The organism is Haemophilus sp. THUN1691 (genome assembly GCF_059704425.1).
On sequence record NZ_AP046578.1, the window covers coordinates 1268775 to 1326445 of the forward strand.

Consider the following 57671-nt stretch of genomic DNA (forward strand, 5'->3'; position numbering starts at 1 on the left):
CAAACGCTTAATAATTAATAAGATACAAATTACAGCCAAAGGTGCAAAAAAGAGAATACTGGCGGAAACTAATCGACCGCCCACCGGACGTGGATTACCCATGATGTTCATCCTCCGCTTCTTCCATTTCTTTACGCGCTTGGCGCATTGCTTCTTTTTGCGCTTCAATTCGTTCACGAATCTTATCGCCGTGCATATTCTTATAAGTCATCATTGTTAAACCAGCTAAAGCCACCAGTGGCAATGCTAAACCGCGATACAAGAAGTGCTGTAAATGCGCTGCGCGTGCACCTGTAGCAATATCATCTAACTCAGGGAAACCTAAATTTTCTTGTGGAACCGCACTTAACACTAATACTTGTGTACCGCCACCTTCTTTTTCACCGTAAATACGATATTGATAGGCTGGTACAGTTGCGCGATAAGTATCTTTACTGTTTACATGTTGGCGAGGATAGTCATATTCGGTGCCACGTAATAAACTTAAACGACGTTTTGCTTCCGCTAAAAGTTCTTCACGGGTACCAAAAATAATTGCGCCAGTAGGACAAACATGACAACAACCTGGTAATTCACCTTTATCTAAGCGTTCCACGCCTTTTTGGTTGCAAAGTTCACATTTGCTGATTTGACCAAATGGATTGTCGTAATCATATTTTGGCACATCAAATGGACAACCCACCATGCAATAACGGCAACCAGTACAAATATCAGGATCGTATTTAACAATACCTGTTTTAGGATCTTTGGTTAAAGCCTGTACTGGGCAAACAGAAACGCAGTTTGGATCAACACAGTGCATGCATTGTTTTTTAACATAAGCATAACCGTTTTCTGTTTTATCTTTATTTTTGCCGTCGCCATCGCTCCATACTTGAATCACATTGCGTGTGAACGGAGTGAGTTTGTCATTGTTTGCCCAAGTTTGCTCACCTTTGGGGTTGACAAGTGTTTTATTTACTTGCTGACATTCTGAAACACAAGCCTGACAGCCAACGCAAAGTGTGGAGTCATAAAGCATCCCAAGTGCGCCAGGAATGGGCGGAAGATTTTCCACCGCTTCGGCTTTTGCAACGGGCAGACCTGATGTGACAGTTCCCAGCAGACCTGCTTTAAGGAAATTTCGTCTATCCATCTTTAGTGTCCTTGATCTTGATTGGCTTGATTGTCTGCAGCTTTGTTCGCTTTATGTTGTTTGCTCAATTCTTTCAAGGTCATCACGCTGACACCTGCTAAAATGGCTGCAGCTCCGCCTAATAAGCCAATCGCCGTCATTGAGGCACCTTCGCCTTCAACATTGTTTACATCTGGTTTTTCCACCCGTGGCGTTGGATTTTCGACGTTCGCTAATTGGAAAATGCCTTTGGTAAAGCCGATACCTTGATCGTTACAGCCATAGCAAGGATGCCCGATACCCACTGGCCAGTTATTACCACCAACATCACAGAATTCTAGTGTAGAGCAGTTGCCGTAAGTTTCGGGCCCTTTACAACCTAAATGGTATAAACACCAGCCATGACGATGACCATAATCGCCAAATTCTTTTGCGAAACGGCCTGCATCAAAGTGCGGTCGGCGATAACAGTTTTCATGGATTAGACGATCATAAGCAAACAATGGACGATTTAATTTATCCATTGCCGGTAATTTTTTATAAGTGATGATATAGGCAACGGTTGCCAAGAAATTATGTGGGTTAGGAGGACAACCTGGAATGTTAATAATTGGTGTGCCTTTTGGTAAAACTTCAGAAAGACTGACCGCACCTGTTGGGTTGCCACCGCAAGATGGAACACCACCCCAAGATGAGCAGGATCCAATTGCAATAATGGCTGCGGCACCTTTTGCGGCTTCACGAATATGTTCCACAATGGGTTTGCCTGCCACCATGCAGTATACACCGCCGTCTTTAATTGGAATGGAACCATCCACTACAAGCACATATTTGCCGTAATAATTATGGATAGCATTATGTTTATTTTCTTCTGCTTGTTCACCAAATGCAGCAGAAAGTACCTCATGATATTCGAGGGAAATTAAATCTAGCACGAGATTTTCAACAGTTGGGTGGGTTGCACGCAGTAAAGATTCTGTACAGCCAGTACATTCTTGCGCACCAATCCAAAGCACTGGTGGGCGTGCTGGACTGGTCATTGCTGCCGTCATTTCTGCGCCCGCTTTAGAATTTAGCCCCATCGTAGCCGCAAGTGCGGTACATAATTTCATAAAATCTCGGCGAGAAACATCTGCCAATGCAGAAAAAACGCCATCCGGATTATTCATAGTATCACTCCAAAGACACACATTTATTGTGGAAATTGGCCAATGATAAATGTTTTCTTCAAAAAAAATTTGATCATAATCATGAAATGAAGAATTTATAGAATAAATATGTCCAAATTGTGAACGTAATGTTATTGTATTTGAGAGGAGTTCTTATTTGTTTGAAAAGGAACAAAAATAAAGGCTGTAGAATACAGCCTTAGATTGGATTAAGAACAAATTTTTTCAAAAACTAACCGCACTTTTTCGCTATCTTTCACTCCTGCAGTAGTTTCTACACCAGAATTGAGATCAACACCTAAGCAACCTTGCTTAATGGCTTGTTCAATATTGTCGGGTGAAATTCCTCCAGCCAAAATAATTTTGTGTTTCAAGTTTTCAGGAATGACGGACCAATTAAAGGTTTTTCCTGTGCCACCTTGTTGATTATCGGATTGGCTATCGAAAATATAGCGAGCAATATTTAAATCATCAGTAAAATTAACCGCACTTTGTGCTTCAGTATCTATTGAAATGGCTTTCCAAATTTGAGTTTCCTCAGGCAGTTGGTGACGAAGTGCGGCAATAAATTCAGCGGTTTCTGAACCGTGTAGCTGAACGGCATAAAGCTGCAATTGTTTAGCGATTTTTACAATAAAATCAATTTCTTGATTCTGGAACACGCCCACAAAACGAAGTGGTGATGCTGTCACTAATTCTTGGGCTTGACGTAGGCTCACACAGCGTTTTGAATGTTCGACGAAAATTAAGCCGCCGTATAATGCTCCGTTTGCGTAAACCTCTTTGGCATCTTGCGTGCGAGTTAAACCACATACTTTATTTTCTCCAAAAATCACTTCACGCACAGCATTATTTAAATCTGCACTGCCCATTAGGCTGCTGCCGATTAAAAAGCTATGTGCCACTTTTTGCAAATCACGAATTTGGCTATGATTATAAATACCCGATTCGCTGATAATACGTGCATCACTAGGAATACGATCGGCATATTTTTGTGTGAGTTCTACCACGCGGTTTAAATCAACGGTGAGATCGTGAAGATTACGATTGTTGACGCCGATAATTTTTGCACCTAATGCAAGGGCACGCTCAAACTCTGCTTCATTGCTGGTTTCTGTCAATACGCCCATACCGAGAGAATGTGCAAGATCAGCCAATACGCGATAGGTTTCGTCATTTACTACCGAAAGCATTAATAAAATAGCATCAGCTTGATAGTAGCGTGCAAGATAAACCTGATACTCGCTAATCATAAAATCTTTGCACAATACAGGTTGTGAGACAACGTCACGTACTTGCGGCAAATAGTCAAATTTACCTTGAAAGTATTTCTCATCCGTTAGCACTGAAACCGCTGACGCATAATGTTTATACACATTGGCGATGTCTTCCAAATTAAATTCAGCACGAATTAATCCTTTGGAAGGGGAAGCTTTTTTACATTCCAAAATATAGGCGGGCTTTTGATGCGTGCCTTTTGCTAACGCTGCATAAAAAGAGCGGTCAGATTTTTGAATGTTTTCTTTAAATTGTGAAAGCGGAAATTCGGCTTCCTTCGCTTTAACCCATTGTGCTTTGTCTAAGACGATTTTTTGTAGCACCGTAGCAGAGTCAATTGGTTTGGTGAAATCTTGCGTGATCATAATTTTTTTTCTTATTTATTGGGGCTTTATTGTGGTGTATCAAATCGGCCTTTATCTTAATATTTTGTCAAATGTTGTAGTGTCTCAAACGCTTTGCCTGATGCAAGGTGAGTCAACACATTTTGAACATTTTGTTTTAAGTCATCATGACCAAATAATTTCAGCAATAATGCCACATTCGCCGCTACCGCATTAGCATGTTCCACTTTGCCTTTACCTTGTAAAAGTGCGGTCAGATATTGGGCATTTTCTTGCGGTTCGCCACCGCGTAAACTTTCTAAAGATTGTGTTTTTAAGCCAAAATCTTCAGGCGTTAAGGTGAAGTAGTCAATTTTGCCGTTTTTAATTTCAGCGACTTGAGTTTCGCCGTGTACGGCGACTTCATCAAGACCGGCACCATGAACTACAAAAGTATGTTGATGACCTAATGCGACAGCGGTTTCAGCATAGGTTTTCACTAATTCAGGGGCATACACACCAAGCAAATGATAAGTTGGACGAGCAGGATTAATTAATGGACCTAAAATATTAAAAAGCGTACGCGTTTTTAATGCGGCGCGAACAGGAGCTACATGTTTAAATCCACTGTGATATTGTTGAGCAAATAAGAAACATACGCCAATATCATCAAGCGCTTGACGAGCTTGTTCTGGCGTGACATTCACATTCACACCGAGAGCGGTTAATACATCACTGGCACCTGATTTGCTCGATACACTGCGGTTCCCGTGTTTTGCTACTTTTGCACCCATAGAGGCTGCAACAATGGTACTCGCAGTAGAAATATTAATTGTGTTTTGACCATCGCCACCCGTTCCTACAATATCCGCAAAAGGGTAGTCAGGACGAGGGAATGGTTTGGCATTGCCCAAGGATGCTGATACCGCACCACTTAATTCATCGATAGTGGCGCCACGTACTTTTAACGCAATCAGCATGGCTGCAATTTGTTCGTTATTCAGTTCGCCTTGCATAATGGCATTAAAAATGACCGCACTTTCTTCTTTATTAAGTGTTTTTCCGTTGTAAAGTTGTTCTAATAATTGAGCCGTTTGCATAATCTCGTCCCTTATACGTAAATATCATAATCTAAATCGCGAGCTTCATCGCCAGTCATACCACGGAAACCCCAACAATGCGCCGGTTGTTCTTTAATCGTAATTTCAACGTTGTGAGATTTAATACCAATTTTGTATTCGAGTTCGCTGAAGAGCATTTTGATTAAACGTTTTTTCGTACCTTCCATACGACCTTGCATAAGGTTAATTTCAATAACGGTGTAATCATCGTTACGATCGATAGGATAAAGAAAATCTTCTTTATCTAAACATAAGAAACGAATCGCATGCTTTCCACGAGGAATGTCTAAACCAAGGTTTAAACAGTTATAAATTACTTCAGCAATATCTTGACGACGAGGTTCAAGCACTTCTTTTAATCCATATACGGTAATCATTTTTCTTCCTTAATCTCTGTTTAACAACCATTCCACAGATTGTTGTAATAATTTCGAACCTTGCACAGTAAGAATACTTTCTGGATGGAATTGGAAAGCACAAATTGGCAAGGTTTTATGACGAATCGCCATCACAATACCATTGTAATCAGCATTAACAATAAATTCGTCAGGCAGGTTTTTACCCATTAAAGAGTGATAACGTGCCACAGGCATTGGGTTGGCAATATCTTTGAACATGGCTTGGTTATCATGTTGAATGCGCGATACTTTACCATGTAATACTTCGCCTGCATGTACAACCTCTCCACCAAAGGCTTGAATAAGCGCTTGATGGCCTAAGCAAATACCAATAATTGGCACATCATTTTTTAAACGTTCAATAAGTGGGAGTAAGATGCCTGCTTCAGCCGGAGTACCTGGTCCCGGTGAGAGCGCAAGAATCGTATCAGGTGTATTTAATGCCTCTTGCACCACTTGTTCTAAATTAGTGTCATTGCGATAAATTTTTACGTTATGCCCAAGCACACGGAATTGATCCACTAAGTTATAAGTGAATGAATCAAAATTATCTAAAAAAAGAATATTAGCCATAATTTATCGTCCTTATTTTGCTTGGGTATTGATTTGTTTGATTGCTTTAAGCACTGCAGCCGCTTTATGGCGAGTTTCATCCGCTTCCATTTGAGGATCAGAATCCAATACTTCGCCACAGCCAGCTTGAATATGGGCAATGCCATTTTGTACAAAAGCAGAACGAATCACGATACAGGTATCAAAATGACCATCAGACGTGAGATAACCGACCGCACCGCCGTAGCTGTGACGTTTTTGCTGTTCAAATTGATAAATTAACTGCATCGCTTTGATTTTAGGCGCACCAGTTAACGTTCCCATATTCATGCAAGCTTGATAAGCGTGTAAGGCATCAAGTTCAGGACGAAGTTTACCCACTACGCGAGAAACCAAATGCATGATGTGCGAATAGCGATCCACTTGCATTAATTCGGCGACTTTACGTGTACCACTTTGACACACGCGAGCAATATCATTACGGGCTAAATCCACTAACATTAAATGTTCAGCTTGTTCTTTATGATCAAGACGCAATTCTAATTCCAAACGCGCATCTAATTCAGGATCAATATTGCCATGGGCATCAAAACCACGTGGGCGAGAACCTGCAATTGGGTAAATTTCTAATTGACGATTATCTGGTGCATATTTCAACGCACTTTCTGGTGATGCACCGAATAAAATGAAATCCTCATCGTTCATGTAGAACATATAAGGGCTTGGATTGTTATGTTTTAATTGTGCATAGCTCGCAAGGGTATTCGGGCAAGCTAATGAAAAACGGCGAGATGGCACAATTTGGAATACATCACCAATGTTAATATGGTGTTTTAAGGCTTTTACAATGCCCGTAAATTCAGGATCTTCAAAGTTTGTTGTAACCTCATCACTTGCCGTTTTAATAGAAAGAACATTATCAATATTTTTTAGTTTTTGTGCGATGGAAAGCGAGGTTTTCGCAATATTGACTTGTTCTTCTTGAGCAAAACAGAAACTTTTTAGTGTTGCTTGTTGATTTTGATGGTCGATAGTAATGAGGTGTTCGGCAAGATAGAAACTGTAATCAGGGCAGTTTATACCATCATTTTGCAATGTAATACCATCCATTGGAATAAAATTTGCGACGAGATCGTAAGCAAATAATCCACCTAAGAAAATAGGCGTTTGACTATGTTGATAAAGACTAGAAATAACACGCAGTCCATCAAAAATAGTAGCAGACTGTAATTTGCTATCTTCATCGAGTTGATTATCAAGTGGCGAAAATTGTACAGAAAATTCATCATCAAAATTGACCGCACTTACGGTACCGAGTTGGCTTAATACTGGATGAATTTCGTTTAACACTTGTTTTCCGTTTGCATTAAGTGCTCTAAAGGTCACCTGATTGCCTAAACAAGTAATTTTAACGGCAGCATTAATTAGAATAAGGCTCTGTAAGCTATTTTTACTACCAATTTCGGCAGAGTCGAGAAGAAGAGAATTTGAGTTCTGTTGACATAGTGTATTAAAAATTGCGGTGGTGTCGGCATGATAGGGAACCGGTTGAGAGGTCACCGCAATAAAAGGGGTATTTTTCATAATCAATCCTGTATTCTGAACTTTTGCACTATTAAACTAGTGCAAAAGGAATAAGTCAAGCCTAATTAATATTTTTTTTAGTGTTTTAAGATAAATAACTAATTTATGTTAAAAATAGAGAGGAAATTTGATTAAGTATAGTTAATTAAAAGGACCAAATTCTGGGATATAGAACTTGGTCCTTGTATTAATTTAGCCTAACTTTTTTAGAGTTAGACAGATTGCAGGTTAGTTTTCGTTAGAGCTGAAATTTACCCATTAAGCATGGCAAGTTTGGCAAGCTGCTTGGAACATCCATACTAATTTTTCTTGTTCTTTAATGTAGTCACTCATTTGTGATGCAGTACCTTCATCATCAGCATCACCTGCAAGAGCGAGAATTTCACGTTGTTGGTCGAGTAATGTTTTTAAGCCTTGTAATGTGCCAGATAAACATTCTTGTGCGCCGCTTACTGCAATATCTTCTTTAATACGAGATACTTTTAAGTATTGGCTATATGCGTTATTTGGTGTGTAACCTAAAGTTAAAATACGTTCCGCCACTTCATCAACTTTGGTGATTAAATCTGTGTAGATTTCTTCAAATTTTGCGTGTAATGCAAAGAAATTTACACCTTTAATGTTCCAGTGGTAACCACGTACATTAGTATAGAATACTTGGTAGGTTGCAAGTAATTCGTTAAGTTTATTGGCTAATTCTGCTGATTGAATTTTGTCTAATCCGATAGATGTTTTTGACATAATAATTTCCTTTTTCTAGTTAAATAATTGAGCTAATGCCCTGCCTTTGATATGGGTATTATACGTTTCTAGAATTTGCTGTGAAATTGTTCTATTCAATAAAATTGATAGCCTTTGGCTATATGTTAATAAATTGTAATAATTTTAATCTATCAAAATAAGTGATCAGGATCACAGTTATAAGGAATACTTTGGTAAAGGGTCGCAGCTGACAGTAAATTTTGCTTTAATAAGTGCAGTTATAATTTTTAATATTTTAAGGATGTCTTATGCAAGAACTTATTAAGCACGCATTGCCACAAGATGACGCACTCAATCAAGCGATTGTTGATGAAATTCGTTTGCAAAATTGGGCTGGCTTTTTAAATCATTCCCAAGTGGAGCAGCTTTGTCGTGATTTTGAACTTACGCCATTAAAATTAGCTATGCATTTGTTGCCGATTGCGGCGAGTTATAGCCATACCGCTATTTCTCATTTTAATGTAGGGGCCATTGCTATTGGTGAACAAGGTGATTTTTATTTTGGTGCGAATCAAGAATTTTCGAATTCAGCTATTCAGCAAACAATTCATGCAGAGCAAAGCGCAATTTCTCACGCATGGTTGCGTAATGAACGTCGTATTTCAGATATGGTGGTCAATTACACGCCTTGCGGGCATTGCCGTCAATTTATGAATGAATTGCATGGGGCTGAAAAAATTTCAATTCATTTGCCACATAGCCAAAATAATCCGTTACATTCTTATTTACCAGATGCTTTTGGACCGAAAGATCTCGATATTGCGACTCATCTTTTAGCGGAAGAAAATCATGATTTAGTGGTTGATCACCAAGATGATTTGGTTAATCAAGCTATTTTGGCGGCAAATCAATCTCATTGTCCTTATTCAAATAGTCCGCATGGCATTGCGATTTTATTTAAAAATGGTGATGTGGTGACAGGACGTTATGCAGAAAATGCCGCATTTAATCCGAGTTTGCCAGCGTTGCAAACTGCACTTAATTTTGCGTATTTAAATGATAAAAAATTGAGTGATATTGAGCGAATTGTGATGGTTGAAAAAGCATTAAAATTAAGCCATAAAACGATGGCTGAAGCGCTACTCTCTACATTAACATCGGTGAAATTAGAGTATCATTCATTGTAAGTATGAAAGATTCTTGATGGAAAATAAAAAAGGGAATAATTTCCCTTTTTTATTTGTTTGCTAAAATTACCGCTCTTTTCGGTGCTTGATAACCTTCAATGGTTTTACTGTGATCATTTGGATCTAAGAAATCAATCAGGCTTTCATTTTCCAACCAATCCGTTTTACGCTGTTCTTCTAATGTGGTTGTCCCTACATCTACACAACGTACGTTGGTAAAGCCAACTTTTTCTAGCCAGTTGATTAGTGCGGCGACAGATGGAATAAAATAAACATTTTTCATTTTCGCATAGCGATCTGCTGGTACGAGCACAGTATTTACATCGCCATCCACCACTAACGTTTCTAATACCAATTCACCACCTTTTACCAATTGATTTTTTAACTGGCTTAAATGATCTAATGGGGATTTACGATGATAGAGTACGCCCATTGAAAATACAGTATCAAATGCCGCTAATGGTTGCATTTGCTCAATACCAAGCGGGATAAGATTTGCTCGACGATCATTATTAAGCAGCTTGCGTACTGCTTCAAATTGGCAAAGGAAAAGCTCTGTAGGATCAATCCCGACGACCATTTTTGCGCCTTCGCCTACCATTCTCCACATATGATAACCGCTGCCACAGCCCACATCTAAAATAGTGCGACCTTGTAGTGGGGCTAAATGAGGAAGAACACGATCCCATTTAAAATCTGAACGCCATTCACAATCTACATGAATGCCGAAAAGATGATAAGGCCCCTTTCGCCATGGCATTAATTGTTTTAAATGATGGATGATTCGTTGTTTTTCACCTTCTGAAAGGGGAGAAGTGCGGTCAGATTTCACCGCACTTTTGAGATTGATTTCATCAGCATGTAAATCAGGTAGGAAATCAACAATTTTACTCCATTTCGCATAATCGCCATGAGTTTGAGTTTCCCATTCTTTCAATTGGAGCGGTAAGGTCTCTAACCAGTCTGATAAATTTGTGGTCGCAATTTGTTGATAAAAAGGGCGAAAGTCGATCATTTTGCTTCCTTATAGGCCTTTTCTGCTTTGTCAAAGGTATCTAGAACATCTTGTTCTGGTTTGCTAGACAGCAATGAGACAACAATAATTGCAAGGCTACCGAAAGCAAACCCCGGAATCATTTCATATACTTTAAACCAATCGGTATCAGCTGGAACAACTTCTTTCCAAGCAAATACTGTCACTGCGCCTACTAGCATACCCGCCATCGCACCCGATGATGTCATTCGTTTCCAGAAAAGAGAGAAAAGTACAACAGGGCCAAATGCACTACCAAAACCAGCCCAAGCAAATTCGACAAGTTTTAATACTTTGCTGTTTTCATCTTGAGCGATCCAGATAGCAAGTGCTGCAATAACCAACACCATAATTCTTCCAAGCCATACGAGCTCTTTTTCAGATGCGTTAGGGCGAATAAAACCTTTGTAGAAATCTTCTGTGATTGAGCTAGAAGAAATTAACAATTGCGCACTTAATGTACTCATTACAGCAGCTAAAATAGCTGAAAGTAATATGCCCGCGATCCAAGGATTAAATAAAAGTTTAGCGAGTTCAATAAATACTTGCTCTGGTTCATTATTGACTGTGTCTGCAATGTTTGGATTGGCAAATAAATAAGGGATCGCGAAGAAACCAATACCAATTGCACCACCTAAGCAAAGCACCATCCATGTCATACTAATGCGGCGAGCTTTGATAAGTGATTTAACAGAATAAGCCGCCATAAAACGTGCTAAAATATGCGGCTGCCCAAAATATCCTAATCCCCAAGCGGCAAGGCTTAATAGACCAAGTGGCGTAGTGGCAGTAAATAAATCGGTAAAATCTTTATTGGCAGCTGCTTCAGCTTGCGCTAATACCGAGGAAAATTGAGCGGTATCGCCAATGCTTAATAACACAAAAATAGGCGTTAAAAGCAGCGCAAAAATCATAAGGGTTGCTTGAATGGTATCTGTCCAACTTACCGCTAAAAAACCACCGATAAAAGTGTAAAGAATGGTGGCTAATGCGCCATACCAAAGTGCGGTGGAATATTCGACTGAAAATAAATTTTGGAATAATTTTGCACCAGCCACGACACCCGAAGCACAATAAATAGTGAAGAATACTAAAATAATCGTAGCAGAAACAATTTTTAATAATTTATGTGATGTTGCAAAGCGGTTGTGGAAATATTCTGGAAGAGTGAGGGCATTATTATTTAATTCAGTATAAACACGTAAACGACCAGCCACCAGAAGCCAGTTAAAATAAGCGCCAAGCGTTAAGCCGATAGCAATCCATCCTTCAACTAAGCCTGATAAATATACCGCACCAGGTAAGCCCATTAAAAGCCAACCAGACATATCTGAAGCACCCGCAGACATTGCAGTGACAAAGCTGCCTAAACGACGTCCGCCGAGAATGTAATCTGATAAATTATTCGTGTAATAATAGGCAAGTACGCCAATCAGTAACATCCCGAAAATATAAATAGTAAAAGTAATAAGAGTTGGGTCGAATCCAAACATTTTATAAGTCCAAAATGGGTTAAAAATTTCAGAAAGGATGCATTTTACCTTATTTCGGGCTATTATTCTATTTAGACTGAATATTTGATGAAATTTAAGAAATTAGGAATATAAAATGGATGCTGTAGAGTTATTGATGAACGTAACTCCTAACGAAACACGCATTGCGCTAGTAGAAACAGGAATGTTGCGCGAAGTGCATATTGAACGCCAAGGCAAACGAGGAATTGTTGGAAATATTTATAAAGGTCGTGTGACTCGAGTGTTACCTGGAATGCAGTCGGCTTTTGTTGATATTGGTTTGGAAAAAGCAGCTTTTTTGCACGCTGCTGACATTGTATCTCATACGGAATGTGTAGATGAAAATGAACAAAAGCAATTTAAAGTTAAGAGCATTTCAGAATTAGTACGCGAAGGGCAGGATATTGTTGTACAAGTGGTGAAAGATCCGCTTGGTACAAAAGGTGCACGTTTAACAACAGACATCACATTGCCATCGCGTCATCTTGTTTTTATGCCGGAAAATAGTCATGTGGGCGTTTCACAACGTATTGAAAGCGAAGAAGAACGTGCCCGTTTAAAAGCATTGGTTGAACCATTTTGTGATGAACTCGGTGGTTTTATTATTCGTACAGCCACAGAAGGAGCAAGCGAAGAAGAATTACGTCAAGATGCTGAATTTTTAAAACGCTTATGGCGTAAAGTCTTAGAACGTAAAGTTAAATATCCAACTAAATCAAAGATTTATGGTGAGCCTGCGCTTCCACAACGCATTTTGCGTGATTTTATCGGCACAAACTTAGAAAAAATTCGTATTGACTCTAAACTTTGCTTTGGCGAAGTAAAAGAGTTTACCGATGAATTTATGCCTGAATTAAGCGATAAACTTGTTCTTTATTCTGGCAATCAACCTATCTTTGATGTGTATGGGGTTGAAAATGCGATCCAAACAGCGCTAGATAAACGTGTTAATCTCAAATCGGGTGGTTATTTAATTATTGAGCAAACAGAAGCCATGACCACTATTGATATTAATACTGGCGCATTTGTGGGGCATCGTAATCTAGAAGAAACCATCTTCAATACCAATATTGAAGCAACTAAAGCTATTGCACAGCAACTCCAACTACGTAATCTTGGTGGCATTATCATTATTGATTTTATTGATATGCAAACAGATGAACATCGCAATCGAGTATTAGAATCTTTATGTGATGCGCTTTCTAAAGATCGCGTTAAAACCAATGTGAATGGCTTTACGCAATTAGGACTTGTAGAAATGACCCGTAAGAGAACTCGTGAAAGCCTTGAGCATGTGCTATGCGATGAATGTCCAACGTGCCATGGACGTGGTCGGGTGAAAACGGTCGAGACAGTTTGCTACGAAATTATGCGTGAAATTATTCGGGTTTATCATTTATTCAGTAGCGAACAATTTGTTGTTTATGCCTCGCCAGCGGTTTCCGAATATCTTATTAATGAAGAATCTCACGGCTTACTGCCAGAAGTGGAAATGTTTATTGGTAAACGAGTGAAGGTGAAAACAGAACAGTTTTATAACCAAGAACAGTTTGATGTGGTGGTGATGTAAATTTTACTTCAACAAAGTGCGGTGAAAAATTTTTGAGATTTTTTACCGCACTTTTAAAAGTATCTTTTTACATTTTTTCTTTTGTCATTTTCATTTTTTTATTTGATTTCATCTTTTTATCAGATTTCATTTTCATATCAGATTTCATGCCCATTTCATCAGACTTCATCATATTGTCAGACTTCATCATATTGTCAGACTTCATCATATTGTCAGATTTCATCATGTGGTCAGATTTCATCATGTGGTCAGATTTCATCATGTGGTCAGAGTGCATTTTCATATCATCTGATTTCATCATTTTTTTCATTGGGGTATTCATCATCGGTTCTGATTTCATTGGCATGGCATCAGATTTCATTTCTTCTGCATAAAGGGTGCTTGCACCAAATAACATAGCCATACCTAAGATTGCACTTTTCAATGTAATATTTTTCATTTTGAATTTCCTTGTTTGAGTGGTAAAAATAGTATAGAAAGAAATTGTTTCTTTCATGCTATTAGACGAAAAACTCTTTCATTTCTTACAAAAAATTTTAAAGGAATTAAAATGAATGCTATTTCTGACACGGAACTCCAACAAATTCGTACGCAGATGCTGAAATTTGCAACGTTACAGTTGCACCATGCCGATCTTGCTGAGGATTTAGTACAAGAAGCCTTTTTAAGTGCATTTAACAATCTCGCGAATTTTAAACATCAATCCGCTTTTAAAACCTGGGTTTTTGCTATTCTAAAAAATAAAATTATTGATTACCTTCGCCAGAAAGGACGCTTTGTATTAGAAAGTGAGATTGAAGATGAACAGTCAACTAATACATTTTTTGATGATACAGGGCATTGGAAAATAGAATATTATCCGAGCGAATTACAGGGAGAAGAGGAAACGGTGTATTCTGATGAGTTTTGGTTGATTTTCGAAACTTGTCTGACTTGTTTACCAGCTAAACATGCCAAAATTTTTATGATGAGAGAGTTTTTAGAATTGTCATCGGATGAAATTTGTCAAGAAACTCAGCTTACCACCTCCAACTTGCATACCACACTTTATCGGGCCCGTTTGCAGTTGCAAAATTGTCTATCAAAAAAACTTTAGGAGAAAATTATGCGTTGTCGCCAAGCCACTCGAATGATTTCCGAATCGCACGAACGTTCATTAGATATACAAGAAAAAGTTGGGTTAAAAGTTCATTTAGTTACCTGTCCACATTGCCGCCGTTTTCAAAGAAATTGCGAAACCTTAAGCGAGATGATGAAGAAATTTAAAGATTCACATTAGGAATTTTTGACGGAGTGAAAAACACCGTTATTTTTCACCGCACTTTATTGAGCCAGCTATAACCTATATCGCACTGAATTTAATGTTCTTATAAATAAAGTGTTTATTTCTTCAGCTTCGCCAATAAACTCACTGCGCCCACAATTACAATTGAACCGAACCAAAAATAGAGATTAGGTGTATGATGCCAAAATAGCCAGTCAAATACGCTAGAGAAAATCACACCTGTGAAAGCAAATGGGGTAATGACATTGGCTGGCGCATATCTGAAAGCGCGAGTGAGTAATAATTGGAAAATCAATCCAAATCCGCCCACCAATAGCAATAAACCAAGCTCGTATAAATTAGGGATTTTCCATTGGTTAATAAAGAAGATTGGTAACATGAACGTACCAATCAGATGAAAATAAAATACGATATTTTTTGGTGTGTTGTATTTGTTTAATTCTTGTAAGCCAATAAATGCCATTCCTGCCAATATAGCACCAGATAATCCAATCAGCACATAAATCGGATCAACATTGCCACTGTGATTGGTGAGTAAAATAATGGAAACGCCAAGAAATCCGATTAAGCTACACAAAAGCACATTAAGTGGAGTTTTTTGATGGAAAAAGAGCAATAAAATTGGGATAAATAGGGCAGAGGTATTCATCAATAAGACAGCAATAGAAAGCGGTAAGAACTTCACAACATAAAAGTTAATCAACATGCTTGATACACCCGCGGCATTTCGCAGGATTAAAAATTTCCATTGACGAGTATCCACTTTAAAATCTCGATCTTTAATCACAAAAGGTAGTAAGAAAAGCAAGCCGATTAAAAAGCGTGAAAATAAGGTTTCACTTGCAGGGATTGTTTGAGAAGCGGTTTTGACAAATACATTCATCAAGGTAATGGAAAAGTACGCTGATACCATAAAACTAATCGCTTTGTGATAAAGCGAAGGAGTGGAATGTGATTGCATATAGATTTTTTACCTTAGAAAAGAGGGAGAAATAGTGTGTTTTAGCTCTTTATTATTGGTTATAACAATGAATTTCAGTCAATTTCTTTAAAAATTTTACAAAAATCTGTAAGAAATCGGATTATCCGCCGTCTAACCTTATGTAACGTTAATTTTCACATCATAAGGAAAAACAATGAAACTATCAAAAACATTTCTATTCATTACCGCACTTTGCTGTGCAGCACCAACTTTAGCAATACAAAATTCAACATCATCTGGAGAACAAAAAATGGCAATGGAAAATACGCAAAATATTCGTGAAATTTATCTTGCTGGTGGCTGTTTCTGGGGTATGGAAGCATATATGGAGCGGATTCACGGTGTGAAAGATGCGATTTCTGGCTATGCCAATGGTAATACGGAGAAAACTAGCTATCAGATGATTGGGGTAACCGATCATGCAGAAACGGTAAAAGTCACTTACGATGTAAACCAAATTTCGTTAGATAAATTGCTTAAATATTATTTTAAAGTAATTGACCCAACGAGTGTAAACAAACAAGGTAACGATCGTGGCAGACAATATCGCACAGGGATTTATTATCAAGATGAGGCAGATAAAGCGGTGATCGAACAAGCACTCGCCCAGCTTCAAACCAAATATAAAAAACCAGTGCAAATTGAGGTACAACCGCTTAAAAATTACATCGTAGCGGAAGAATATCATCAGGATTATTTGAAGAAAAATCCAAATGGTTATTGCCATATTGATATTAGCAAAGCAGATGAACCTGTGATTGACGAGAAAGATTATCCGAAACCGAGTGATGCAGAACTCAAAGCGAAATTGACACCGTTGCAATATTCCGTCACTCAAAATAAACATACTGAACGCTCTTTCAGTAACGAATATTGGGATAACTTCCAACCTGGTATTTATGTTGATGTCACCACAGGCGAGCCTGTTTTCTCTTCAAATGATAAATTTGAATCAGGTTGTGGCTGGCCAAGTTTTACGAAACCGATCATTAAAGATGTAGTGCATTATGAAACCGACAACAGCTTCAATATGCAACGTACCGAGGTGTTAAGTCGTGCAGGCAATGCCCATTTGGGTCACGTATTTGATGACGGCCCGAAAGATAAAGGCGGTTTGCGTTATTGCATTAACAGCGCATCAATTAAATTTATTCCGTTAGCCGAAATGGAAAAGGCAGGATACGGATATTTGATTCAATCAATTAAAAAATAAGGAGATGTAGGATGTTAGATCAACAACTCCTTATTGGAACTGTATTTTTAGCTGGGCTTGCTTCTTTTCTTTCGCCTTGTATTTTCCCGATTATTCCAATTTATTTTGGTATTTTGAGTAAAGGTGGTAAAAAAGTCCTAAATACTTTTTTATTTATTTTAGGGCTTTCCCTTACATTTGTCAGTTTAGGCTTTAGTTTTGGCTTTTTAGGGAATATTTTATTTAGCAATACCACACGTATTATTGCAGGGATTATTGTTATTATTTTAGGTATTCATCAACTCGGTATTTTCAAAATTGGTTTGTTGGAACGCACGAAATTGGTTGAAATCAAAACATCAGGAAAGTCAACCGCACTTGAGGCATTTGTCCTTGGTTTAACCTTTAGCCTTGGTTGGACGCCTTGTATTGGTCCGATTCTGGCTTCCGTGTTAGCTTTATCGGGCGATGAAGGCTCTGCACTTTACGGTGCATCAATGATGTTCGTTTATGTTTTAGGCTTGGCAACGCCGTTTGTACTGTTTTCATTCTTTTCAGACAGCTTGCTAAAACGTGCCAAAGGGTTAAATAAACACTTAGACAAATTTAAAATCGGTGGCGGTGTTTTAATTATCGTGATGGGCATTTTATTGATTACGAATAATTTTTCGTAAAGCATAATCTCAACAAAAGAAATCTATAAAAGGAAAAAGCAATGAAAAAACTACTATCAATCTTTCTAATGGCATTCAGCCTAAACACTTTTGCACAAACTAATTTGGCGGATGTGCAACTCAAAGATTTAAACAATCAGCCAGTGACTTTAAGCCAATATAAAGGCAAACCTGTGTATGTAAAAATGTGGGCATCTTGGTGTCCGATTTGCTTGGCTGGATTAGCTGAAATTGATGATTTAAGTGCGGAAAAAGATCGCAATTTTGAAGTGATTACCATTGTTTCGCCCGATCACAAAGGCGAAAAAGACACTGCTGATTTTATTGAATGGTACAAAGGATTGGAATATAAAAATATCACAGTGCTTTTAGATGAAAAAGGCGAAATCATTGATAAAGCAAGAGTGCGAGGCTACCCGTTTAATCTCTTTTTAGATAGTGATTTAAACCTGAAAAAAACCATACCAGGACATTTGGGCTCAGAGCAAATAAGTAAGTTTATTGAGAAATAAAATCAAGCGGCTGGTAATTAAAATTTAACCAGCCGCTTTTTTATTTCTGGCATAACGTAGATATGCTTTCATTGGGAATTTGGTAGATTGATAAAAAGTATATATTATAAATAGTGCTTAGATATTGAAATGGTCTTTACTTTTACAGATGAGATAAAAGTAATAGTGGTGAAGGAAACAATGGAAGAAATAATTAACGGACTACTCATTGTGCTTGTGCCGATGGTGCTGGGTTACTTAGTCAAAATACAGAATCAAAATGCGTTGTCATTCATTAATAAAATTGTGATGTTATTGCTTTACATTATTTTATTTATGATGGGGTTTATGCTTGGGCAACTAGAGCATTTAGAACAAAAATTGCCAATTATTGGTATGACCGCTTTAGGGCTGTCCGCTATTATTCTGACTTGTAATATCATAGGCTTGGCTATTTATGACCACACTTTGCCTAAGTCTGTTAATTATTTACAGGGAGAATTACCATCTCGTTGGCATTCGTTAATGGACTCAATTAAATTATTAAGTGCGGTAATTATTGGCATCGTTTTAGGTTGGCTGTGCAATGATTGGTTGCATTTCCCACATGGTTCCAATCTTTACGTGCTTATTGCCCTGATCTTTTTTGTCGGGATTCAGCTTCGTAATAACGGCATTTCCTTGAAAGAAGTCTTATTAAATAAACAAGGCTTAATGATGGGGGCAATTTTTACCTTAAGCTCTTTAGTTGGTGGTCTTATTTCAGCATTTTTTCTAAGTATGCCTATTACTCAGGGGTTAGCCTTTTCATCGGGATTTGGTTGGTATTCTTTATCAAGCGTCGTGCTGACAAATGCTTGGGGGCCGATGCAGGGCAGTATTGCCTTTTTCAATGATTTATCGCGTGAAATATTGAGCTTATTTTTGATTCCATTGTTTATGCAACATTATCGCTCTACAGCTATTGGGATTACAGGCGCAACGGCATTAGATTGTACATTGCCTATTATTCAAAAATCAGGCGGAATTGAAGTGACGCCTATCGCCATTTCTTTTGGTATGGTGACAAATTTATTACCTCCGTTGTTGTTAGTTTTTTTCTCAAGTTTTCCAATTTGATGGCTTGTGAATTTTAAGCGAAAAGAAAAAGGGAAATCAGATGATTTCCCTTATTTTTACGTTATCGTTACTTTTTCCAAATAACGTGAAATTCGCGATCTTCTTCTCGGTGAGAAATTAAGAATTTAGCAAAGACATCATCCATTTCATCTTGCTCATTGACTAATCCCACCCACACTTCAGCGTATTCTTCTGGGTCAATTAGTACACCAATTTCTTCTTCCCAATCATCGGCGGTTTCAACAAATTCCACCCCACCGCGTTCTTCAAATTGTAGATTGAATAAAAGAATATCGGCAGGATCTAAATTTTCCCCAGCCATTTCTAAGAAAATATCGTAAGCAATATCAATGGCTGTATCGGGATCAAGTTTTTTAATTTCTGTAGTCATAGTGTTTTTGTAGTAAAGGTTATGGTTAATAAAAGTGCGGTTAAATTTTTTCTCTTTTTAAGCGTTTTATTCCATATTGGTTGGAAGTTTTATTTCTCGAATATTCATCGAAAAACCATCAATCATCAATAAACGGCCACACAAATTCTTACCGATTTTTAACCGCACTTTAATTGCTTCTAAGGCTTGAATCGTGCCCACAATGCCGACGATTGGTGCAAGCACGCCAGCTTCTACACAGCTTAATACATTTTGTCCAAATAATTTGCTGAGATCACGATAAGTTGGTGTATTTGGTTCATAAGTGAAAACGGAAACCTGACCTTCCATCCGAATTGCAGCGCCAGAAATGAGAGGTACTTTTGCATTACCACATTGACGATCCAACTGATTACGGATTTCCACATTGTCTGTACAATCTAAAACAATATCAAAGTGCGGAATGATTTCTGCGAGTTTTTCTTCGTCTAACTTCGCATTAATTGTCTCGATGTTTATATGTGGATTGATTTGTTCTAGTGCAATTTTAGCGGATTCTACTTTTGGCATATTCAAGCGTGCATCACAATGCAAGACTTGTCGTTGAAGATTCGAAAGAGAAACAGTATCGAAATCCAACAGCGTTAAATTTCCAACACCTGCTACTGCGAGATATTGGCTGGCTGCACAGCCTAAGCCGCCAAGCCCAACGATCAGCATTTTGCTTGCTTTGAGTTTTTCTTGCCCGTCAAAATCTACGCTTTTAAGAATAATTTGACGGTTATAACGCAATTCTTCTTCGTGACTAAGTTCGATCATTTTTTATCCTAATAAATGATTGAAAGGCTCAATCGTCACTGTTTCACCGGCAGAGACATTGCCACGTTCTTGTTCTAAAACGATAAAACAATTGCTTTTTACAAAAGCACTAAAGAGATGAGAGCCTTGGAATCCCACTGATTGTACTTCAATTTGGCCTTGTTCATTGATGTGATAGAAACCCCGTTGGAAATCTAAACGACCAGGTGCTTTTTTCAAATTCGTTGTGGCAATGGCTGAAAAGTGCGGTGGTTTTTTCCATTGTTTTTGGCCTTGCAGTTTAGCAATGAGTGGCTGAACAAGTTGATAAAAAGTCACTAATGCGGAAACAGGATTGCCAGGTAAACCACAGAACCAAGCGTTTTCTAATTTACCAAAAGCGAATGGTTTGCCCGGTTTGATTGCAATTTTCCAGAAATTTACTTGGCCTACTTTTTCTAATACTGCTTTAGTAAAATCCGCTTCACCAACGGAAACACCGCCACTGGTAATCACTAAATCGGCTTGGCTTTGTGCGGCAATAAATGCCTTTTCAAATTCAGCTTCATTATCAGGCAATAGTCCTAAATCAATGACTTCACAGTTTAGTTTTTCTAGCAGTAATTTTACGGTGAAACGGTTGGTGTCATAGATTTGTCCGGTTTGTAATGGTTTGCCGACTTCGACAAGTTCATCGCCAGTTGAGAGTACACAAACTTTTAATTGGCGATAGCATTTTACTTCTGCAATGCCTAGAGAGGCTAATAATGGCAAGGAAACTGGGGTGAGCGGTGCGCCTTGTTCTAATACCACATCGCCTTTTTTTACATCTTCGCCAATACGACGGATGTTTTGATTTGGTTTAGGCAATTCACTAAAAGTGACGGTGCCGTCTTCATTGAGTGTCACTTGCTCTTGCATTATCACTGCATCTGCGCCTTCAGGAATCATCGCGCCAGTCATAATTCTGATCGCACTTTGTGATGACCATTCCCCTTGGAATGGATTACCTGCAAAAGATTTTCCTGCTACCGAAAGCGTTAAAGATTGTTGTAAATCCGATAAACGTACAGCATAGCCATCCATTGCTGAATTATCGAAAGAAGGAACATTAATAGGTGAAATCACATCTTCTGCACAAATTCGATTGGCGGCTTCTTGTAAATTTAGGTATTCAGTTTGAGTCGGGAAGGGAATCTGTTCGAGCATTTTCGAGCGAGCTTGATCCAATGTAAGCATAGAAAATCCTTATTTGATAAAATTTGTCAGCTATTTTATATCTAAAGCCTAATTCATTCAAATTTGCAATTTTTCTCATTTTACCATCCCATTATCCTTTGCTAGAATAGCCGATTATTTTTTTAGGAAAGACTATTATGAGCAAAATTTCACTGGATGCACTGAATGTAAGACATGCCTTGATTGAAAAAGGCATTGAAACACCCATGATTGATCCAACACAGGCTAAAGATGAACGTCGAGAAAGCATTGCAAAACACATGCATGAAGTGATGAAGTTGATTGGATTAGATTTGCGAGATGATAGTTTGGAAGAAACACCAAATCGTTTAGCTAAAATGTTTATTGATGAGATTTTTAGTGGAATGGATTATGCAAATTTTCCTAAAATGACGAAAATCAAAAATCAGATGAAAGTCAGCGAAATGGTGCAAGTGAATGACATCACGCTAACAAGCACTTGTGAACATCATTTTGTTACGATTGATGGTAAAGTTTGTGTGGCGTACTATCCAAAAGATTGGGTGATTGGTCTTTCTAAAATTAATCGAATCGTTTCATTTTTTGCTCAACGTCCACAGGTTCAAGAACGCTTAACTGAACAACTTTTGACAGCATTTCAAACAATTCTTGAGACAGATGATGTCGCGGTATATGTGAAAGCGACCCATTTCTGTGTGAAAGCGCGTGGTATTAGAGATACAAATAGTTATACTGTCACATCTGCTTATGGTGGCGTATTCTTAGAAGATAGAGATACTCGTAAAGAATTTTTAGCTACAGTTCAGAAGTAAAAAATAGTTAATAAAATAGCCGCACTTCAATATCAGTGCGGCTATTTTTTATATTTAGCTCAAATAGAAAAGTGCGGGGAAATTTATCCGCACTTTTGGATTGTAGATTATTTAGCTGCTTTTAATTCTTGATAATATTGTTCATAGAATTGAATTGCATCGCCAACGTCATCTTGCCAGTGACTATTTTTTAATACATCAGCTGGTGGATAAATCGCTGGATCTTCAGTGATTTCTTTTGGTAATGCTTTTTTCGCTTCTAAGTTAGCTGTTGGATAGCCAATTGCTAAGGTTAATTTTTCTGCAGCTTTAGCGCCTAACATATAGTTAATAAGTTTATGAGCGCCATCTGGGTTTTTAGCGGTTTTAGGAATTGCTAAAGTATCAACCCAAAGTACAGGACCTTCTTTCGGGAATACCATGTCTAAAGGTGCTTTTTCTTTTTTAGCAATACGTACAGAACCATTCCATAATTGACCTACTTCAACTTCACCCGAAATGAAAGAATTCGCTGGGTTATCGGAATTGAAAGAAAGTACGTTTGGACGTAGTTTTAATAATTCTTCATAGGCTTGTTTGATAATGGCTGGATCTTGAGTATTTGGATCTTGACCAATTTTCAATAAAGCGATGTTGAATACTTCGCGCGCATCGTCTAATAACTGAACTTTGTTTGCAAATTCTGGTTTCCACAAGTCAGCCCAAGAAGTGAATTGAGTTCCTTTATAAGTGTTGGTATTGAATGCAATACCTGGTGCACCTAATAATTGTGGAAGAGAGTATTTGTTACCTTTATCATAAGGTTTATTGAGCCAATCAGGATCTAATTCTTTAATAACAGGTAATTTGCTGTGATCGAGTTCCATTAACATGCCTTCTCTAGACATTTTAGAGACGAAGTAGTTAGATGGTGCAATCACATCATAGCCACCAGCAGCACCTTGAGTTTTGAGTTTTGCATACATTGTTTCGTTTGATTCTAGGCTTGAAACGATAACTTTGATGCCAGTTTCTTTAGTAAACTCATCTAAAAGACCATCTGGTACGTATTCAGTCCATGTGTAGAGGTACACGGTGTCATTGGCAGTAGCCGGAGATTTTGCAGCTTCAGCTTTGCTATCTTTATCATTACAAGCAGTTAAAGTTGCAGCTACTAAGCCTGCAGTAATTAAACCTGCGAATTTTTTCATTTTTGTTTGTTCTCCGTAAAGAGTCGTAAAAAAACCACCTGTCGAATGACAGGCATAAAAAAACGCCTTGATTGTGCGTCAAGGCGTATTCTATTTTAAATTCAAAGGTTTGTGAAACCTTTTGTTTATTAATGGTTATTTTTTCGTGTAATTAGCTGGCTTAAAACTACAAGAGCCAGTGAAAGCACAATCATAATAGTTGCTAAAGCATTAACTTCAGGTGTTACACCGGTTTTCACCAGAGAGAATATTCTCAATGGTAAGATTTCATAACTTACACCGCTGACGAATGATGAGACCACAACATCATCTAATGAAATAGTGAAACTTAATAACCAACCAGATACAACTGCAGGTAATGCTAAAGGAAGGATAATTTTACGTAAAATAGTCACTTCGCTTGCACCTAAGTCTTTCGCTGCTTCTAACATTCTAGAATCAAAGCCATTTAATCGAGAGAAGATAGTTACGGTCACATAAGGTAAACAGAAGGTCACATGAGCCAGTAATAAAGACCAGAAACCTAATGAAATACCCACAACCATAAATAATGCAAGTAAAGATACTGCCATTACAATATCTGGAGACATCATGACGATAAATAACATACCGCTTACCGCTTGTTTACCGCGGAATCGATAGCGATAAAGTGCGATTGCAGTTAATCCACCTACAATAGTAGCTAGGGTAGCCGCAAAAAATGCAATAGTTACCGAATGAATTGCTGCTTGTATTAAGGTGTCGTTATTAAATAAACGCTCGTACCAGTTCCAGCTAAAGCCTTTCCAACTTAAACCATAACGATCTTCGTTAAAGGAATTGGTGACCAAAATAATGATTGGGATATACAAATAAGCGTATACCACAAACATAAATGCATTACGTAGTAAACGACCCATTATTCTAACTCCACTTTCTTATTCAATAGTTTGTTCGCGCGGTAGTACACGAAAATCAACAATGCCATTAGAACAGTTAAACCAATACTGATTGCAGAACCAAATGGCCAGTTACGAGAAATTAAGAATTCGCTCTTAATTACGTTACCAACTAGCAATACTTTTGCTCCGCCCAGTAAGTCTGCAACGTAGAACATACCCATTGCCGGTAATAATACTAATAAACACCCCGCGATAATGCCTGGCATGGTTAGTGGTAAAATGACACGGAAGAAACGTTGGAATGCATTTGCGCCTAAATCTCTTGCAGCCTCTAATAAGCGACCGTCTAATTTCTCAATCGCAGAGTAGAGTGGCAAAATCATAAATGGCAATAGTAAATAAACTAAGCCAATGATTACCGCAATTTCTGTATTCAAAATGCGAATGGGTTCACTCAAAATTCCCATATCCATCAACATAGTGTTAAGTACACCTTTCACACCGAGAAACACTTTCATTCCATAAATACGGATCAACGAGTTTGTCCAGAATGGTAAAACCACAAGGAATAATAAGAGCGGTCGATATTTAGGATTAATTTTGCTCATCATGAAAGCAAATGGATAGCCAACTAATAAGCAAATAATGGTAGCTATGCCCGACATATACAATGAATTCCACACAACTTGTGCATAAAGCGGATTAAACAAGTTTGTGTAGTTTTCAATGGTGATTGGGAAAGCGTAAAAGTCGCTACCGTCTCTAGTCAGAAAACTTACGGCGAATACCAATAAGTTTGGAATCAACACAAAGAAGATGAGCCAACTGAAGATAATCGCAACAGTAATTTTCTGGAATTTATTATTGATTATCTTCATCGTTGAGAACAACCTCCCAGCCTTCATGCCATGTGATGCCTACGCGTTGACCTACGCTATGATCCATATGTGGATCATCTTCGTTAAAGAATTCACTTACAAGTACACGCATGCCATTATGATCAAATTCTACCGTTGATTCTAATGTCATTCCTTTATAAGTGCGGTCAACAATGTGGCCGATAATCGCTTTAGAATGTTCATTTTCATCTAATTCTTCAATCACAATATCTTCAGGGCGAAGGAGTACTTGAAGTTTTTGATCTTTCTCAACAGGCATGTCTGTGTAAATATCACAAACTCGACCTTCAACATTCGCGAGTACAACTTGTTCTGACTTACGTTCAATCACCGTTGCTTCAAATACGTTAATTTCGCCAATGAAACGAGCAACGAATAAGTTAGCTGGGTCTTCATAGATTTCACGTGGAGAACCATCTTGTGCGATTTTACCTTTACGCAACAACACAATACGATCAGACATTGTAATCGCTTCTTCTTGATCGTGGGTAACGAAAATAAAGGTAATACCAAGCTGACGTTGTAACATTTTGAGTTCATTTTGCATTTGTTTACGCAATTTGTAATCTAATGCAGATAAAGATTCATCAAGTAACAACACTTTTGGTTTATTTACTACGGCGCGAGCGATGGCAATACGTTGTTGTTGTCCACCAGAAAGTTGAGTTGGCTTACGATCTGCCATTTCTTCTAGCTGTACCATACGCAAGGCTTCTAAAACACGCGGTTTAATTTCATCGTTTGGTACTTTTTGCATACGCAAACCAAAAGCCACGTTCTCAAAAATTGTCATATGTGGAAATAGCGCATAGCTTTGGAATACCGTATTAATATGACGTTTTTCCGCAGGCACATTGGTGATATCTTCACCATCTAAAATAATGCTACCTGAATCCAATTCTTCTAAGCCTGCAAGTAAGCGTAAAACTGTGGTCTTACCACAGCCTGAAGGGCCAAGAATAGTGACAAATTCACCGTTATTAATTGTAAGATTGAAATCGTTAATAATGGTGTTAGAACCATAGGATTTTTTGATTGAACGAAGCTCAATAATAGGCTTGTTTTGAAGCTGATTTTCCACTAGCTTTGGTTTTCTCCCTAATTTCACCAATGATTTGGTACTGAGTAGAAATAAAACCTGCAAGACTGCAGGGGCGACATATAAAAATAGACGCCTATGATATAGTGAATTGTTAATAATTAAAAGGACTTAATACCTTAGAAAGTAAAAAAACTGCCGTTCATAAAAATAACAAGATATTTAACCGCACTTTAGATGAATTTTACGTCATTAATCTTATAAATATTGTTATATATCAAGATGTTTTCTATTTTTCTCGTTAAACTAAAAAAGATATTTTTAAAAGGAGTGAGAATATGATTTCTCAAACAGATAAAACAGAACTTTTAGAACGATTTTTACATTATGTGTCTTTTGACACCCAATCAAAACCTAATGCGAAGCATTCCCCCAGCTCAGTCGGGCAAATGAAGTTAGCCATGCAGTTGCAAAAAGAACTCATCCAGCTTGGTTTGGAGAATGTTGAAGTAAGTAAATACGCGGTGGTAACAGCATTCTTACCCGCTAATGATCCTAACTTAACGAAAACCATTGGTTTAATTGCGCATCTTGATACATCTCCGCAATGTAGTGGTAAAAATGTACGCCCCGAAGTGATAGAACAATATCGTGGCGGAGATATTGCATTAGGTATTGGCGAGGAGTTTATTAGCCCTGTTTATTATTCTTTTATGCAAAAATTGGTAGGGCAGACTCTGATTGTTGCCGATGGAACCACTTTGCTTGGGGCGGATAATAAAGCGGGAATTGCAGAAATTATGACCGCACTTTCCATTCTTCAAAAAGAGAATATTCTTCATTGCAATATTCGCGTTGCTTTTACGCCTGATGAAGAAATTGGTTTGGGTATCCATTATTTCCCAATGGAAAAGTTTTACTGTGATTGGGCATATACCATTGATGGGGGAGAAGTAGGGGAATTAGAATACGAAAACTTTAATGCTGCCACAGCAAAAGTGCGGTTTTTCGGGCGGAGTATTCATCCTGGTTACGCAAAAGGAAAAATGGTGAATGCACTGACTTTAGCTTGCGAGTTCCAGCAAGTTTTTCCAGTTGATGAAGTACCAGAAAAAACAGATGGGAAAGCGGGCTTTTATCATTTAGAAGATTTTTCTGGCGATATTGAGCAAGTAGAGCTCACTTATTTAATTCGTGATTTTGATGAGCATAATTTCGCACAAAGAAAAGCTTTTATTAAAAGTCAGGTGAAAAAATTTAATGCTAAGAAAGGTTTGAAAAAACCTATTGAGTTAGAAATTCAAGATAGCTACCAAAATATGTATGATGTGGTAAAAAATGTTCCTCAATCAATTGAACTTGCTGATCGCGCAATGAAAGCGGTAGGGGTTAAACCAAGTCATAAGCCGATTCGAGGCGGTACAGATGGGGCATTTTTAGCATCTAAAGGTTTAGCATGCCCGAATATTTTTACTGGTGGCTATAATTTCCATAGTAAACATGAGTTGGTTTCTTTACAAGGCATGGAAAAGACGGTCCAAGTAATTATCGAAATGTTGAAATGTAAAGATCTGTAAAGAAGCGTAAAGATTTGTAAAGAAATGTAAAGATTTTTCTTGCTATTCTTTAGATTAGTCAATATAATGACCTCGTTTTATCGAGATTCCTTTGATAAAGCTAAACTTTAGAGATTTTATTCATAAATTCCTTTTTGATGCCCCTAATGATTTAGGGGCTTTTTTTTACCTATTGTAAATGCATTGTGTCATTTAGTTTTTCAAGGCTAAAGCCTTTTTCACTGTCATAATGCATGATGCTAATAGCAGTATTTAATAAAGATACTGATTTGTCTTTATCTCGGTGATTTTGCCAAGTTGCGCCATTGAGTAAAGCAATCAATAGACGCAAGGTATGGCCATGCGATACCACTAAAATATTCCCTTCTTGATGAACTTTAATAATGTCTTGTAAAGCTGCAATGGCTCGTTTGGCTAGTTGTTCATAAGTTTCTCCACCATTAGATTCAGCTTTATAGTTTGCAGGATCATTAATCATTTGTTGGAATTCGGGCAAAGGTCGAATCAGTTCGACATTTGTTCCTTCCCAATTACCAAAATAATGTTCATTTAATCCACGATGTTGGAATAAGGGAATGTTACGATCTCCAATAATATGATTGGCTGTGTCAATGGTACGTTGTAAACAGCTCGAATAGGCCGCAATAAAATCGACATTTTGTAAAGCTTGCCCAGTTTTGACCGCACTTTTAATGCCTTCTTCTGTTAATGGAGAATCTCCACTGCCTTGCATTAATCCTTGTTCGTTCCAAACAGTGCGGCCATGACGAATAAAATAAAAAGTCAGTTGTTTTTTCATTTTTAGGGATATTTATTGGTAAGGTTTATACCTTAAGTGAGGAGTGTAATATTAAAAAGGGCGATTAAAAACGCCCTATGTTTGGTTTTATTAACGAGAGTAATATCCCGCCATTGAGCTATATACCGCATTTTCACTTTGCAACACTTGATATTTTGCATTCAAAATTGCAAGTTGTGATGATTTTTCAGTATTGGCTGCAACTAACCATTCGCGCAATTCGGACACGCCCGCATTATAGCGGTTTCGATAATATTGCGTGATACGCTGATTGTAACTATGAGTTTGCTGTAAATTACTTAATGTATTTTGCGCTTGGGTAAAGGCAAAGTAGTTGGTATCCACATTATTGAGAGCTGTGGTAATACGTTGTTCGTAATTTAAACGCGCGGTTTCATAGTCAGCTTCAGAAATTTTAACGTTCCATTTTACGGTATTCCAATTTAAGAATGGCAAGCTAATTCCGACCGTGCCTGCAGCCACAGGATTGTGTAACGCCGTGCCAACAGTACTTGCTGTTGAAGATAGACTTCCACCTAAATTAATTTCAGGGAACCAACTTTTTTGAGTTGCTTTGGCATTTTTGAATGCGCTACTTAAACGGAATTGTGCTGCTTTTACATCAGGACGATTTGCAATCACAGAGACTGGTACATTCAAATTCACCCCTGCTGTTTTCACATTCATAATATGTGGGAAAGTGATATTTAACGCATCGTTTGGTTTTAAGTTCAGCAGATTGCGTAAGGTTTGTTCAGCCGTTTTGCGTTGGGTTTCAAAATTTAATTTGTTATTACGCGCTGTTAATACTGCTTGTTGAGCTTGATCTACGCTAACCGCATCAGCCACACCTTGCGCTAAACGCGTTTGCATAATATTACCAATGTCAGTGTAATATTTGATCGTTTCGTTGGTTGTGCTAATTGCATCATTTAAATAAGCAATTTGATAATAAGTTGTTACTACAGAATTGATTAATGATAAACGAGCAGATTCCATGTCTTCTGCGGTTGCTTTGTGCGACCATTCCGCAGCATCAGCGGCATTGGCTAAACGTTGCCAAAGATCCAATGTATAGCTCACATTTAAAGAACCTTTGTGTGAAATGGTAGAGTTTGCACTGGTATCAACTCGACGTTGTGCTGCAGATGAAGTTGAACCATTAAATGCAGGCACTAAATTTGCACCCACTAAATTTGCACTATAAAGCGCACGGTTTACTGCCACAGCTGCTTTAGCTAAATCTTTGTTGTTTATTAACGCTTGTTCTACGACGCGATTTAATTGCGCATCGTTATACAATGACCACCAATTTTCTTTTACATTATATTGCTTGGTAATTTCTTCATATTGCTTGTAATCTTCAAGGCTAGCTTGATAAGAATCGCCAATATTGGCACATCCCACTAATGCACCAGACATCAACAAAGCAAGCGTCATATTTTTCATTTTAAACATTGAGTTTTCCTTCTTACGAAAATGAGTGGAAAGTGCGGATGATTTTAACCGCACTTTTGTGTTTTACAAAATTATTCCCTTGCGAACCCAATTATAAAACAAATCACTGAACGATTGTTCATGAAAGGCGGCATTGTAATAATTTATTCTATTTTTTGCACGAAAAATCTTGCGGCTAAACAAAAAATGCTGAAAAAGTCATAAGCTATTAAGTAGAAAGTGCGGTTAGTTTAGCGATCAAATTCACAAAGCCTTGCTTTTCGTATAGAATGGCAAATTATTTTTTCTATTTATGAGAAAGTTATGAGCAATACAGAAATTCTAGAAAGTGCAGAAAATACCCGCACTCACAATTTTATCACCCAAATTATTGATGAAGATTTAGCTTCGGGTAAACATAAAAGCGTGCATACCCGTTTTCCGCCTGAGCCGAACGGCTATTTACATATCGGTCATGCGAAATCTATTTGTTTAAACTTTGGCTTAGCCAAAGAATATCAAGGTTTATGTAACTTACGTTTTGACGATACCAATCCGGTGAAAGAAGATGTGGAATATGTGGATTCCATCAAAGCTGACGTGGAATGGTTAGGTTTCAAATGGGAAGGCGAACCGCGTTATGCATCTGATTATTTTGATGCGCTTTATGGCTATGCGATTGAATTAATTAAAAAAGGCTTGGCTTATGTGGATGAGCTTTCTCCAGAAGAAATGCGTGAATATCGTGGTACGTTAACCGAGCCTGGTAAAAACAGCCCATATCGTGACCGCACTATTGAAGAAAACTTAGCTTTATTTGAAAAAATGAAGAACGGTGAGTTTGCAGAGGGTAAAGCAAGTTTACGTGCAAAAATTGATATGGCATCGCCATTTATGGTCATGCGTGATCCAGTAATTTATCGCATTAAATTCGCTAGCCATCACCAAACTGGTGACAAATGGTGCATTTACCCAATGTACGATTTCACTCACTGTATCTCTGATGCGATTGAGCGTATTACACACTCTCTATGTACATTAGAGTTCCAAGACAACCGTCGTTTATATGACTGGGTGTTGGAAAATATCAGTATTGAACGTCCATTACCGCATCAATATGAATTCTCTCGTTTAAATTTAGAAGGTACGTTAACCTCTAAACGTAAGTTATTGAAATTAGTAAACGACGGCATTGTGGATGGTTGGAATGATCCGCGTATGCCGACGATTTCTGGTTTACGTCGTCGTGGTTATACACCGGCTTCGTTACGTGAATTCTGTCGTCGTATCGGTGTGACTAAACAAGATAACGTCGTAGAATATTCTGCACTTGAAGCGTGTATTCGTGAAGATTTAAACGAAAATGCACCACGCGCAATGGCGGTGATTGATCCTGTTCGCGTAGTGATTGAAAACTTTGAAGGCGAAGAAACCTTAACGGCGCCAAATCACCCGAATCGTCCTGAATTAGGTGAGCGTCAATTACCGTTTACGAAAGAGCTTTATATTGATCGCGCAGACTTCCGTGAAGAAGCGAACAAGCAATATAAACGTTTAGTATTAGGTAAAGAAGTGCGCTTGCGTAACGCTTACGTGATTAAAGCTGAACGTGTTGAAAAAGATGCAAATGGTGAAATCACCACGATCTTCTGCACTTACGATCCTGAAACGTTAGGTAAAAATCCAGCAGATGGTCGCAAAGTAAAAGGGGTAATTCACTGGGTATCTGCAGTGCATAATAATCCAGCTGAGTTCCGTTTATATGAACGCCTCTTCACCGTACCAAACCCAGGTGCAGAAGAAGAAATCGAAAGCGTGTTAAATCCAACCTCTTTAGTGGTAAAACACGGTTTTGTCGAACAAAGTCTCGCAAATGCGGAACCAGAAAAAGGTTACCAATTTGAACGCGAAGGTTATTTCTGTGCGGATAACAAAGATAGCCGCCCAGAGCACTTAGTGTTTAACTTAACCGTAAGCTTAAAAGAAGGCTTCTAATTCTAAACAACAAAGTGCGGTCAAAAATCAGTAAATTTTGACCGCACTTTTTTATTGGTTTTACTATGCAATTTGAATCTCATTTTTGGCAAAAAAAATCTCTCCTTGAAATGACGGAATCCGAATGGGAAGCCTTATGTGATGGCTGCGGAAAATGCTGTTATCGAAAATACATTCAAGGGCGAGGCAAGCGTGAAAAACTCTATTACACACGCATTGCTTGCAATCTATTAGATGTGGACACAGGAAAGTGTCGTAATTATCCTGAACGTTTCAAGATTGAGAGTGATTGTACGAAATTAACCAAAAAGAATTTGCCTGATTTTCATTGGTTGCCTGACACTTGCGCTTATCGTTTGCTTTATGAAGGAAAAACGCTCCCTGAATGGCATCCACTCATTTCTGGCCATGCGGATTCCTTGAAAAATGCTGATGTTTTAATCAAAAATGGTGTGCATGAACGCGATGTGATTGATTGGTTTGAATTTATTATTGACGAAGATCACACTTTTAAATAAAGCCGGTTGTCATCACTTTCAGCTTGGTTATAATCCCTAACAAGAGTTATACAGTTGTCATGTGGTGTCTATGCAAATCTCGGATTCTCTCAAACAAAAAGCAGAAAAATGCGGTATCGCGCTTTCTCATTATGATATTGATGGACATCTTATTTTCGCAGATGAAAAGACGGTTTCAACTTTTGTTGAGCTTTTGCAACCTCCGCCAAAAGCGAAAGGACAGTTTGACGATGTACTGGCTGCGTTTGAAAATGAACCGATTGATTATCGACTAAATCGTCTAGATTTGCCACTATCTGCGGAATATCGTTATCAGCTGATTGATGAATCTAATGTCATTCTGTTAGAAAAAACACTTTCAAATTTATCCGCACTTTCCTTGCCTCCACTTCCTTTTGGCTATTATAAATTATCTATTTTTTCCGATACTGAAGGGTACCGCGTTCGTTTACTTATTTCTCCTAAAGCAGCTTTTCAACCACCCGTATTAAAAAATAAAAAAGTGTGGGGCGTGAATGTACAACTTTACAGTTTACGCTCAGAACAAAACTGGGGCATTGGCGATTTTGGTGATTTAGCTTATTTGATAGAACAAAGTGCAAAACAAGGTGCAGATTATGTGGGAATTAATCCATTACATTTGCCGTATCCTGCTGTGCCAAAATGGACTAGCCCTTATAGTTCATCCTCTCGTCGTTGGTTGAATTTCTTATATTTGGCCATTCCTGAGTTACCAGAATTTAAGCGTTGCCGTTCAGTGCAAAATTGGTTTAAGCGTGAGGATATTCAAGCAAAAATTGCTGCTTTACGTGAGAGTGGTTGCATCGATTATTCTTCAATTTTGGCTTTAAAATTAACCGCACTTGAGTCCTTGTTTGATTTCTTTCAACGTAGTCAATCAGCTGAAATTGTGACACGTCGAACAATCTTTGCCGATTATTTAAAAAATAAAGGTGAACCTTTGTTGTTACAGGGCTTATTTAATGTATTAGATTTACAAGAACACGCCGACCATCAAGCAGAAGAAAATACCATTGGTTGGCTTGGCTGGCGTAAGGAATGGCAGCATTTAAGTGCGGCAAAAAGAAAAGCCCTATTAAAAACACATCATGAGCAAATCCAATTTTTTGCTTGGTTGCAATGGCTTACGGAAGAACAACTTTTCGCATTACAAAATCTTTGTAAACAATCTGGTATGAAGTTGGGGATTTATGGTGATTTAGCGGTGAATAGTTCTCGTGGCAGTGCTGATGTATGGAGTGATCCTGATTTATATTGTGTAAATGCTTCTATTGGTGCGCCACCTGATCCGTTAGGCCCTGTCGGGCAAAATTGGAATTTGCCACCTTATAATCCAACGGTGCTAAAAGCACATGGCTTTGCACCATTTATCGATATGCTACGTGCCAACATGCAATATTTCGGTGTGCTACGCATCGATCATGTTATGGGCTTATTCCGTTTGTGGTGGATTCCAGAAGGAAAAACTGCGACTGACGGTGCTTATGTACATTATCCTTTTGATGAATTAATGGCGATTCTTGCCATTGAAAGTGTACGCAATGAATGTTTGATTATTGGTGAAGATCTCGGCACCGTACCTGATGAAGTGCGGTGGAAATTAAACGAGTTTCAAATTTTCTCTTATTTTGTATTGTATTTTGCCCAACGAAATGGCGAATTTCCTCATATATCTGATTATCCTCGAAATGCTTATGCCACTATTGGCACGCATGATGTTCCCTCATTACAAAGTTTTTGGCATTGCCGTGATTTAGAATTATTTAATCAACTCGGTATTCTGAATGGGGAAGTGCTCAAGCAAAAATACGATCAACGCGTCATGGATAAACAAGCCTTATTAAATAGTTTACATCGTGATAATTATTTACCGCCGCATTATGAAGGCGATGCGCTTTCTATGGCGATGCACGATCATTTAAACCGAATGATCCATCATTATTTGGCGGAAAGTAATAGCCGATTGATTGGTGTGCAATTAGAAAATTTACTTAGCCAAGAAATCAGTTTTAATTTGCCGGGCACCTCAAATGAATACCCAAACTGGTGCAAGAAACTTGCTCAGCCGTTAGCGTTTATTTTTAGCAATGAAGCTTTAAAAACGTTCTTTGTGCAAATTAACCAAGGGCGAAATGTATAAGGAGTAAATATGACAACCGCAGTAACACAAACAATTATTGATGGTTTTTTTGATGCGAGCAATGGCGATCCTTTTGCTACGCTTGGCATGCACGAAACTGAGCGAGGAATTGAAATCCGTACGTTATTGCCAGATGCCAATCGAGTGGTGGTGATTGAGCGTGAAAGTGGTAAAGAAATAACGGAGCTGGATTGTGTCGATGAGCGTGGCTTTTTTGTTGGTGTGATTCCAAATTGTCGTCATTTTTTTGCTTATCAATTACAGGTTTTTTGGGGCAATGAATCGCAAATAGTCGAAGATCCTTATCGTTTTCATCCTATGATTGATGATTTAGAACAATGGCTACTTTCTGAAGGTTCTATGCTTCGCCCGTATGAAGTGCTTGGGGCGCATTTTATGGAATGTGATGGTGTGAGCGGGGTGAATTTCCGCTTGTGGGCGCCTAATGCAAGACGAGTTTCTATTGTGGGTGATTTCAACTATTGGGATGGTCGCCGTCATCCTATGCGTTTTCATCTAAAAAGTGGTGTTTGGGAGCTCTTTTTACCAAAAGCCAGTTTAGGACAGCTCTATAAGTTTGAATTAATTGATTGTCATGGCAATCTTCGTTTGAAAGCCGATCCATTTGCCTTTAGTTCGCAACTTCGCCCTGATACAGCATCGCAAGTGAGTGCGTTACCAAATGTGGTGGAAATGACGGAACAACGTCGTCAAGCTAATCAAGCGAATCAACCGATTTCCATTTATGAAGTACATTTAGGATCTTGGCGTCGTAATTTAGAAAATAATTTTTGGCTAGATTACGATCAAATTGCTGATGAACTCATTCCTTATGTAAAAGAGATGGGTTTTACTCACATTGAATTTTTGCCGCTTTCTGAATTTCCGTTTGATGGTTCTTGGGGCTATCAACCACTTGGACTTTATTCGCCAACCAGTCGCTTTGGTTCACCTGAGGCATTCCGTCGTTTAGTAAAACGTGCACATGAAGCAGGAATTAATGTGATTTTAGATTGGGTACCTGGTCACTTCCCAAGTGATACCCATGGTTTAGTCGCGTTTGATGGTACAGCTTTGTATGAGCATGAAGATCCTCGCGAAGGCTATCATCAAGACTGGAATACCTTAATTTATAACTATGGACGTAATGAGGTCAAAAATTTCTTATCCAGTAATGCCCTGTATTGGCTTGAACGTTTTGGTGTAGATGGTATTCGCGTGGATGCCGTGGCTTCGATGATTTACCGCGATTATAGCCGTGCGGAAGGGGAGTGGATTCCAAACCGATATGGCGGACGTGAAAACTTAGAAGCCATTGAATTTTTAAAACATACCAACTGGAAAATCCACAGTGAAATGGCAGGTGCGATTTCTATTGCGGAGGAATCTACCTCTTTTGCTGGTGTGACTCACCCGAGTGAAAACGGTGGATTGGGCTTTAATTTTAAATGGAATATGGGCTGGATGAACGATACGCTCGCCTATATGCAGCTTGACCCAATTTATCGCCAATATCATCACAATAAAATGACCTTTGGGATGATGTATCAATACAGCGAAAACTTTGTGCTGCCGCTTTCCCATGATGAAGTGGTGCATGGCAAATATTCGCTCCTCGATAAAATGCCAGGAGACGCATGGCAAAAATTTGCGAACTTACGCGCTTATTACGGCTATATGTGGGGGCATCCGGGTAAAAAATTGCTCTTTATGGGTAATGAATTTGCTCAAGGTCGTGAGTGGAATTACGAAGAAAGTTTGGACTGGTTCTTGCTTGATGAAAATGTCGGTGGTGGCTGGCATAAAGGGGTATTGAAATTAGTAAAAGACTTGAATCATATTTACCGAGAAAATTCACAGCTCTTTGAATTGGATTATTCACCTGAAGGCTTTGATTGGCTTGTCGTTGATGATGCGGCAAATTCTGTATTTGCTTTTGAACGTCGCAGCTCAAATGGTGAGCGCATTATCGTCATCAGTAACTTCACCCCTGTGCCTCGCCATAATTACCGTATTGGTGTAAATGTTGCAGGCACTTATGAAGAAATTCTGAATACTGATTCTATGTATTATCAAGGCTCTAACGTGGGCAATTTTGGCTATGTAACAAGTGAAGAAATTGAAAGCCATGGACGAGAAAATTCGATTCCGATTTCTATTCCACCATTGGCGACAGTTTATTTGAAATACAATTTGTAAAATATGTTTACGATTTATAACAACGGCAAACCAGCACCAATGGGTTATTCAATATTCACCGAGAATGGCATGAAGGTGACTAATTTTACGCTGTTCTCTGCTGCAGCGAGTGGTGTTGAACTCTGCCTGTTTGATGGGGATAAGGAAACGCGCTTTCCTATGGTTCGCTCAAATAATGTATGGCATTTAGCTGTAGCTGGCGTTGAGGTTGGGACAGAATATGGATTCCGCATTCACGGTGAACATGCTAACCCGAATAAATTAATGCTCGATCCTTATGCAAAAGCGGTGAATGGTAAACCGGATTTAACTACTGAAGAAAGTCGTTCTTGGTTTTTAATGAATGATCATCGCGATAATGCTCATATTGCGCCAAGAGCGGTGATTATTTCAGAAGATTTTGATTGGGAAAATGATACCGCATCCAATACGCCTTGGTCTGAAACCATTGTGTATGAATTGCACGTCAAAGGTTTTAGCCAACTTAACGACAAGATTCCCGCTGAATTTCGGGGCACCTATGCGGGCTTAAGTCATCCTATCAATTTAGCTTATTTAAAAGAATTAGGCGTGACTGCTGTGGAATTGCTGCCTGTAAATTTCCATATAAATGAACCGCACTTACAGGCACGAGGCTTACAAAATTATTGGGGATACAATCCCTTAGCTATGTTTGCGGTAGAACCTAAATATGCGGCAACAAATAATCCATTAGCTGAATTTAAAGCGATGGTAAAGGCGTTTCACAAGGCAGGCATTGAAGTTATTTTAGACGTGGTATTTAACCATTCCGCAGAATCAGAGCAAACTTACCCAACATTCTGCCAGCGTGGCATTGATGATCAAACTTACTATTGGCGCAACGATCAAGGGCGTTATATCAATTGGACAGGCTGCGGCAATATGCTCAATTTATCCTCTGATGTAGGGCGAAAATGGGTCGTAGATTGCCTGCGTTATTGGGTGGAGCAATGCCACATTGATGGTTTCCGTTTTGATTTAGCCTCCGTGCTTGGGCGTGATACACCAGATTTTAATGCACAAGCTCAGCTTTTTACTGACATAAAAAATGAGCCAAGTTTACAAAATATTAAATTGATTGCCGAGCCGTGGGATATTGGACATTACGGTTATCAAGTCGGCAATTTCCCAAGTTATTTTGCAGAATGGAACGACCGATTCCGTGATGATCTCTGCCGTTTTTGGCTATGGAAAAGTGGCGAAATCGGCGCATTTGCTGAACGTTTTTCAGGTTCTAGCGATTTATTTAAGAAAAATGACCGCTTGCCACACACAACACTTAATTTTATTACCGCCCACGATGGTTTCGTTATGCAAGATTTGGTGAGTTATAACCAAAAACATAACGAAGCAAATGGCGAAGAAAATCGTGATGGTCGCAATGAAAATTACAGTTATAACCATGGGGTAGAAGGTTCTACAGAATCCCTTTCTGAACCGCAAAAAAGTGCGGTGGAAAATAACCGCACTTTTGCACAAAGCGGATTATTAATGAGTTTATTGCTGGCGAATGGCACGCCTATGCTTTTGGCGGGCGATGAGTTCGGCAACACTCAATATGGTAACAATAATGCCTATTGCCAAGATAACGAGATTACTTGGCTGAAATGGGCAAATTTTAACGAAGAATTATTTGAACTTACCAAGCAAACGATTGCAGCGCGTAAGCAAATTGGTAGTTTAAATCGGAATCAATGGTGGTCAGGTGACAATGTGCAATGGTTTAACATTCACGGTAACCAGATGACACTTGACGATTGGCAAAATCAACAAACCAAAGCATTACAAGTAGTTTTAGATAAGCATTGTCTTTTATTGATTAATGCCAAAGCCGAAGGACAGGCGTTTCACTTACCTGATGGAAAATGGACATCTCAAATCGGCACACATAATTTAACCCTCGATGCACAACAAGCAGAGCTTAGCTCAATGGGCTTTTGTATGCTGAGTGACGAATAACTATAAGACTATGGAGATCCTTATGAAAGCTGGCGACCTTAACAAATATGATTTAGTTAAAAATACTTTGGTGCTTATTCTTGCGGGTGGACGTGGTTCACGCTTGCATGAACTTACGGATAAGCGTGCAAAACCAGCCCTTTATTTTGGTGGTAATCGCCGTATTATTGATTTTGCACTTTCTAATTGTATTAACTCTGGTTTAAACCGAATTGGGGTAGTGACTCAATATGCCGCACACTCTTTACTTCGTCATTTGCAAACTGGTTGGTCTTTCTTACCACAAGAAAAGGGGGAGTTTGTTGATATGCTTCCTGCTCGTCAACAAATTGATGATTCAACTTGGTATCGTGGTACTGCTGATGCTGTTTATCAAAATATGGCGATTATTCGTGATCACTATCGCCCTAAATATGTTTTGATCTTGGCAGGTGACCATATTTATAAACAAGACTATAGCGTCATGTTGATGGATCATGTTAACAGCGGTGCAAAATGTACGGTGGGCTGTATTGAAGTACCTCGCTCTGAAGCACATGAATTTGGTGTCATGGCGGTAAACGAAAATTTAAAAGTCAAAGCCTTTGTTGAAAAACCAAAAGATCCGCCAGCAATGGTAGGTAAACCTGATGTTTCACTCGCATCAATGGGGATTTATGTATTTGATGCAGATTATCTTTACAAAATGTTGGAGAGAGAGGTCAATACACCACAAACTAGCCACGATTTTGGTAAAGATGTATTACCAAAATGTTTAGCAGAAGAAACCCTTTATGCGCATCCTTTCAGCCGTTCTTGCATGGGACGTAATACTGAAGGTGAAATTTATTGGCGTGATGTGGGTACATTAGATAGCTTCTGGCAATCTAATATCGATTTAGTATCTGAAAATCCACAGCTTGATATTTATGACCAAAGTTGGCCAATTCGCGGTAATCCAATTCAAGCTTACCCGTCAAAATTCTTCTACAAAAATTCAAATGTTCATCCAGTCGATAATTCTTTAATTGGCGGTGGTTGTGTGATTACTGATGCCTCTATCAGTAATTCTGTGCTATTCGATCGCGTTAAAATTGATGCTTTCTCAAAAGTGGATCATTGCGTGGTATTGCCACAAGTTAAAATCGGTAAGAATTGTATATTGAAAAACTGTATTCTCGACCGTGAATGTATCATTCCAGATGGCATGGAAATTGGTGTGAATATGGAAGAAGATAAAAAACGTTTCCGTATTAGTTCAACCGGTAAAGTGATTCTAGTTACTCCGAAAATGCTGAAAAAATTAGAAGGGGAAGAAGTTGTCTCTGAAGAGCATTTAGATTAATAATGAAAAAAAGTGCGGTAAATTTTGACCGCACTTTATAGCCACTCTTTAGCAAAGAGGGCAGTTGATCGAGCGTTATGTATGTTTTATAGGGAAAATAAAAATTAAATGAAAGTTTTACACGTTTGCTCAGAATTTTATCCGCTCCTCAAAACAGGCGGTTTAGCCGATGTTTTAGGAGCTTTGCCACAAGCCCAAAATCAAATAGGGCTTGATGCACGCATTTTATTGCCTGCTTATCCAGCGATTTCAGCAGGTATTTCTAATACACAAGTTGTGGCTGAATTTGATAATTTTGCGGGACATGTTGTGTTGCGCTATGGCGAATATAATGGCATGGGCGTTTATTTAATCGATGCGCCACATTTATATGCGCGTGAGGGAAATCCATATCACGATTGTTACTATAATGATTATGGTGATAACTATAAACGCTTTGCCTTACTTGGTTGGGTTGGCGCTGAATTATCTACTGGTTTAGATAGCTGGTGGCGTGCGGATGTGGTTCATGCTCATGATTGGCATGCAGGTTTATGTGCCGCGTACTTATTTAATAAAGGCCGCCCAGCAAAATCGGTATTTACAATACATAATTTAGCGTATCAAGGACAATTCCATTATCAGCATTTATTTGAAATTGGCTTACCAGCAGGCATGTTTAATGTTGATGGTTTAGAGCTATTTGGACAGATTTCCTATTTAAAAGCTGGCTTATTTTACTCCGATACGAGCACAGCAGTGAGCCCGACTTATGCTAAAGAGATTACAACACCTGAATTTGCCTATGGCTTGGAAGGTTTACTTTCTGGTTTAAAATCTCAAGGGCGTTTAGTGGGGATTCTTAATGGTGTAGATGAAAATATTTGGCATCCAAATGCCGATCAATATATTCAGCATCGTTACAAATTGAAACATATGGCAGGTAAAAAACAGAATAAAGTTGAACTGCAAGCTTATTTTAATTTACCGCAAGATGAAAATGCATTGGCATTTGTGATGGTAACCCGCTTAACCGAACAAAAAGGCGTGGATTTATTGATTGAAAGTGCGGATGAAATTGTAAAACAAGGCGGCCAGTTGATGATTTTAGGTTCTGGTGCACCGCACTTTGAACAAAGTATTCGTGAGCTTGCTGAACGTTATCCACAAAATGTTGCAGTCAAAATTGGTTACGATGAAACACTGTCACATTTATTAGTGGCAGGTGGTGATGTGATTTTAGTGCCAAGCCGTTTTGAGCCTTGTGGCTTAACACAACTTTATGGTTTGCAATATGGCACACTTCCTCTTGTTCGTGAAACGGGTGGTTTAGCCGATACGGTGGTGGATAGCACACCGGAAAATATTAAAGATCGTACAGCAACTGGTTTTGTGTTTGAGCAAGCGACAGCTGAAGATTTACGCAGAAGCATTCAACAAGCGTTTGATATTTGGCAAAAACCGAGAGTCTGGTCAGCATTGCGAGCGAATGCGATGGCACAAGATTTCAGCTGGCGTAAAGCAGCAGAACAATATCGTGCACTTTATGAACGTTTGTAGTTTTATTTATAAACGTTAAGAGCAACAGTCTGTTTGTAGATTATTGTTGCAAGCTCTGTGATTATGCTTGTTTTTCGACAAAATAAGCATAAAATTCGAACGAATTTATTAGAGGTATAAAGGTTCTCGGATACAAAGAGCGGTCTATTTCGATTGATTTTTTGAAATGTGCGTGAATTTTTAAATCAACATCTCTTTTATTATAGATAATTTTTTAACATTCAAACCGAGGTTTTACTTATGATAATGGATAATTTTGATTCTCCATTCCTATACAATCGCCCACAAATGACTGTTGAGGCAATCAAAAAATCAATTGTTTATAAGCTTATTTTTTTAATTGGTCGCTCTCCGCGTGAAGCAAGCCAACGCGATTGGCTTAATGCAACACTCCACGCTGTGCGTGACTTAGTAACAGAGGGTTGGATCACCACTGCGCGTCAAACTCGAGCGGAAGATTCTCGCCGTGTTTACTACCTTTCAATGGAATTCTTAATTGGACGTACCCTTTCTAATGCCATGATTGCAGAAGGTATTTATGGATTAGCACAAGAAGCCTTATCAGAATTAAATGTCGATTTAGAAGAAGTTTTAGAAAAAGAAGTTGATCCGGGCTTAGGCAATGGCGGTTTAGGTCGTTTAGCCGCTTGCTTTATGGATTCTATTGCGACCCTTGGTTTACCGGGTATGGGCTACGGTATTCGTTATGAATATGGTATGTTCCGCCAAAAAATCGAAAATGGTCAGCAAGTCGAGCGCCCAGATGCATGGCTTGAAAAAGGTGCACCTTGGGAGTTTATTCGTCCATCTAAACGTTTTACCGTAGAATTTGGTGGAAACATTCATTTCGAAGGCCAAAAATGTATTTGGCAAGATACCGAAAAAGTGACCGCGCTTGCTTACGACCAAATGATTCCGGGTTATCAAAACAATTCTGCAGCAACATTACGTTTATGGTCTGCTCATGCAGGTGAAGTATTTAATCTTGCAGACTTTAACCGCGGTGAACACCTAGCAGCATTAGAAGAACACTCCGCAAATAAAAACCTATCACGCGTACTTTATCCAGATGATTCTACTTGGAATGGTCGCGAATTGCGTTTACGTCAAGAGTATTTCTTAGTCTCTGCATCACTTCAAGATATTTTACGCCGTCACAAACGCACCCACGATAGCCTTGAAAACTTGGCAGATAAAGTGGCGATCCACTTAAACGATACCCACCCAGCGTTAGCAATTCCTGAGTTAATGCGAATTTTAGTAGATGATGAAGGTTTTGAATGGAAAAAAGCTTGGGAGATGACGCGTAACATTTTCTCTTACACCTGCCATACTTTAATGTCAGAAGCATTAGAAACTTGGCCAGTGGAAATGATGGCAAAAATCTTGCCACGTCATTTACAGATGATTTTTGAAATCAATGATCATTTCTTAGAGTATGTTCGTTCTTACGTCACCACGGATAACGATTTTATTCGTCGAGTTTCATTGATTGAAGAAGGTTATCAACGTAAAGTGCGTATGGGATGGCTATCCGTGGTAGGTTCACACAAAATCAACGGGGTTGCCGAAATCCATTCTGATTTAATGGTGACTTCAACCTTTGCAGATTTTGCTCGTATTTTCCCAGAACGCTTTACCAATGTGACAAACGGTATTACCCCTCGTCGTTGGTTAGCCGTTGCGAATCCACAATTGGCAGACTTATTCGATAAATACATCGGCTCAGAATGGCGTTGTGATTTAAGTCAAATCGAAAAACTTAAACCATTTACGCAAGAAAAAGCATTTAAAGAAGCGATTGCGGATATTAAATTTGCTAACAAAGTGAAATTGGCAGAATACGTGAAATCTGAATTAGGTATTGAACTTGATCCATATGCGTTATTTGATGTTCAAGTCAAACGTATTCACGAATATAAACGTCAAATGTTGAACGTATTGCATATTATTGCTCGCTACAATGAAATGCTTGCTAATCCTGAACAAGATTGGCAACCACGCGTATTTATTTTAGCTGGTAAAGCAGCTTCGGCTTATTATGCTGCGAAACAAACGATCCATTTAATTAATGATGTTGCGAATGTCATCAATAATGATGAGCGTTTGAAAGGCCGTTTAAAAGTTGTATTTATTCCAAATTACAGCGTAAGCCTTGCCCAGTTAATTATTCCAGCAGCGGATATTTCAGAGCAAATTTCACTTGCAGGCACTGAGGCTTCTGGCACTAGTAATATGAAGTTTGCCTTAAATGGTGCATTGACACTTGGTACTCTTGACGGTGCGAATGTTGAGATCTTAGAAAACGTGGGTGAAGATAACATCTTTATTTTTGGCAACACTGTGGAACAAGTTGAGCAACTTCGTCGAGAAGGGTATCGATCATTTGAATACTATCAAAATGATGCTCAATTACGCACAGTCGTGGATCAAATCATTGAAGGTAAATTATCACCAGAAGAGCCTCAACGTTATCATCAATTATTACAAGGCTTGCAATATCACGATTATTATCAAGCTTTCGCTGATTTCCGTAGTTATGTAGAAACGCAAAAAGCCGTAGATGAAAAATACAAACAACGCGACAAATGGATTGAAAGCACCATTCAAAATATCGTGAATATGGGCTTCTTCTCATCTGACCGCACGATTAAAGAGTACGCAGAGAGAATTTGGAAAGTTGAGCCAGTTCAATTAGGTAATTAATTTTATATTAATAGCCAATAAGTAAATGATCTGCATCAAGCTCAAGTTTGATGCAGATTTTTTTTATATTTAAACTAATGAAAAATAACAGAAATTACCTATGTAAACTTTATGGTTTTTTTAAATAGATTTTGATATCTTATCAACCATAATTTATTAATCACTTTATCTTTAGGTAACAATGAAAAAATCCTCACACTTTTTTCTTTCTAGTTTAGTATTTATTTCACCTTTTGGTTTTTCAGCGCCAAGCTCACCAAATGCCAATTTAGAAAAACAAATCGATGCTAAACAACAGAGGCAACAAGCCGAACAAGATGCGGCTATTTTAGCCCAGCAAACACAATCTGCAAATGTGCGTTTAGAGGGGGAAAAAGAAGCCCCTCTAGGCTTTCCGCAGAATGAAGCGCAATGTTTTCCTATCAATCAATTAGTGCTGACCGATTACCAAGCTGAAGAAGAAAATCCATCAGCCTCTTCCCTTAAATTAATCCAACCAAGCCGATTCTCTTGGGCATTAAAGTCTGTTTATGCTGGGCGTGATTTTGCGCTGCCTGCTTGTATTGGCTATGAGGGGATTAATGTATTACTTCGTCGTATTCAAAATCGTTTAATTGATTTGGGATATGTCACTACCCGCGTGGTGGTAGAGCCACAGGATTTGCGTTCAGGTATGCTCGTGTTAACCGTGATTCCGGGTAAAGTGGGTCGTATTCAATTACAAGACCAAAGTGCGATTCCGTTTGCCACCCGTGGTACCTTATGGTTTGCCATGCCAATGGCAGAAGGTGATGTGTTAAATATTCGCAATATTGAACAAGGTTTAGAAAACTTAAAACGTGTACCGAGTGCTGATGCGAATATGGAGCTTGTGCCAACGGATGCGGTAGGTGAAACAGACGTGGTAATTGCTTATAAGCAAAGCTTACCTTTTCATTTAACCTTAGGGTTAGATGACTCAGGCAGTAAAGCTACGGGTCGTTTACAGGGTTCAGCCACGTTTTCTTGGGATAATGTACTCACACTTAATGATATGTTCTATATCAGTGGTACACGCAGCTTTAAACGTAATAGCGATGATGCGGAAGGGGATTATGGCAGTAAAAACCTCAGTCTCTATTATTCTATTCCTTGGAAGAACTATCTCTTAACGCTTTCTGGTTCAAAATATTCTTATCACCAAACGGTAGCGGGTGCATTTGAGTCTTATACCTATTCAGGTGAAAGCCAACAAATGAAAGCGAACTTAAGTCGCTTATTATCTCGTGGAAGTCTTTATAAAACCTATGTGAATGCCGCGTTATGGACGAAAAAATCTCATAACTACATCAATGACACTGAAATTGAAGTGCAACGTCGTCGTACCGCAGGTTGGGAAGTGGGGCTTAATCACACCCAATACATTGGTGAAACCGTATTACAACTGTTTGCGAACTATAAACGTGGTACGGGTGGGAATAAATCCTTACCTGCACCGGAAGAGGCGTTTGGTGAAGGCACTTCCCGTATGCAGATTTTTACTGCAGGCGTTGATTTTACCTATCCTTTCACTATCGGCAATCAACCTTTCCGCTTTAACACCAGCTGGAATGGACAATGGAACGGCACACCTTTAACACAACAAGATAAATTTAGTATTGGGGGGCGTTATACCGTGCGAGGATTTGATGGCGAGCTATCACTTTCCGGTGAAAAAGGTTGGTTATGGCGAAATGAGCTAGATTGGAATATCGCTAACAAGGGACATGAGCTTTATTTAGGGATTGACCGAGGTAAGGTGCACTCTAGCCAAGAAGAGCTTCAAATTGGTGATAGCTTAATGGGGGGCGCAATTGGACTTCGTGGCAAACTATGGGGCATTAACTATGATTATTTTGTGGGTGTTCCAATTAAAAAGCCAGAAGGATTTAGAACCAGTCATGTCACAACTGGATTTAATGTGAGCTACCGTTTTTAATGCTTACGCTTTTAGATGAATAAATTGATTAAAACCAAACAGAATTAAAACTTAAAGGAAATTAAAAAATGAATAAACGTCATTATAAAGTAATTTTTAGCCGTGTATTAAATCAGCTTGTGGTGGTATCTGAGCTGGCAAAATCTCAAGGTAAAGCGCAAAGTGAAAATGTGAGCTCAGAACAAGAAAAAACAGGGCTATTTTCAACCGCACTTTCACTTAATCCTATTCATTTCAGCCTTATGCTGGCATTGGGCTTCGTCTTCTTATCGCCTTCTGTTCATGCAGAAGATATGGCCATTCGTGCAGATAAATCTGCACCAGGTAATCAACAACCCATCGTACTTCAAACAGCGAATGGTTTACCGCAAGTGAATATTCAAACACCAAGTGCAGGAGGGGTATCACGTAACCAATATTCACAGTTTGATGTAGCAGAGAAAGGTACAGTATTAAACAATGCCCGCAAAGCGGCACAAACGCAAATGGCGGGCTGGGTACAAGGTAACCCGAATCTTGCTCGAGGTGAAGCAAAAGTGATTCTTAATGAGGTCAATTCAGCGAACCCAAGCCGTTTAAAAGGTTATGTAGAGGTTGCGGGTAAAAAAGCAGATGTGGTGATTGCTAACCCAAGTGGTATTCAATGTGATGGCTGCGGTGTGATTAATGCTGGGCGTACCACCCTGACAACAGGCAAAGTAGAAGTGGAAAATGGTGAGTTGAAAGGCTATCGCGTAAAAGGCGGTAAGGTGACTGTTGGCCAAAAAGGGATGGATAACAGTCAATCTGATTACACCGATATCATCAGTGAGAAAGCCGAAATCAAAGGTGAGGTTTGGTCGAAAAAAGGCATTAAAGTCACCACTGGTAAAAACAACGTTGACCGTACCAATGATTCGATTGTGTACGTGGGGGATAAAAACACCGACAACACTGACCGCACTTCTGATACTCAAGGCGAAAACCAAAGCTATAGTGTGGATGTAAGCCAATTAGGTGGGATGTATGCGGAGAAAATCCATTTAGTGGATAACGGTCAAGGTCTTGGTGTACGCAATGCGGGGCATATTGGTGCATCAGCGGGAAGCGTGAAAGTTGACAGCCAAGGTAAGATTGTCAATGAAGGTTTTATTGGGGGGAGCGAAAATACCCAACTCAATGCGAAAAAGAATATTGAGAACCGTGGTACCGTTTATGCTAAAGCTCAAACACAACTTAACGCTCAAAACATTGATAACAAACAGGGTGTGATTGCGGGTAAACAAGTTCAGCTTAATGCGAACAACGTGGATAACCGTAAGCAATCTGATAAAGGCTCTTTAATTGTTGCGACAGATAAAGTGACGATTAAAGCGAAACATGTAGATAACCAAGGGACGAAAGCTGGCAGCAAAACGGAACAAGGTATCCGTGGTGCTCAAGTGGCGATTACCGCTGAAAATCTTTCTAACCAACAAGGGGGTGTCTACAGTGATGAGCATACCCAACTAGATGTTGCTCAAACTATGGATAACAAACAAGGTGAGATTGAAGCGGGTAAATCAATTGAGTTAAAAGCGAAGACGTTAGCCAATGAAGGTGATATCAAAACTAAAGGGGATTTAACGGTTCGTTTACAAGACAGTTTAACGTTAAATAATGCCTTCCAAGTTGGCGGTAATTTAGATTTTAAAACCGAAGGGGATTTTAAAAATAATAGCCAATTACGTGTAGGCAATAAGGCTGATGTTAAAGCCGCTAATGTGGATAACACTAAAGATGCTGAAATTAGTGGTAATGAAACACGCATTAATACAAATACGTTGACTAACCGAGGCTTAATTGATGGCGCATTGACTGTGGCAAAAGCTGTAACCATCAATAACTTAGGTACCGGTCGTATTTATGGTGACCATGTAGCTTTACAGGGGGATAGTTTAAATAACCTTGAAGAAGGGGATAAATCTGCTGTAATTGCGGCGCGTGAGCGTTTAGATGTGGGCGTGGATAAAGTTTTAAACCGCAATGAAAGTACCCTTTTAAGTATGGGTAAGATTTATGTGGGTAAAGCGTTAGATGAAAACAACCAAGCTACAGGTAAATCAGCGTATGTTCACAACTACAATGGTGTAATTGAAGCATTAAACCTTTTCGACAATGCGAAAAGCAAAGCGATTAGCTTCAATACAGGTAAAGTAGAAAATAAACACTTTTTCCTTGAAACAGAAAATGTGGATACTTCGTCTACGCCGGTTTTTGAGTATCGAATTGGGAATGATTCGACTATCTACGGTAAAGACTCTGGGGTTTATAAGGTTAAACAAGATGATAAGAGTAGCCTTGGTGGTTTGAAAAAAAAAGTAAAAAATCTTTATCACATTTTTTCACCAGACGGCAAAATCGAAAGTGATAACTGGCATCAATATGATTATACCCGCACAGTGAATGAAACTATGGTACTTAAACCAAAATACCAGGAAGGGAAGATTTTAAGTGGAGGTGGTATTGATTTTAATGATGCACATGTGGATAACCAAGACAGTAAGGTGATTGCTGGTGGGGTGATTCAAATTGCGGATGGACAATTAGATCAGAAAGAGTTGAAAGGTCGTACTATTGTAACGGATGCAGGCAGTGTAACTGCGTTTTATAAAGGGCGAGCGTGTGCCAAAAAACTATTTGGTAAATGTATTGATTATTACGATACCACTAAAGATGATACTAGTCCTTACTTTAAGCAAAATGAAAGAGTGAAAGATTTGGGCGTATTTGCTTATAAAGAAAATGTAGAACCTGAATTTACTAATAATGACGTGGCTAATAAAGGTGATGTGGGGGATGTGGTGTTAAATCATCTGACTCAATCGCTGGATAAATCTTCTCTTTATAATGTGAATCCTAATGCACCAAAAGGCTATGTGATTGAAACCGACCCACGTTTTGCGAATAAGCAAAAATGGTTGAGTTCGGATTATATGTTCAATGCATTACGCTACGACCCAAATAATATGCTGAAACGTTTGGGGGATGGTTTTTATGAGTTGCGTTTAGTGAATGAGCAAATCAATCAGTTAACCGGTCGTCGTTATCTTGAAGGTTACCAAAATGATTTAGAGCAATATAAAGGTTTGATGAACAATGGTATACGTTATGCCAAACAATTTAATTTAGTGCCAGGTGTCGGTTTAACCAAAGAACAAATAGCGGAGCTGACCACTGACTTAGTGTGGATGGTAAACCAAGAAATCACTTTACCAAGTGGTAAAAAACTCAATGTATTAACGCCAAAAATTTATTTGGCTACTAATCGTACACAAGTTACCCCTACAGGCTCTGTGATTTCGGGGGATAGCATTGTGGGCTCGGTAACCAATATGACCAATGAAGGGACGGTACTTGCTGCAAACCTAGTAAATTTATACGGTCAAGATTTAGAGAACAAAGGTCTGGTTTTTGCTAATAATGTCAACCTTAATGCTAAGCAAAAATTAGTGAACCTTGGCGGTAAGATTGTGGCTGCAGATAGCTTGTCTCTATACGGTGGAAAATCAGTAGAGCTTGGTGCCACCACAACAGAAACACAAAGCCAATTAGGACGTACCGAAACCGGCAATAAGCTTGTCGATCGTCAAAGCGAAGTGACGGTGACAGGAAAAGACGGAAAGATTTCTATTCAAAGTGATGGCGATATCACAGTGAAGGCTGCGAAAGTGAAATCGACAGGCAAGGTTGATGTGAATGCAAAAGGCAAACTTTCGGTGGGCACTGAGAAGCAAAGCAGTAAAGAACACTATGACTTTAGCGATAACCACCATTATCACTTAGATAAAGAAAGTGAAGTAGGCTCTGTTATTGAAGGTAAGGATGGTGTGCGCTTAGTTGGTCAAAAAGAAACCATACTTCGCCAAGCTGAGGTAACTAGCGCTAATGGCAAAGTAATGGTTGCCTCTAAAGGAAATGTTCGAATTGAAGAAGGGCGAGATATTGAACATCTGGATACCCGTAATAAGCAAAAATCTAAAGGTGCGTTTACGAGCGTTACTGAAGAATATAAACATAAGCATAATTACGATTTGAGTAAAGGTAGTGAAATTGATGGTAAGAGTGTTGTGATTTACTCTCAAGATGGTAATGTCACAGTGCAAGGCTCTAGTGTTGTGGGTGATGATAGCTTAACGGTGCAAGCTAAGAACATTGATATTCGTGAAGCTGAGAACCGAGTCTACTCTGATGATTATTACAGCAAGAAAAAATCTGGTATGTTAGGAGGTGGTATTGGCGTAACCTTTGGTTCTCAAAAACAAACCACGGAAAGTGATCAGACTAAGCTTTATGCACAAGGTAGCCAAGTAGGCAGCTTGAACGGTAATACTACGATGATTGCAGAAAACACTTATACTCAGACCGCTAGTAAGGTGAGTGCAATCAAAGACGGCGATGTGAATATTCTGGCGAAAAAAGTCGATATTAAAGCTGCAGATGATAAATATGAAACCAATACCAAACAAAAATTTGAGCAAAAAGGTTTAACGATTGCTATTACCTCTCCTGTTATTTCTGCTATGCAAGCAGCACAAGGCGTGGTGCAATCAACTCGACAAGTAGGTGAGAGTAAGCATGGTCGTGTAAATGCTATGGCAGCAGCTAATTCTGGTTTTGATGCTTATCGGGCAGCTCAATCAGTCGGACAAGCTGCAAATGATGTCGGAAAATTTATGAGTGACACAGGAAATGTAGATTCTGTGATTGGAGTGCAAATCACTTATGGCCAACAAAAAAATGAATCACGCACGCATACTGAAGGAAAAACAGCCTATAAATCCCAAGTTAATGCTGGCGGCAAAGTAAATATTGTGGCGACAGGCACGGGAAAGGATTCGAACATTAATATTGAAGGCTCAGATATCTCAGGCAAACAAGGCACGACTTTGATGGCAGACAATCAAGTAAACATCAAAGCAGCAGAACAAAACCACCAAGAACGTAGCACTAATAAATCGAGTGGTTTTAATGCAGGGGTAGCCATTAAAGTGAGTAATGGTGCGGCTGCTGGGGCTACTTTAGGCGGTAATTACGGAAAAGGTTATGGTAATGGCGATGAAACCACTTATATCGCTAGTCATGTAGGTGACAGCCAAAGTAAAACTGTGATTCATGCAGGTGGTGATGCCAATATTATTGGCAGCCAAGTAAAAGGCAAACGAGTAGAACTTAATGCTGAAAACCTGAATATCGAGAGCTTACAAGATAAATCTCGCTACCATGGTAAACAAATGAATGTAAGTGGTAGTGTGACAGTAGGCTATGGTTTTGCTGCGGGTGGTGGTTTCAATAAATCGAAAATCAATGCTGATCATGCTAGCGTGAATGAACAAGCTGGAATTTATGCTGGAGATGAAGGTTATGATATTAATGTTAATAAGCATACCGATCTTAAAGGTGCATTGATTACGTCAACCCAAAAGGCAGAAGAGGATGGCAAAAACCATTTTAGCACTGGCAGCCTTACTCATTCAGATATTGAGAATCACTCAAACCATGGTGGCAGCAGTTTTGGCGTGAGTGGTAGTGTATCGGCTAATTTTGAAACACCATTTGGTAAAGATGGTCAAGCACAAAGTGGAGTTCAGGCTAAAAATGCAGAAGGCCAGCCTTTGTATAGAGATGCGAACGGTAAAGAAACTACAGTAAAAACGGATAATCCAATTTTAGCAGCGGGATGGGATTCTGTAGAAACAACACATAGCGTAGGATTTGGTTATGACAAGGATAGCCAATCAAGCACAACAAAAAGTGGTATTAATACTAAGAATATTGAAATTCGTGATACAAGTACACAAGAGTCTATAACGGGGAAAACGGTCAATGAAACAATTTCTGCTATAAAAACAGATATCACTCTCGATAGTGCTCAAAGTCAAAGTGGTAAATTAGAGAACCGTTTTAATAAAGATGATGTTCAAAAAGAACTCGATATTCAACGTTCGGTCACCGAAAAATTTGACCAGACTCGTCAAGGAATTAAAGATGAACTTCTCAAAATTGCAGATGCAAAACGTGCGGAAGCAGTAGAAATTCGCCGAAACAATAGAGGTGAGGATGGCAAAACAGGTTACAACACTGATGAGTCTCTTAAGTTAGAGGAACAAGCTGATACATGGGAGAGAGTGTCTCTCGTAACAGATCTTGTTTTAGGTGGGGTATATGGTTGGGGTAATTCTACAGCGCTCAAATATACCGGTTCAGCAGCAGTGAGTACTCCCATGACTCGCACTGCGTTCTCACCAGAGCAAATTTGGTTAGAGAAGTGTAAGCAGGATTCGTTATATTGTGCAGACCACAATATGGATGGAACATTGAGACCTAAAGAAAATGATAAAAAGGCTCAAATTGGTTATAAAAGACAAATTTTCGATATTTCAGAACTAAAACCTGGTGATTTAAATAATGTAATCACTATTTCTAATAATGGCATTTTTAATCCGTTTGATGATGCTTTAAAAAATGCGATTAAGCAAAATAAATGGGATACAAATAAAGAGGGTGTCGTTGTTGTCTATAATCGACCAACAGGTAATATTATTTCGGAAATGCTTTATGCTGCTTATGATAAAACGAATGATTTATTAGGTGGTAGATTACCATTAACCACTGCAGAGAAAGCAAATGTTAAGTTGTACGATCATGCAAAACAAAATGGTTACCAAATTGATCTTAGTAATCATAGTCGAGGTGGTTTAACCGCAAGTGTGGCGCTTCAATATGCAAATAGAAATGGCTTAACGAATATTCCAATTAGAGAGTCCCGTTTTTTTGGTACAGCAACGAATGTTCAAAGTTACAAGAACAATCTAGTTGAAAATAATGGTGGTTATATTTATAAAGATAAAAATGGAAATTGGCAATCGAGTGATGGAACAGAAGTTAAGTCTGCCGTTCATAAAGCCGACTTTGTAGGCAATAAATGGAATTTAGGTATTACAGGTTTTAATAATACGACTGGTGGAGCATGTTTATTCTGTTACTCTCATAGTAGTTATTATGCTGAGATTCCTAGTGAAAAGCTCGTGGATGATAATGGGAACCCTATAGATTTAAGAGGAATAATAGTTCCTGAATCTAATCAAGCCAAAAATAAATATTTGAAAGATTTCAAAGATATTTGGGGGAGTGCAGATATTAATCTTTCTCTACCTAAAGTAATAACATATTCAGGAGATAAAAAACATGAGTAAGATAAATCTATATATCTTTTTGGTTTGTAGTATTTTGACAGCATGTGTTTCTTCTAATAGTTATTTTGTTCGGTTCTGGAATGGTGATGTTATATCTGATATGACTCCTGAGGAGGAGAAAAAATTTGATCTATGCTATGAGAAAACTAAAAATTTACCAAGAGGAACTGCTGAGGAAAGGGGAAAAGCAAGTCTTGCTACATTAAAATGCATGGACGATAAAAAGTAAAATAAGAGCATGCTATCAAAAGTTATAGTCTTATTAAGTATTAGTTTTTTGATAACAAATTAGAATTTTCTTAGTGTACTACTTGGAAATAGAATGAAAAAAGTGCAGTCAATTTTCAAAGAGTTTTAAAACTCTCAAAAATTGACCGCACTTTTGTATTTTCAAAGATGCTTATATTAAGCAAACCTTATAATTTCACATCCAACTTCGCGTAAGCGCGCTCTACTTTTTCCAATGCTTTTTCCACAGAAATATCACGAGCGAGTAAGACACCTAAACGGCGATGGCCATTGACTTCGCCTTTGCCGAAAATGCGAATATTACTATTAAACCTTAAACCTTAAACCTAAACCCTGCATTGGTGTATAGTAAGGATTACGATAGTCAATCTAGCACAACAAAGAATGGGAAACAGGGGGAAGTCAACGTCTTGTCATTGATTCAGCATTAAATGTTATTAGCACCGCTTTAGCCGGCAGACCGGCAGCGGAAGTGGTAGCTTCAGGATTATCACCTGCGGTGAATAATCAAATTAAGAAAGCGACAACAGATGCAAAAGGCAATGTGAATACCGCGCTCAATTTAACTGCTCATGCACTTTGGGGCGCGGTGGAGGCTTATGCGGGCAATCGTAATGTTGCTGCGGGTGCGGCTGGTGCAGCAGGCGGAGAGGTGGCTGATCATTTCTTAGCGTCAACACTTTACAATAAATCACCTGAAAAGCTCAGCGAAGAAGAAAAACGTACGGTATCTTCTTTAAGCCAAGTAGCAGCAGGTATTGCTGGTGGTACTTTATCGGATAGTTCTGATGGGGCAATTATTGCAGCTAAGACAGCGAAAGATTCAGTGGAGAATAACAGCATGGCTGATGACGTTCATCCTAGTGATGAGCGTAAGCAAAACATTGAAATGTATGCCAAAGTTTTATTCAATGGAGATGAAGATAAAGCTAAAGAATATCAAGAAGGCCTAGAGATTGCAGAAGCTCAAGGGCAACTTGATAGCGTTAAAGAAACAGCAGATGCGGTTGTTAATTTAGATGATACCGTAGTGTCTTTATGGGAAGCTATCTCAAACCCAGAGAAAACCTATAATAATGTTGTGGTCTCGTTGAAAGATTGGGATGAGGCTTATGCGCTTGCCCTTCAAGAGAATCCAAAACTCGCGGGTGAAATGCAAGGTTACCGCCAAGGTAAAATGAAAGGTGTTTCAACTGGAGGAGTGGTTCTAAGTGGTGCGGGATTGGCGATGGCTAAGTCTATTGCTAAATTAAAAAATGGAAAGATTGATGTAGCCCATTCTGGTATTAATGTTGCGAGAGTAACCCCAAAAACCTGTTCTTTCCGTGGTGACATGGAAGTGAAAACGGAGCAAGGTTATAAGCCGATAGAGTCTATTAAAGTTGGTGATAAGGTTTATGCGAAAAACGAACTGACAGGACAAATGACCTATCAGCGTGTACAAGCGCACTACAACAACCCGTATGATTTTACGGTATATGTGGAAGTGATTGATGAACAGGGCAAACATCAAACTATTGTTTCAAACAAAATTCATCCATTCTTTACCCAGGTAAATCAAGGTGAGCTAGTACCGAGTTCTGAGGGGCATCACTACAACGGAGAAATCCAAAATGCTCAGTGGGTAGATGCACAAAATCTGAAAGCCGGCTATAAGTTATTGTCAGAAAATAATCACTGGCAAACGGTGAAAGGTGTTAGCATCAAGGCTGAGAAGTTAAGTGCGTATAACCTGACAGTTGAGACTGACCATACTTACTTTATCAAAGGAGCGAATTCTGATGTTGATGGGGTGTGGGTGCATAATGATTGTTTCCTTGATATGCCAAAACAAAAGGTCAATAGTGCAAGTGTGGGTGATATAGTAAGAACACCAACAACACATCCGGACGATTTCATTAAATTAAAAGGAGGTAAAAATTTTAAAAATAAATATACTGGTGAAATTTGGTCAGAGAGCCATACCTCTCACTCAGATAAAAATGGTGAGTGGAAAGTTGGATTAAAAGGGAATGCTCCAGAAGTAAGAAGAAAGATTACAATAGGTAAAAGTGATGGAAAAATCATTAAATTTGACAACAAATAGCGTTATATCTTTTAATAAAATAAATTTTAATAATTTTAGTAGTAGCCCAGGTTGGGTTGGCTACTTTTATGCAAGAGATCTTACTATGCAATCAGTAATACAAATGTCATCTAAAATGATAGAGTCCTTTTTTAAAGACTCTATCAATGATTTTTTTCTACTAACTGCATTGGCATATGATGATAGTGCTTCTATCCCTGAGTTTTCTGATTTAGAGGTCTCTTATTATGAAAGTGTTTATAATAAGGCTAAAGAGATGGGAGTGTTAATGCCATATAATGGACTTATTGAAGATTTTTATGAAGATAATAAATATCCATTTCCAGCTAATATAATGTCATTGAGTTTTGATAAAAAGGATATATTGAGTTTTTGTGAATTATCTATGGCGTATAAATATAATAAGGTAGTAGGCGATCATTGTTTTCTAATTAATCCAACATTAAAAATAGCATTATACCCTCATGAAGATATTGGGTATGGTTGTATTTCTTTAAGTGATGACTGTAATAATGCAATAGAATTCTTAAATTTTTGCTCAAAAGATGATAAGTTTGAGGTGGTTTTTTCTGAGAATATTAACCACTTGGCAGCTTCGAAAACTATGCTCAAAGAATGTTAAGTTCGACTAAGATACCAGTGCTGTTTGATACTTAAGACGCATACAGTTTGAATTGGGATATAAAGTGCGGTCAATTTTCAAAGAGTTTTAAAACCTCTCAAAAATTGACCGTACTTTTTAACAGATGCGTATTCCCCTAGATAGCGCGCGTCTCCTGACGCGTGCTTATATCTATCTAAAAATAAACAAACTGAAGTTATTCATGAAAATAGTAAAAATCTGAATTGGGCGAAATTGATGTTTTAGGCACGCGTTAGGAAACGCGCGCCATCGTGGAGGGAAATTTTATGAATGGAGGAAAATAAGATGAATCTTTCTAAATTTAATGACTTGGATTTGGAAGAAAAAATTGTAGAGAGTAATTTTAATAATGATCTTCAACTATTAAGAAAAATATTTTTAGAAAAAAAATTATCAGATATAAAAAAAATTACTAGCTTAGATAAATGGAATTATCTACATAGGATACTTTGCTATTCGGAACCTAAAGTAGAATTAATACAATTCTATATTGATAATGGCGTTGATGTTAATGCTCAGGATATATATGGAATGACTCCTTTGCATTATGCATTACGAAGTAAAAATGCTGAGGCGGCGATAGCGTTGCTCAAAGCAGGAGCAAATCCTAATTTACCGAACCAAGATGGTTTAATCCCTTTGTCTATGATTGGATATATCCCAGAGAGATTGGATGTTTTAGAGCTTATGCTTCAAAAAGGGGCAAATGTGCATTATTTAGTAAATGAGGATGAAACTATTCTTGAAAGTTATAAACCTACAGAGAATGAGCCTCAATTAAAACCGATT

At 38.5% G+C, this 57671-nt stretch carries 46 protein-coding genes and 1 pseudogene (2 of these 47 cut by a window edge); 24 read left to right on the forward strand and 23 right to left on the reverse strand.

Translation table 11 applies throughout. The annotated features are described in order from the left end of the window. The 9 genes from hybB to AC6H0J_RS06130 form a co-directional block, all read right to left on the reverse strand. On the reverse strand, nucleotides 1-102 hold the start of the coding sequence (gene hybB / locus AC6H0J_RS06090) for a Ni/Fe-hydrogenase cytochrome b subunit (protein ID WP_005629305.1). The gene continues 1125 nt to the left of window position 1, outside the view; 102 of the gene's 1227 nt are visible here — the first part of the coding sequence; the start codon lies at nucleotides 100-102; its stop codon lies beyond the left edge, outside the window. Continuing rightward, nucleotides 95-1135 (reverse strand): hydrogenase 2 operon protein HybA, encoded by a 1041-nt coding sequence (gene hybA, locus AC6H0J_RS06095; protein WP_005629307.1) that lies wholly within the window; start codon nucleotides 1133-1135, stop codon nucleotides 95-97. Before hybA ends, hybB begins: the two co-directional genes overlap by 8 nt. Before the next feature lie 2 nt (nucleotides 1136-1137). Beyond that, nucleotides 1138-2283, reverse strand: a complete 1146-nt coding sequence (hybO, locus tag AC6H0J_RS06100; protein ID WP_046952858.1) for a hydrogenase 2 small subunit — start codon at nucleotides 2281-2283, stop codon at nucleotides 1138-1140. Between the two features lie 209 nt (nucleotides 2284-2492). Then, nucleotides 2493-3926 carry a bifunctional indole-3-glycerol-phosphate synthase TrpC/phosphoribosylanthranilate isomerase TrpF gene (gene trpCF, locus AC6H0J_RS06105; protein WP_497513141.1) on the reverse strand — a complete coding sequence of 478 codons (1434 nt, stop codon included), beginning with the start codon at nucleotides 3924-3926 and terminating at the stop codon, nucleotides 2493-2495. 56 nt (nucleotides 3927-3982) lie between these two features. Next, the gene (gene trpD, locus AC6H0J_RS06110; protein ID WP_497513143.1) at nucleotides 3983-4984 is read right to left on the reverse strand and encodes an anthranilate phosphoribosyltransferase; all 1002 of its coding nucleotides are present in this window, start codon (nucleotides 4982-4984) and stop codon (nucleotides 3983-3985) included. An 11-nt stretch (nucleotides 4985-4995) separates the two neighbouring features. Further along, a complete protein-coding gene (locus AC6H0J_RS06115) occupies nucleotides 4996-5382 on the reverse strand; it encodes a tautomerase family protein (protein ID WP_497513145.1) in 387 nt (128 codons plus the stop codon). A 9-nt stretch (nucleotides 5383-5391) separates the two neighbouring features. Next, nucleotides 5392-5976 carry an aminodeoxychorismate/anthranilate synthase component II gene (locus tag AC6H0J_RS06120; protein WP_005697516.1) on the reverse strand — a complete coding sequence of 195 codons (585 nt, stop codon included), beginning with the start codon at nucleotides 5974-5976 and terminating at the stop codon, nucleotides 5392-5394. A gap of 12 nt (nucleotides 5977-5988) precedes the next feature. Next, nucleotides 5989-7539 carry an anthranilate synthase component I gene (gene trpE, locus AC6H0J_RS06125; RefSeq protein ID WP_118816954.1) on the reverse strand — a complete coding sequence of 517 codons (1551 nt, stop codon included), beginning with the start codon at nucleotides 7537-7539 and terminating at the stop codon, nucleotides 5989-5991. Between the two features lie 258 nt (nucleotides 7540-7797). Continuing rightward, the gene (locus tag AC6H0J_RS06130) at nucleotides 7798-8280 is read right to left on the reverse strand and encodes a Dps family protein (protein ID WP_005629322.1); all 483 of its coding nucleotides are present in this window, start codon (nucleotides 8278-8280) and stop codon (nucleotides 7798-7800) included. Nucleotides 8281-8549: 269 nt separating this feature from the next. On the opposite strand from AC6H0J_RS06130, the gene cdd reads away from it, so the two are divergent. Continuing rightward, complete coding sequence (gene cdd / locus AC6H0J_RS06135) at nucleotides 8550-9428, forward strand: cytidine deaminase (RefSeq protein WP_118816953.1); 879 nt, start codon at nucleotides 8550-8552, stop codon at nucleotides 9426-9428. Between the two features lie 49 nt (nucleotides 9429-9477). Here cdd and cmoB read toward each other — a convergent pair whose 3' ends face one another. Together cmoB and putP are read right to left on the reverse strand one after the other, a co-directional pair. After that, a complete protein-coding gene (cmoB, locus tag AC6H0J_RS06140) occupies nucleotides 9478-10443 on the reverse strand; it encodes a tRNA 5-methoxyuridine(34)/uridine 5-oxyacetic acid(34) synthase CmoB (RefSeq protein ID WP_005629329.1) in 966 nt (321 codons plus the stop codon). Further along, entirely contained in the window at nucleotides 10440-11954 is a 1515-nt protein-coding gene (gene putP / locus AC6H0J_RS06145) for a sodium/proline symporter PutP (protein ID WP_118816952.1), read from the reverse strand. The genes cmoB and putP overlap by 4 nt, the downstream gene beginning before the upstream one ends. 115 nt (nucleotides 11955-12069) lie before the next feature. Here putP and rng point away from each other — a divergent pair, with 115 nt between their 5' ends. Beyond that, a complete protein-coding gene (gene rng, locus AC6H0J_RS06150; protein WP_005629333.1) occupies nucleotides 12070-13545 on the forward strand; it encodes a ribonuclease G in 1476 nt (491 codons plus the stop codon). A gap of 67 nt (nucleotides 13546-13612) precedes the next feature. Here rng and AC6H0J_RS06155 read toward each other — a convergent pair whose 3' ends face one another. Next, on the reverse strand, nucleotides 13613-13984 hold the full coding sequence (locus AC6H0J_RS06155) for a hypothetical protein (protein WP_118816951.1): 372 nt from the start codon (nucleotides 13982-13984) through the stop codon (nucleotides 13613-13615). A 111-nt stretch (nucleotides 13985-14095) separates the two neighbouring features. Here AC6H0J_RS06155 and AC6H0J_RS06160 point away from each other — a divergent pair, with 111 nt between their 5' ends. Both AC6H0J_RS06160 and AC6H0J_RS06165 read left to right on the forward strand, forming a co-directional pair. Then, nucleotides 14096-14641, forward strand: a complete 546-nt coding sequence (locus AC6H0J_RS06160; RefSeq protein ID WP_106013269.1) for a sigma-70 family RNA polymerase sigma factor — start codon at nucleotides 14096-14098, stop codon at nucleotides 14639-14641. Nucleotides 14642-14650: 9 nt separating this feature from the next. Beyond that, nucleotides 14651-14824, forward strand: coding sequence for an anti-sigma factor family protein (locus tag AC6H0J_RS06165; protein ID WP_005628777.1), 174 nt, complete (start codon nucleotides 14651-14653; stop codon nucleotides 14822-14824). Nucleotides 14825-14927: 103 nt separating this feature from the next. Here AC6H0J_RS06165 and AC6H0J_RS06170 read toward each other — a convergent pair whose 3' ends face one another. Further along, on the reverse strand, nucleotides 14928-15791 hold the full coding sequence (locus tag AC6H0J_RS06170; protein WP_046952864.1) for a DMT family transporter: 864 nt from the start codon (nucleotides 15789-15791) through the stop codon (nucleotides 14928-14930). A 175-nt stretch (nucleotides 15792-15966) separates the two neighbouring features. Here AC6H0J_RS06170 and msrAB point away from each other — a divergent pair, with 175 nt between their 5' ends. From msrAB to AC6H0J_RS06190, 4 genes are all read left to right on the forward strand, one after another. Beyond that, on the forward strand, nucleotides 15967-17025 hold the full coding sequence (msrAB, locus tag AC6H0J_RS06175; RefSeq protein ID WP_046952865.1) for a bifunctional peptide-methionine (S)-S-oxide reductase MsrA/peptide-methionine (R)-S-oxide reductase MsrB: 1059 nt from the start codon (nucleotides 15967-15969) through the stop codon (nucleotides 17023-17025). A gap of 11 nt (nucleotides 17026-17036) precedes the next feature. Continuing rightward, nucleotides 17037-17678 (forward strand): cytochrome c biogenesis protein CcdA, encoded by a 642-nt coding sequence (locus AC6H0J_RS06180; protein ID WP_046952866.1) that lies wholly within the window; start codon nucleotides 17037-17039, stop codon nucleotides 17676-17678. A 41-nt stretch (nucleotides 17679-17719) separates the two neighbouring features. Beyond that, a complete protein-coding gene (locus tag AC6H0J_RS06185) occupies nucleotides 17720-18190 on the forward strand; it encodes a redoxin family protein (protein WP_118816950.1) in 471 nt (156 codons plus the stop codon). 180 nt (nucleotides 18191-18370) lie between these two features. Continuing rightward, nucleotides 18371-19288 (forward strand): LysO family transporter, encoded by a 918-nt coding sequence (locus tag AC6H0J_RS06190; RefSeq protein WP_192885325.1) that lies wholly within the window; start codon nucleotides 18371-18373, stop codon nucleotides 19286-19288. Nucleotides 19289-19355: 67 nt separating this feature from the next. Here AC6H0J_RS06190 and AC6H0J_RS06195 read toward each other — a convergent pair whose 3' ends face one another. The 3 genes from AC6H0J_RS06195 to moeA all read right to left on the reverse strand — a co-directional run bounded on the left by AC6H0J_RS06195 (nucleotide 19356) and on the right by moeA (nucleotide 21695). After that, nucleotides 19356-19679 (reverse strand): HI1450 family dsDNA-mimic protein, encoded by a 324-nt coding sequence (locus tag AC6H0J_RS06195; RefSeq protein WP_005628170.1) that lies wholly within the window; start codon nucleotides 19677-19679, stop codon nucleotides 19356-19358. A gap of 66 nt (nucleotides 19680-19745) precedes the next feature. Then, nucleotides 19746-20477 (reverse strand): molybdopterin-synthase adenylyltransferase MoeB, encoded by a 732-nt coding sequence (gene moeB / locus AC6H0J_RS06200; protein WP_118816949.1) that lies wholly within the window; start codon nucleotides 20475-20477, stop codon nucleotides 19746-19748. A gap of 3 nt (nucleotides 20478-20480) precedes the next feature. After that, on the reverse strand, nucleotides 20481-21695 hold the full coding sequence (gene moeA, locus AC6H0J_RS06205) for a molybdopterin molybdotransferase MoeA (protein WP_046952870.1): 1215 nt from the start codon (nucleotides 21693-21695) through the stop codon (nucleotides 20481-20483). Between the two features lie 137 nt (nucleotides 21696-21832). Here moeA and folE point away from each other — a divergent pair, with 137 nt between their 5' ends. Next, the gene (gene folE / locus AC6H0J_RS06210) at nucleotides 21833-22489 is read left to right on the forward strand and encodes a GTP cyclohydrolase I FolE (RefSeq protein ID WP_005628173.1); all 657 of its coding nucleotides are present in this window, start codon (nucleotides 21833-21835) and stop codon (nucleotides 22487-22489) included. Between the two features lie 107 nt (nucleotides 22490-22596). Here folE and AC6H0J_RS06215 read toward each other — a convergent pair whose 3' ends face one another. From AC6H0J_RS06215 to potA, 4 genes are all read right to left on the reverse strand, one after another. Further along, entirely contained in the window at nucleotides 22597-23679 is a 1083-nt protein-coding gene (locus AC6H0J_RS06215) for an extracellular solute-binding protein (protein ID WP_005628174.1), read from the reverse strand. Between the two features lie 128 nt (nucleotides 23680-23807). Then, nucleotides 23808-24578, reverse strand: coding sequence for a spermidine/putrescine ABC transporter permease PotC (gene potC, locus AC6H0J_RS06220; protein WP_118816948.1), 771 nt, complete (start codon nucleotides 24576-24578; stop codon nucleotides 23808-23810). Next, on the reverse strand, nucleotides 24578-25438 hold the full coding sequence (gene potB / locus AC6H0J_RS06225; RefSeq protein WP_005638601.1) for a spermidine/putrescine ABC transporter permease PotB: 861 nt from the start codon (nucleotides 25436-25438) through the stop codon (nucleotides 24578-24580). Before potB ends, potC begins: the two co-directional genes overlap by 1 nt. Further along, nucleotides 25422-26540 carry a spermidine/putrescine ABC transporter ATP-binding protein PotA gene (gene potA, locus AC6H0J_RS06230; RefSeq protein ID WP_005645368.1) on the reverse strand — a complete coding sequence of 373 codons (1119 nt, stop codon included), beginning with the start codon at nucleotides 26538-26540 and terminating at the stop codon, nucleotides 25422-25424. The genes potB and potA overlap by 17 nt, the downstream gene beginning before the upstream one ends. Before the next feature lie 296 nt (nucleotides 26541-26836). On the opposite strand from potA, the gene pepT reads away from it, so the two are divergent. Continuing rightward, nucleotides 26837-28075, forward strand: coding sequence for a peptidase T (gene pepT / locus AC6H0J_RS06235; protein ID WP_118816947.1), 1239 nt, complete (start codon nucleotides 26837-26839; stop codon nucleotides 28073-28075). A 169-nt stretch (nucleotides 28076-28244) separates the two neighbouring features. Here pepT and AC6H0J_RS06240 read toward each other — a convergent pair whose 3' ends face one another. Beyond that, nucleotides 28245-28874: a histidine phosphatase family protein gene (locus tag AC6H0J_RS06240; RefSeq protein ID WP_118816946.1), complete on the reverse strand. Its 630-nt coding sequence runs from the start codon at nucleotides 28872-28874 to the stop codon at nucleotides 28245-28247. A 90-nt stretch (nucleotides 28875-28964) separates the two neighbouring features. Further along, nucleotides 28965-30332, reverse strand: a complete 1368-nt coding sequence (gene tdeA, locus AC6H0J_RS06245) for a toxin/drug exporter TdeA (protein WP_497513154.1) — start codon at nucleotides 30330-30332, stop codon at nucleotides 28965-28967. A gap of 303 nt (nucleotides 30333-30635) precedes the next feature. Between tdeA and glnS the strand changes: the two genes are divergently transcribed. The 11 genes from glnS (at nucleotide 30636) to AC6H0J_RS06300 (ending at nucleotide 54133) form a co-directional block, all read left to right on the forward strand. Continuing rightward, the gene (gene glnS / locus AC6H0J_RS06250) at nucleotides 30636-32306 is read left to right on the forward strand and encodes a glutamine--tRNA ligase (RefSeq protein ID WP_497513156.1); all 1671 of its coding nucleotides are present in this window, start codon (nucleotides 30636-30638) and stop codon (nucleotides 32304-32306) included. A gap of 65 nt (nucleotides 32307-32371) precedes the next feature. Beyond that, complete coding sequence (locus AC6H0J_RS06255) at nucleotides 32372-32824, forward strand: YcgN family cysteine cluster protein (protein WP_497513157.1); 453 nt, start codon at nucleotides 32372-32374, stop codon at nucleotides 32822-32824. A gap of 70 nt (nucleotides 32825-32894) precedes the next feature. Beyond that, entirely contained in the window at nucleotides 32895-34985 is a 2091-nt protein-coding gene (gene malQ / locus AC6H0J_RS06260) for a 4-alpha-glucanotransferase (RefSeq protein ID WP_497513159.1), read from the forward strand. Between the two features lie 9 nt (nucleotides 34986-34994). Further along, nucleotides 34995-37184, forward strand: a complete 2190-nt coding sequence (gene glgB / locus AC6H0J_RS06265; protein ID WP_497513160.1) for a 1,4-alpha-glucan branching protein GlgB — start codon at nucleotides 34995-34997, stop codon at nucleotides 37182-37184. Nucleotides 37185-37187: 3 nt separating this feature from the next. Further along, entirely contained in the window at nucleotides 37188-39164 is a 1977-nt protein-coding gene (gene glgX / locus AC6H0J_RS06270; protein WP_497513162.1) for a glycogen debranching protein GlgX, read from the forward strand. A gap of 22 nt (nucleotides 39165-39186) precedes the next feature. Beyond that, nucleotides 39187-40488: a glucose-1-phosphate adenylyltransferase gene (glgC, locus tag AC6H0J_RS06275; protein ID WP_005627058.1), complete on the forward strand. Its 1302-nt coding sequence runs from the start codon at nucleotides 39187-39189 to the stop codon at nucleotides 40486-40488. 108 nt (nucleotides 40489-40596) lie between these two features. Beyond that, on the forward strand, nucleotides 40597-42027 hold the full coding sequence (glgA, locus tag AC6H0J_RS06280) for a glycogen synthase GlgA (RefSeq protein WP_497513165.1): 1431 nt from the start codon (nucleotides 40597-40599) through the stop codon (nucleotides 42025-42027). A 240-nt stretch (nucleotides 42028-42267) separates the two neighbouring features. Then, nucleotides 42268-44733: a glycogen/starch/alpha-glucan phosphorylase gene (locus tag AC6H0J_RS06285; protein ID WP_497513167.1), complete on the forward strand. Its 2466-nt coding sequence runs from the start codon at nucleotides 42268-42270 to the stop codon at nucleotides 44731-44733. Nucleotides 44734-44914: 181 nt separating this feature from the next. Continuing rightward, nucleotides 44915-46690 (forward strand): ShlB/FhaC/HecB family hemolysin secretion/activation protein, encoded by a 1776-nt coding sequence (locus tag AC6H0J_RS06290; RefSeq protein ID WP_497513169.1) that lies wholly within the window; start codon nucleotides 44915-44917, stop codon nucleotides 46688-46690. 68 nt (nucleotides 46691-46758) lie between these two features. Then, nucleotides 46759-53904, forward strand: coding sequence for a two-partner secretion domain-containing protein (locus AC6H0J_RS06295; RefSeq protein ID WP_497513170.1), 7146 nt, complete (start codon nucleotides 46759-46761; stop codon nucleotides 53902-53904). Beyond that, nucleotides 53897-54133, forward strand: coding sequence for a hypothetical protein (locus AC6H0J_RS06300; protein WP_485861963.1), 237 nt, complete (start codon nucleotides 53897-53899; stop codon nucleotides 54131-54133). Before AC6H0J_RS06295 ends, AC6H0J_RS06300 begins: the two co-directional genes overlap by 8 nt. A 187-nt stretch (nucleotides 54134-54320) precedes the next feature. Here the strand turns inward: AC6H0J_RS06300 and purT are convergent. After that, a pseudogene (gene purT / locus AC6H0J_RS06305) lies at nucleotides 54321-54461 on the reverse strand (phosphoribosylglycinamide formyltransferase 2); the annotation flags it as partial. 191 nt (nucleotides 54462-54652) lie between these two features. On the opposite strand from purT, the gene AC6H0J_RS06310 reads away from it, so the two are divergent. The 3 genes from AC6H0J_RS06310 to AC6H0J_RS06320 all read left to right on the forward strand — a co-directional run. Beyond that, entirely contained in the window at nucleotides 54653-56239 is a 1587-nt protein-coding gene (locus AC6H0J_RS06310; RefSeq protein ID WP_497513173.1) for a polymorphic toxin-type HINT domain-containing protein, read from the forward strand. After that, a complete protein-coding gene (locus tag AC6H0J_RS06315; protein WP_497513175.1) occupies nucleotides 56208-56861 on the forward strand; it encodes a hypothetical protein in 654 nt (217 codons plus the stop codon). The genes AC6H0J_RS06310 and AC6H0J_RS06315 overlap by 32 nt, the downstream gene beginning before the upstream one ends. A 306-nt stretch (nucleotides 56862-57167) precedes the next feature. Continuing rightward, on the forward strand, nucleotides 57168-57671 hold the 5' portion of the coding sequence (locus AC6H0J_RS06320; RefSeq protein WP_497513177.1) for an ankyrin repeat domain-containing protein. It continues 27 nt past the right edge of the window; the window shows 504 of its 531 coding nt (coding positions 1-504); the start codon lies at nucleotides 57168-57170; its stop codon lies off the right edge, out of view.

Excerpts from the sequence above, each read along its gene's own strand:
- trpCF (WP_497513141.1), bottom strand. The coding sequence starts at position 3,926 with ATGATCACGCAAGATTTCACCAAACCAATTGACTCTGCTACGGTGCTA.
- AC6H0J_RS06160 (WP_106013269.1), top strand. The coding sequence starts at position 14,096 with ATGAATGCTATTTCTGACACGGAACTCCAACAAATTCGTACGCAGATG.
- AC6H0J_RS06285 (WP_497513167.1), top strand. The coding sequence starts at position 42,268 with ATGATAATGGATAATTTTGATTCTCCATTCCTATACAATCGCCCACAA.
- AC6H0J_RS06180 (WP_046952866.1), top strand. The coding sequence starts at position 17,037 with ATGTTAGATCAACAACTCCTTATTGGAACTGTATTTTTAGCTGGGCTT.
- AC6H0J_RS06290 (WP_497513169.1), top strand. The coding sequence starts at position 44,915 with ATGAAAAAATCCTCACACTTTTTTCTTTCTAGTTTAGTATTTATTTCA.
- pepT (WP_118816947.1), top strand. The coding sequence starts at position 26,837 with ATGATTTCTCAAACAGATAAAACAGAACTTTTAGAACGATTTTTACAT.
- cdd (WP_118816953.1), top strand. The coding sequence starts at position 8,550 with ATGCAAGAACTTATTAAGCACGCATTGCCACAAGATGACGCACTCAAT.
- AC6H0J_RS06115 (WP_497513145.1), bottom strand. The coding sequence starts at position 5,382 with ATGATTACCGTATATGGATTAAAAGAAGTGCTTGAACCTCGTCGTCAA.
- AC6H0J_RS06170 (WP_046952864.1), bottom strand. The coding sequence starts at position 15,791 with ATGCAATCACATTCCACTCCTTCGCTTTATCACAAAGCGATTAGTTTT.
- potB (WP_005638601.1), bottom strand. The coding sequence starts at position 25,438 with ATGAAGATAATCAATAATAAATTCCAGAAAATTACTGTTGCGATTATC.
- AC6H0J_RS06165 (WP_005628777.1), top strand. The coding sequence starts at position 14,651 with ATGCGTTGTCGCCAAGCCACTCGAATGATTTCCGAATCGCACGAACGT.
- moeA (WP_046952870.1), bottom strand. The coding sequence starts at position 21,695 with ATGCTTACATTGGATCAAGCTCGCTCGAAAATGCTCGAACAGATTCCC.
- hybO (WP_046952858.1), bottom strand. The coding sequence starts at position 2,283 with ATGAATAATCCGGATGGCGTTTTTTCTGCATTGGCAGATGTTTCTCGC.
- trpD (WP_497513143.1), bottom strand. The coding sequence starts at position 4,984 with ATGCAAACGGCTCAATTATTAGAACAACTTTACAACGGAAAAACACTT.
- glgC (WP_005627058.1), top strand. The coding sequence starts at position 39,187 with ATGAAAGCTGGCGACCTTAACAAATATGATTTAGTTAAAAATACTTTG.
- AC6H0J_RS06240 (WP_118816946.1), bottom strand. The coding sequence starts at position 28,874 with ATGAAAAAACAACTGACTTTTTATTTTATTCGTCATGGCCGCACTGTT.
- rng (WP_005629333.1), top strand. The coding sequence starts at position 12,070 with ATGGATGCTGTAGAGTTATTGATGAACGTAACTCCTAACGAAACACGC.
- glnS (WP_497513156.1), top strand. The coding sequence starts at position 30,636 with ATGAGCAATACAGAAATTCTAGAAAGTGCAGAAAATACCCGCACTCAC.
- glgX (WP_497513162.1), top strand. The coding sequence starts at position 37,188 with ATGTTTACGATTTATAACAACGGCAAACCAGCACCAATGGGTTATTCA.
- AC6H0J_RS06255 (WP_497513157.1), top strand. The coding sequence starts at position 32,372 with ATGCAATTTGAATCTCATTTTTGGCAAAAAAAATCTCTCCTTGAAATG.
- cmoB (WP_005629329.1), bottom strand. The coding sequence starts at position 10,443 with ATGATCGACTTTCGCCCTTTTTATCAACAAATTGCGACCACAAATTTA.
- msrAB (WP_046952865.1), top strand. The coding sequence starts at position 15,967 with ATGAAACTATCAAAAACATTTCTATTCATTACCGCACTTTGCTGTGCA.
- AC6H0J_RS06130 (WP_005629322.1), bottom strand. The coding sequence starts at position 8,280 with ATGTCAAAAACATCTATCGGATTAGACAAAATTCAATCAGCAGAATTA.
- hybA (WP_005629307.1), bottom strand. The coding sequence starts at position 1,135 with ATGGATAGACGAAATTTCCTTAAAGCAGGTCTGCTGGGAACTGTCACA.
- AC6H0J_RS06300 (WP_485861963.1), top strand. The coding sequence starts at position 53,897 with ATGAGTAAGATAAATCTATATATCTTTTTGGTTTGTAGTATTTTGACA.
- putP (WP_118816952.1), bottom strand. The coding sequence starts at position 11,954 with ATGTTTGGATTCGACCCAACTCTTATTACTTTTACTATTTATATTTTC.
- folE (WP_005628173.1), top strand. The coding sequence starts at position 21,833 with ATGAGCAAAATTTCACTGGATGCACTGAATGTAAGACATGCCTTGATT.
- AC6H0J_RS06295 (WP_497513170.1), top strand. The coding sequence starts at position 46,759 with ATGAATAAACGTCATTATAAAGTAATTTTTAGCCGTGTATTAAATCAG.
- glgB (WP_497513160.1), top strand. The coding sequence starts at position 34,995 with ATGACAACCGCAGTAACACAAACAATTATTGATGGTTTTTTTGATGCG.
- AC6H0J_RS06195 (WP_005628170.1), bottom strand. The coding sequence starts at position 19,679 with ATGACTACAGAAATTAAAAAACTTGATCCCGATACAGCCATTGATATT.
- AC6H0J_RS06155 (WP_118816951.1), bottom strand. The coding sequence starts at position 13,984 with ATGAAAAATATTACATTGAAAAGTGCAATCTTAGGTATGGCTATGTTA.
- potC (WP_118816948.1), bottom strand. The coding sequence starts at position 24,578 with ATGGGTCGTTTACTACGTAATGCATTTATGTTTGTGGTATACGCTTAT.
- AC6H0J_RS06190 (WP_192885325.1), top strand. The coding sequence starts at position 18,371 with ATGGAAGAAATAATTAACGGACTACTCATTGTGCTTGTGCCGATGGTG.
- tdeA (WP_497513154.1), bottom strand. The coding sequence starts at position 30,332 with ATGTTTAAAATGAAAAATATGACGCTTGCTTTGTTGATGTCTGGTGCA.
- AC6H0J_RS06120 (WP_005697516.1), bottom strand. The coding sequence starts at position 5,976 with ATGGCTAATATTCTTTTTTTAGATAATTTTGATTCATTCACTTATAAC.
- AC6H0J_RS06315 (WP_497513175.1), top strand. The coding sequence starts at position 56,208 with ATGGAAAAATCATTAAATTTGACAACAAATAGCGTTATATCTTTTAAT.
- trpE (WP_118816954.1), bottom strand. The coding sequence starts at position 7,539 with ATGAAAAATACCCCTTTTATTGCGGTGACCTCTCAACCGGTTCCCTAT.
- glgA (WP_497513165.1), top strand. The coding sequence starts at position 40,597 with ATGAAAGTTTTACACGTTTGCTCAGAATTTTATCCGCTCCTCAAAACA.
- AC6H0J_RS06215 (WP_005628174.1), bottom strand. The coding sequence starts at position 23,679 with ATGAAAAAATTCGCAGGTTTAATTACTGCAGGCTTAGTAGCTGCAACT.
- moeB (WP_118816949.1), bottom strand. The coding sequence starts at position 20,477 with ATGATCGAACTTAGTCACGAAGAAGAATTGCGTTATAACCGTCAAATT.
- AC6H0J_RS06185 (WP_118816950.1), top strand. The coding sequence starts at position 17,720 with ATGAAAAAACTACTATCAATCTTTCTAATGGCATTCAGCCTAAACACT.
- malQ (WP_497513159.1), top strand. The coding sequence starts at position 32,895 with ATGCAAATCTCGGATTCTCTCAAACAAAAAGCAGAAAAATGCGGTATC.